This window comes from Sphingobacterium puteale (genome assembly GCF_003627955.1).
In the GTDB taxonomy this organism is placed as follows: Bacteria; Bacteroidota; Bacteroidia; order Sphingobacteriales; family Sphingobacteriaceae; genus Sphingobacterium; species Sphingobacterium puteale.
Map to the genome: position 1 here is coordinate 1 of NZ_RBWS01000006.1, position 57671 is coordinate 57671.

A 57671-nucleotide genomic window follows, 5' to 3' on the forward strand; every position below is an offset into this window, starting at 1 on the left:
TCTTTGGCATCCATACAGCAAATGCGGTGCGGATGATCCCCAAGATGCAGGGCCAGCAGGAAAAAGCGGCTTAAAAGATCACAGAAAATAGGTGGAAGAACGGGTGTTCAGGGGACAGCTATGCCCAAAAAAACGAAAAAGCAGCTTTTTGGCAATGGGGTGCTTAAACCAGCGGAAAAATCTTACAAAGATCGGGATAACAGAACAAAAAATGGTGACCGAAATTATTCTGACCACCATTTTTTATAACATTTACTGAATATCCCGATTGAATGAGGAGACTGGTTCTGTTTAAAAGTTAAGTAAAATCGCTACAGGACTTAGCGGCGAAAAAAAATACCGCAAGCCAAACAAGTCCTTTCGCCAGGAAGAAGATGAAGGCCCCCATGCCGGCCCGCTTCAACCATTTTGATTTATTGTCCTTATTATTGTCTTTTTGCTCCATCTGAAGGATTAAACAATACCGCTCCTTTTTAGTTTGCACTGGTAATAGGAGTGAATACTTCACCAAAGTTATAAAAAGTTTGGTTGGCAATTTCTACCGAACGATCATAAGTTGCAGGATCCGCAGCATATTTATTCAATACAGCGGTAAATCCAGCCCACATCTCACGGCTATTTTCACCATACCCTTCAAAGAAGGAAGTCCCCTTGTTGACGCCATATTTGTTCAGCATCTGTACGATGTAGGGCCCCCCCATGATCGATCCTTCCAGTACATATAATGACGCAAGAGCTTCCTGTACATTTGTTACCGCTGGAGCTGTTGCTTCCGGAAGGTTGTCGACGTTGCCGCCTAAGGCTTCGATGTCACTTTTAATATAGGATGAGTTGCGGCGCTCTGCAAGATCCGGTAATACTTCGGCTGTGACAAAAGGAGCGATGCTATCTTCCACTGCACGGAAATAGGCATAGAAACCCTTTAAAACTTCGGCATAATCTGCTTCAGAACGAATATTTTTCAATTGGCGCACGATCGTTCCTTCTACGTTTTGGTGAGCAGCGTGCGTATGCTCTTTGATATGTTGGCTTAACATGTTCTTTCTTTTATTTATAACGATTCTATACAAAGATTCGTATTTATTTCCAATTTTTTATGCTGTTTTTTGGTTTATCATCTATGAAAAACGATAGGATTTTACTCCACGATTTTGATTGGATAGGCATGATATGGTGTTGCCTGCTCATAAAATTGATCGAGCCGTACACGTATGCTAATGCCATTGCCTAAATCTGAAGTAAGGCCTACCGGCGCATCCTCGGGTATCTGCACTCTAATGGATTTTAAATCGTCAGAAATACCAAGGAAAGTCAAACGCAAGCTGTTGGGATAACCTTCTTCGGTGTATTTTAAATCCACAACGCGAATGTCAGATGCTTTGGTCAAATGCCTTGCGGGCAGATTGATAATTTCACCTCTTTTGACCTGCCATTCTTTGGTATGGTTAAAATATACGTACGGAAGGGATTGGTCGGCAGGAACGGTTATAAACTTTTTACTACTTTTAACCGGGATGCTGAATTTGTTGATTACCTGCGCGTAGTAATCACCGGCAGGAATACCTGAACCATCTTGCTGATCCACATAGAAAGTAGTAAATGTATTCGATATGAGTTTATAGCTTTTATTCTGATCGTCGACGAGGTAGAGATCATCGCTTCCATCCAGCGCAAGATTATTCATTCGGATAGAGAAATTGCTTTGGCCGACAATTGCCGTCACTTGGGTTTCTTCGTCTTGGAAGGAGGGAAGAAGCGCACCATTTGACAGTTTTATGGTATAGGTTTTGAGGGTGCCATCCTGGGCTTTAACCTGATATTGCAGTCCATCTTTGAGTGCAATAGCTGTTCCCGAAGCAGGGCTGATACTTGCATTTTTGGAAATGTTGATAATGGGAGCAACTGTCTCGGGAATAGGCCATTCGGTAGAGCCTGGCCAGGAGACATAGATGGTTTCTCCTTCCACTGCTGCTACAATGGTATCTTTGCCCGCGTTGTAAGGGATTTTAAAAGAAGTGATTTCTGTGTAAGGTTCCGGAGCAATTTCATACTCTTTTTTGCAAGCCGAGAATAGTGTGATTCCCATGGTCAGCAACATGACGGGAATACGGTATAATGTGTTTCTTTTTTTCATGGTTGTGGTGACTTTCTATCGTCAAAAGGCATGTGTAAAGACGAAAAGCAAATGAATTTCATCCATAAGCTATTCATGTATAGTTAGTTGTCGTAAATAATTCGAATCGGATTTTTTAAGGTTTCCTCACGGCTATAGTAACGTACTTTGACATAGTAATCACCCGCTGCTGGCACTTTATTGTACTGTAACGAACTGCCGCTTCCTGTCATCCGTCCCTCAATTGAATTTAATGGTAGTTCGATGTAAGAATTGCTAATGCTTGGCGGAGTGCCCGAAGTTATTTGTTTAAAAAAATATTCTTTCCCATCCTTATCGACCAGACTTGCACGCGCTATAGTTAAATCTATTTCATAATTTCCAATAAAAGGATAATTGGGTTGGACGGTATTGATATGGATAAAATTAAAGACATAACCGTGTGTCTGATCGTACACAACAGGTGCGTTTGGATCTGAACTAACCTCTTGCATATGAAGTGCTGGTTGGTCGCTTTTGACAGTTAGCGTATAGGTGGCTGTACTGCCATCCGTAGCGGTAACAGGGTATTGAATGGTACGCCCTTTGGTAAAATAATCGACCATATTAGTGATCAGTGTATCTGAACCCTGTTTTAGGGTAGCGCCCGTGGCGACTTTTATTTCGGGTTCTAAACTGGTCATATAAAGTCCCTCTGGTAGGGTGACGGTAATGGTCTTGGTCTCGTTGTCTATGGCGCCGATGATTTCTTTGCTGGTGTTGACAATCTTAAAGCTGCTGATCCGGGCCATGCTCTCCGGCTCGTAGGGCTGGATTTCTGTTTTGGTACAGGAACTTAAATATAAGCTGCTCAATAAAAGGCCTATAGCGATCTTAAATTTTTGGATGGTTAATAACTGATTTTTCATTTTAGTTGGGAAAATAACCGGTACCAGCAAGGCCGGTACCGGAATTAAAATTTACAATTCTTATTAAAAAATAAGGGTATTAAGGCCTATTATAGTTTCTTATAATCGAAACTCATAAAAGGAAAGTTTGTCGCTGCGTAACTTGCATTTGGAGTTTCGTCCTTATAAACACTATTTAAACGCAATTTCCATTTATCTCCGGTTGTCTTGTTTTCTAAAATATACGTTCTAGGCCCATAGCTGCTCATAATGTGGTTGCTAAGATTATAGATGTACCATCCAGTACTACTCGAGTTGCCGATTCCATTCAGACTATTGGAGCCTGCAACACCATTTGAAATTAATGTTGCTGAAGTACTCGCAGAGACTGATTCAAAAGCTGTATTGACGTAATAGAGGTCGTATTTTGAAGTATTTACAGTCAAACTCGCATTAGCTGTACCACTAAATTGAAAATCATAGCTAGTGGATGTACCGCCATCATTGGTGATCAAGTTGTAGTAATAGGTGCTTGCTGGGTTTTTCCATTGCGTTGTATCCACTAAATCAGGTACAGTGCCTTGGTGGAAATTGCGTGCACCATAAGTGCCAGTAGCAATGGTTTTTAAATATCCTTTTGTGCCTGTTGCGGTAAAGTTTACTGTACCACCAATTGTTGGTGAAGGTGTGACAGCGCGTTTGCTAATTGATTGCTCTTCTACATTAGGTGCAAGTGAATTGTCTTTGCTACATGATGTTGTCATGCCAATCGCGGCAAGACCTAAGGCAATTGATAAAGTTGTGAATCTGATTTTCATTTCTTTTTCGTAATTTTGCCACTTCTACAGTGGGCTAGTTAATAAATATATGTTAATTAGTCAATTTGTTACCGGATGTACCTCGACCGTATATCCGGTTTTTTTTGAATAAGAATTGTACTATCTAAGGTTTTATCTCAAATTTTTTGCTGCCTTTTGGCACAAGGACATAATCAAAGGAGATAAATACGTGGGGAGAACTTTTGAACCATTCTTCAGGCTTATACAGGCCTTTGTACATGGAAACCGGTTTAATCTTTGCATAGTTTCCTTTTGCAGTCCGGACAATTAACGTCCTAGGTTTGACGACTTTTCCATTGAGTAGTCTCAGCTCATTTCCTAGCGCATAAGCAACATGTTCAGTTTCTTTGTTTGGTGTATGTTGCTTAACTAAGGTTCCAAAAAAATCGTATAAACACCAACCAACCCCATTTCCTTCGTCACCATTTTGATCCATACCGATCGCATCACCAATAAGTTTAAACTCTGAATCAGCTGGGATTTCGGTCACTTCATCAAATGCTTTCTCGACAATCAGGATACCACCGGTTGCGTTGTTGCCATATCCGAAATTTGTGTTATTGGACCCATTGTTTCCAGACACATGGCTATTGAAGATATTGCTAAAGGCAACGTCCCAATTCCGTGTCTGGCGATGTGTCTCCGGTATAGGTTTATTTGTCTCTAAGCTATAATAGACGGTAGGGGCAGCGTTCTGTCCATCGTTTTTATCCGTAGCGGCAAAATCGCGTACGGTAATCAATTTATTGTAAAGGCTTGTATTGCTTTCTTCTTCTTTGGGTGGTTCAACAACAGGTTCTGTTGCTGGATCCGATTTGCTACAAGCGGTATTGATTGCTAGACCAATGCAGAGCAATGCAATATACTTTGTTCTGGTGAGCTGTCTTGATATATTCATCTGTTATGTATCTGTTTTTATTTAAAATCATTCTAAATAATAGTAAAGGTAAAGAGTTTAGCCTATTACTTGTGTATGAAAAATGATATTTTATATATTAATTTTGGTTTTAGCTGATTAGCAATAAACAGGCAATAGGAAGATTTTCCCTGTTGCCCATTGTCTTATTTGAATTCTTGGTAATCGATGGAATAGAAGACGAAATTATTTGCGTCTTCATTAGCCTTTTCATTTTCGTAGATACTATTCATCTTTAGTTTAAAAAATGGCTTCCCGTGTTTTGAAATAATAAGTGTTCTATTTTCCTGTGCAGTTACTAGGTGATTGTTATCGCCGTCATAATTGCACCAACCGGATTCAGAACGAACACTTTCTTGTCCTCCAAATTTCATTTTGTAGATAGCACTGCTGTTCGAACTGATCGCTGTAAAGTTGTCTGTTGCAACGACATCATTGAATGCTTTATCAATATAAGATAAGGTGTATCCATTCTCTGTGTTTGCGGTTAGTGTTACTTTTGTGTCGCCAGATAGGCTAATCATATTTGTTTTGATATCTGTTCCATCATTTTCACTGAAATTGTAATAATATATTTTAGCGGCTTCAGCTGTCGGTTTTCCATCTTCACTACGTGCGAATTGTTTAAAGTTTTTCAGCGAAAAAATGTCGTTTTTAACAGCTAGTTCCCCTTGAGTAAAATCAGTTTTTGAATTGCTTTTTAGATCTTTGATAACTTTCGGAGTTTCAACTTGTATTGTATTATTATCATCCTTGCTACAAGAAGTAAAACCCAAACTCAATGCACATACAAGTGCTGCTGTTGTAAATAATTTGTTCATCTTTAATTTAATTGTGTAATTTTCCTTATTATAATGTGTTTGTATTTAAGTTTTTGCTACCGTCTTCCTGTACGTAATATTTAAATGTGTAGTAGGGGGCAGGCCAGTTCATATTGGTCACTGCTGACGGATTTCCCTTATAGGCATTGATCAATTGTAATTTGGCATATTTACCATCAGGCAGGCGAATGGCATAGGTTCGGTTGGGTAAAGCCTGCATAATATGCGTGCTCAGGCTATACTGAAACCAGCCGAGCGATTCGGAATTGGATGCCCAGCCAATTTTACCGGTTCCGCTCTTGTTAAATTCCTCGTCTGACGGAGCGACCGTAAGGCTTTGGTAGGACTGTTTCAGGAGCATCACGGCCGTATTGTTGGCTTCACCCTGATAACCGGGATTAAACTCATCCATAGCATTGTTAACGAACACCTCGGAATTATATGGACCTGTAAATGCGATATCCCAGTCCTTTGTCTTCAACCATTGAATGGAATCGGCCTTTGTCTTGATCCAGATCTGCTTTTTATCTTTAAAGCGAAATAGAAAGGTGTAGAATGGCCGTTTTTCCTTGCCCTCGGCTCCGTCCCCCATGGCAGCGTCGGTATCGCCCGCCAGATCTTTAATCACGATGCTTTTGCCATCTTCCAATCCAATCGTATAGTCTTTGTCCTTTCCACAGGATAGGAGCATAAGCGCCAGAAAACCTGAAAAAATACAGCGTCCAAGCTTATGAAAAGAAAGCCATATGCTACATTCTGCTATAATGATGTTAATTGTTCTCATTGTTTTTCTACTTTATGATACTTGTCATTAACTTTAATCTCTAATCTCTAATCTCTAATCTCTAATCCTTCATCCATCGGTAACTCACGCCGCCCATAATGACCCGTCCGGGCTGTCCTAAGAGATAACGGCTGGTAAAATTAAATAGGTTATCACCAATCAGACGGAGGGTTAATCTCCGGTTCATTAGACTTTTTTCGACTGTCATATTCACCAGTGTATGATAGGGAATAAAGATGTCATATTGGTCAATAAATTGATTGCCGTTATTCTCCTGAAATGGCGTCTTGCCGCGGAAATTGACGCGTGCATTGATATTGACTCCCCAGGGTTTATATTCGTATTGTGCTTTGAAATTAGCCATATGGCGCGAACGGTCCTCAATGCCCCAATAGTCTGATTTTTTGCTCTGTCGATAGAGATCGCTTGCAGCATCATTGATCTGATTATAAGGATAGTTCCCCGCTGCGATGCTATCCAGTACACTGAGGTCCTTTGCAATCAGGTATTGATAGCCCATGGATAGTTGTAAGTCTTTAGTCGCTTGGTAACTCAATGAGACTTCAAAACCCTTATTCATCGCTTTCGGTAGATTACGGTAGCTATAGATCTGTGCGATACTGGTACCATTGCCTACACTGACGGTGTTGATCTGATTGTTGATGCGATGATAGAAAAGGGAGAGATCTGCCTGAAGCTTGTTGGAAGGATTCCAGGTCAGTCCGATATTGTTGGAGAGACTGGTTTCGGCCTTCAGATTACCCGCCACCAAATTCAGCATATAGCTGTTTTTATAACTCAATTCGCCCGCCTGGTCCATGGCGGCAATAACATCGGCCACCCGTTCGCTTCCCACGACCAGATAATTGGCTGCTGGATTGAAAAATACCTGATAGCGCATCTTGTAGTCCGGTGCTTTGAATCCTGCGCCAACACCACCTTTAATCAATAAACTAGGGCTGATATGATACTGCAAGCCTAAACTTGGACTCAAATGCCCATTGTACACATTGGTCTGGTCATAACGAAGCCCCAGTGTCGTTAATAAGCGGTCTATCGGCTTCCATTCGGTCTGGAGGTACGCAAATGCGCTGTTCAACGAACGCTTGGCATCCAGGTCCTGATTATCCATCTGCTCTAGGCTACCGCCAATTCCACCTGTGAACTTAATCCGTTGTATCGGACTGTAGGCAAACTGCTGCTCGATACGGTGTACATTCTGTCCGAACTCTTCAGCGCTTGCCAAAACCCCTTGCCGCAACCATTGGGCTGCAATCTGTGAATGAAATCTGGAAAAATAATAACGTGTCATGCTGCGTAGACCTGATTCGAAATTATGGTCGTAGCTGGCTGACAGATTGATGTCCTGATCTTTTTGCTTGTCCTGCAAGGTGCGGTCTTCAGACCAGGCGTTGATCATTTCAGATTCGCGGGCAGCAAACCGGCCCGTCATCCCCACTGTACCATTTTTGCTTGTACGATAGCGTACACGGCCCTGAAAACTGTAATTGGTATAGGGGGGGAACGTCGTACTCTTTGAATCCAGATATTGCTTGTCTGTATTGAACCCATCGGTGCGGTAGTAATTTCCGGAAACAACGGCGCTGCCCCGTTGATTGGAAAATGGTGTTTCGGCCTCCAGAGTTGCATCGACTGTATTCAGGCTGCCATAGAGCAAGGATGCATGTGCCTGTGGTGTTATGGCACCATGGCGGGTAATAATATTGATGGCGCCACCAAGTGCATCACTGCCGTATAAACAGGAAGATGCTCCCTTGATAATCTCGATACGTTCAATATTGGTCACTGAAATACGGGAAAGATCAAAATTACCGCTATTACGACCAAGCATAGGTTGCCCATCCACCAATACCATGACATAGTTGCTGCTAAACCCCTGAATTTGAACGCCAACAGCTCGAGAACCTCCAGCAATATCATTCACGATCGCAATACCGGTCTGTTCTTTCAGAACTTCGTCTAGCCTCCGGCTCCCCATAAGCTCAATCTCTCTTTTTGTGATAACCTTGACCGGCATAGCGGCATTTTCGGCTTTGATCAGATTATCAACGGCCTCCATTTTACGGTTGACCTCGACTTCACCGATCTGACGGTTATCTGTTTGTAAAGTGATTGTGAGTTGCTGGTTTTTATCGGTTAAGTCTACAAATTGGCGCAGCTCCTTATAGCCTAATGCCTGTGCGACAAGTTCATAACGGCCCGCATAGAGTTTGTTAAATTGAAATCTCCCTGCTGTATCGGTCTTGAAAGCATATTTATCCGGATACAAATAGACGGTCGCACTGGCTATTGCCTTGTTTGACTCGTTTTTTAAAGTTCCTGAAATCTTCCATTTTTCCTGTGCTTGCACAGTGTAGATCTGGCATGCGCATAGGGCAATCAGGGTGCTTGTTCGAATAGAAGAGAGGCTTTTAAACACTATTTTTATTTTTAATCATTCTAAATAATGTTACAAAAAAAGGCAATACTATTGGATTTTTCTATATGCAAATTGTCATAAATTCTATTTAATTCGATTTTTCTTATCCGTAAAGGGGGCGGTATTACGTTTTATTTGGCTGTTTTACAGTTGTATATCTTATTTTTCTTGCGGTTTGTCTTCCTTTATAAGGATTGAAAATAATTTGTATTTAGACTGATTATTGATTTGTTTTGTAGTCAACTAACAGTTGCTGTGCCGGAAATTGGAACTAAAATCCTGTGCAGTTTTAAAGAAGTTAAAGAAAGAGATGCGTAGAATTTACTTATTTATGCTATGTTGTTTGCTGCATACTGTCGGATGGGCAAACGCGCAGCAACGGATTATTACATTGAACAGTTCGCTGACGGAAACAATTTATGGGCTTGGTTTAGGCGATCGAATGATTGCAACAGATGTGACCAGTATCTCTCCAAAAGCTGCAGCGGCGTTGCCGCGGGTGAGTAAAAATCGTTCTGTGTCTGCCGAGGGTTTATTGTCTTTCGACCCTACGCTTGTTCTGGCAAATGAGGGGGATGTGGCCAATGCGGTCATTCAGCAGATCCGTGCCGCCGGTGTAAAGTTTATTGCGGTCAAGCCGAATTATTCTGCTGCCGGGGCTTTACGCTATATACAGGAAGTGGCGGATGCAGTCGGAGAGCCATCCTTAGGGAAATCTTTGGCATCACGAACAAAACTAAGTCTGAATCGTACCCTTGAATTGGTTAAAAAAGAGAATCAGGGTAAAGCGGTACCGAAAGTATTGTTTTTGTATGCACGCGGAACAGGGACGATGAGTGTGGCAGGAAAGGGTAGCAGCCTGGATGCCATGATCAATTTAGCCGGAGGAAAGAATGCTGTACAGGAATTCTCGGATTTTAAGCCATATACGACAGAGGCCTTGGTGCAGGCCAATCCGGATATTATATTACTGTTTGATTTTGGTGCCAGTAGCCTGGGTGGAGAAGAAGCTATTCTTAAATTGCCGGGGATGCGTATTACGAATGCCGGTAAAAATAAACGTATACTGGTGATGAATGCTTCCCTGCTGGTTAACTTCAGTAATCGGCTGCCGGATGCGATCTTGGAACTGCACCGTGGATTTGAAAAAGTAATGGACTCAAAATAGATCAGGTGCAGAAGAAGCAGAAAGTAATATTGCTGGCATTGAGCCTGATATTGATCGTTACATGTATTATTGCATTAGGTATGGGGGCTTATCACATACCTCCCGGAGATATCTTATCCATGTTAATGGGGAAGATAGATCACGCGGAATCTACTGATCAAAACAGCATGCAGGCCAACGTTTTATTTGAGATCCGCATGCCGCGTTTATTGTTGGGGCTGTTGGTCGGAGCCGCCTTGGGTATCTCGGGCGCTACCATTCAGGGAATTTTTCGAAATCCGCTCGCTGAGCCCGGGTTAATCGGTATTTCTTCCGGCGCGTCCTTGTTCGCCGTATTGATTATCGCATTTGAAACGTTTCTGCTGACCTCGCTTTCAGCGTGGCTAGGTTATTATATTTTGGCTTTCGGTGCTTTTGTCGGCGCTGGGCTGACGGCCTTTCTGGTGTATCGTATAGCCCGTAAAAATGGTCGCCCCAATGTGACGACGATGCTGTTGGCGGGTATAGCCATCAATGCATTCGCGGGCGCACTTACAGGGTTAATGACCTACATGTCTACAGAGCAGCAGCTCCGCACCATTACGTTTTGGATGCTGGGCAGTCTAGGGGGAGCTACCTGGGACAATTTATTGGCGATAGGCCCTTTTATATGTATTTCCCTGTTTATTCTTCCATTTTTTGGGAAGTCTTTGAATGCATTTGCCCTGGGCGAACTTCAGGCTGATTTATTGGGAATGCGCACTGATCGTGTAAAAAGGTGGGTGGTCATTTTATCGACTCTTGCTGTCGGTGCCTCGGTGGCCGTATCGGGAATTATCGGTTTTGTAGGACTTATTGTCCCGCATACCGTACGCCTGATGGGAGGACCGGATCATCGTTTTGTACTTCCGGGCTCATTGCTTTTAGGCGCTTTGGTGCTGACGCTGGCAGATGTTATCGCCAGGGTATCGGTAGCACCGATAGAATTGCCTATCGGAGTGATTACGGCCCTGTTGGGGACGCCTGTATTTTTGTATATTTTAATCAAGGATAAATAGTCTTCGTTCGGACGTTTAAATACTATTTTTTATGTTGCGTGTAGAGAAAATCAACTATGAGGTGAAAGGCCGGAAACTGCTGAAAGACATTACCTTTCAGGTTCGTAAAGGGGAGATTTTAGCTGTGCTCGGAGCCAATGGCGCAGGAAAGTCCACCTTGATGGGGGTATTATGTGGAGAGAAAAAACCTGATTCTGGGCAGATCCATTTCAATGGAAAACTACTATCTGCGTATGATGCGGCAACATTATCCAAATGCAGGGCGCTGTTAAGTCAGCAGCAACAGATGACATTGAGTTTTAAGGTGGAAGAGATTGTTTTAATGGGCAGATACCCCCATTATAAAAATACTCCCACAGCGCACGACTATAAGGTAGTGGCCGAAACGATGGAACTCTGTGGTGTGACCGCTTTTGCCGATCGGGATTTTCTGAGCCTCTCGGGAGGGGAACAACAACGGGTTCATCTCGCGCGTGTTTTAGCACAGATCTGGGATAGTCCCGATGCGCTCCTGTTACTTGACGAACCTATTTCAGCCTTAGATCTGCATTATCAGCAAAAGGTGCTTGCTATAGCCAGAGCGCTGGCCCGTAAAGGATTTATGGTTGTTTTGATTGTGCACGATGTCAATTTTGCCGCAATGTATGCCGATCGGATTTTGATGCTCAAACATGGGCGCAAGCTTTTTCATGGTACACCTGTGGAGGTGCTGGCCCAGAAAGAAATCTACACCATTTTTTCGGTTGAATCCAATGTGATCATGAATCCACGTACATTGAAACCGTATGTACAATTGGAGGAGATGGAGATTGATCTTGAATTATTTAGATAGATTATAAATAATTTTTAATTACCGCTCTAATTTGTTAATTTTAACTGCTGTGGGCTTATTTGGATTGAAATCATGTTGGTGAAAAGTAAAATAGTTGAGTTGGCTGATTGGCTTTTTGAAGAAGAAATACCAGACGGCTATGTGCCTGACAAACCTTTAGTAGAAAATAAAATCACAATCCATACAGAGCCTGTTCATATGGAGAATTTTCAGCTCTCCACATCGGGCTTATTTATATTGCATTCGAAAATGCAATTTGATCGGCCTGTACAGATATTGACCGAGATCGAAGGGGAGACCATTACCAGTCAATTTATATTCTTTAAACCTGCGGCCAGTAAATTGCCCTACGGGATGAGCAGACATAATATCCGCTATATACCTTCGGTTAAATCGGTGCATCAGGTGGAACCCGGTATTGAGTATACGTATTTTATTGCCGTTATATCCAAAGAATATTACCTGAACCTGATTAAGCGGGATTCGTTGTTGCACCAGCAGTTTGTGCATGAAATCGAAAAAGGGGAGTATACATCGTTTGCAGAAGAAGATCTGATGGCAACCTATGAGATGCAGCACACCATAGCCGAACTTATCGAATCGAAGAAAAAAGGTGAGATACGGCGGCTGCATACTGAGTCGCGCATTGTTGAATTGCTGATGTACCAATTTGAGCAGTATAACGAGAAAAATGATCAGGCCGTTTCGTTATTTCATGACGAAGACGTGCAGCGCCTGGAACAGGCTCGGCAGATTCTCGAACAGCGTATTGCCAATCCGCCGACACAAAAAGAACTGGCGGCGGAGGTATTGACAAGTGAAAGTAAGCTGCGAAAGGATTTTAAAGAATATTTTTCGGTGACAATCCACGATTATCTCACCCGAATCCGCATGGAAAAGGCCAAAAGTTATCTATTGGATGATAAGATGACAGTTTATGAGGTTGCTTTGCTGACCGGATATGGTCATCAGAATAACTTTAGCAGTGCGTTTAAAAAATACTATGGAATCTCACCTATTGAACTTAAAATGTAATTAGCTATTTTTTAGTGGCAGGATTATTTCGTCGTGCAAGGCATAGCAATCGTACTCCTGTGGCATTCTTCGGCTATCGAGTCCTGTAAACTTGCTAAATGCCGGTAGAATAATCTGCTGTACGGAGACCCAGAAGCAGGGCAGACGGAGATGTTTGTTGGGCGGGAGTTTGATACTGACGCCGGGATGAATATGTCCGCTGATGGTGAAAGCCGACGGATCTATGGTCGGTTCATGTACAAAGGAGATCTGCTCCAGCTCGAACTTGCCGCCGTGATAGATCAAATCAACCTGTTCAGCTAATTTCTCCACTTTTCTATCATGGTTACCGGGGACCAGATGAAAATTTAGATCAGCATATTTTTGTTTAAACGCTGCAAGCAAAAGGACTTCCTGATTGATTTCTGCATGAATAAGGTCGCCGACAACCAAAATGTTCTCTGCCCTATAGTGATCAATTAGCGCAGCTAGTCTATGGAGATCGCGGCTAGCTATATCTGAAGGGATAGGAATTCCATGTTTGCGGAAATGTGCAGCTTTACCAAGATGAAGGTCGGATAGAATAAGGGTATTCTGCTTCGGCCAAAAGACCGTGCGCTGATTATTAAGGATAAGTGTTTGTTTGTTGAATGTAATGTGCTGTTCCTGTATATTCATTTTCTTTGTCCACGTTTTGATTTATTTGCATGCTCCATGCGTTGGATCCGCTCGATCAACGCTTCACTTGAAAGAGACTGGCGTAAACTGTCCACTTTGATCGGGAAACTCAGCGGTGTGTATTCCTCTGCAAAGGTATAGATGATTTGGCTATTGTTTATTCTTTCAAATGCTTTTATCAGACGGTATTCCTCCAGTTGTTGGTTGAATACTTCGGTGAAAGCCTGCTTTAACAATAGATTGTCCGGATCATGATCCATTAAAACACGAAATATAATACCCGATGAAGCTTGCAGGGATTTGTTGTTTTGTTGGGTTCCGGGATAGTTTTGTATCACCAATCCGGAAATTACAGCAATATCGCGGAATTTGCGGCTTGCCATTTCTGCGGAGTTGATGCTACTGATCACGTCCTGCATGAGATTTTCCCGGCTCAGTATCTCGGTTAATTGTGCGTGATCCAATTGAATTTCTTTGTCGGAATAAAGTTCGAAACCATAGTCATTCATGGCCATGGAAAAACTAATGGGATAGCGTTTGCTGATGCGGTAAGCGACGAGGGCGGCCATGACTTCGTGGATCAATCGCCCTTCCAGCGGATAGAAAAATAGATGGTGTCCTTCTCTGGTCTTGATGTGTTCGACAAGAAATTGTGATTCATTGGGCACAGCCGAAAGACTTTGCTGCTTCTGGATCAATGGTACCAGGAAGCGCAGTTCTTTTTCAGTGTTGCCGGGACTTATTGCTTCTGCAAGTTTTTTACGCAAAAAATGGCTCAGGTTGGAAGAAAGCGGTAGTCTGCCTCCCAGCCAGCTCGGCGTAATGGCTTTACCGGATGAATTCTTGACAAATACAGTCATATCCTTGACCATAACAAGCTCGAGAATACGGCCGGCAAGGTTAAATCGTTCGCCTTTCTTCAGTTTGCTGATAAAATATTCCTCGATCATTCCAATATATCCTCCCGAAAGGAATTTAACGCGCATCATGGCATCGCCAACGATAGCACCGATATTCAGCCGATGGAGCAGGGCGATTCGTCTATTTTTTATTACCCAGTTGCCGTCATTGTCCTGTACTACTTTGTGAAATTCCTCATAGCGTTTGCCGATTTTGCCACCCGCGGTAATAAAGTACATACACCACTGCCATTCCTCATCTTCCATATAGTTGAACGCGTGGGTCCGGGCAACGATATGATGGAGTTCTGTCGATCGGAAGCCGCCTCCGAGTGCGATCGTGACCATAAACTGTACCAACACATCGAAACTCTGGACCATGGGGTCGCGGTTTTCTATGGTCCGGGTTTTGACAGCTTCCTTTAAAGCGGCGACTTCGATGAGCTCCAGGGAATGTGTCGGAACGAAGTAGATAATTGATGTTTCAAAAGGACTGTGGCCACTTCTTCCGGCGCGTTGCATAAATCTGGCTACCCCTTTGCTTGATCCGATTTGAATCACGGTATCCACGGGCTTAAAATCCACGCCCAGATCCAGGGATGAAGTAGATACCACTGCTTTTAGCTTTCCACTGCTCAGATTTTCTTCGATCCATTCGCGGATGTGGGCATCTACTGAGCTGTGATGCAGCGCAATCTGTCCTGCAAAATCGGGATGCGCCTGTAGTAATAGCTGATACCAGAGTTCACTCTGGCTACGGGTATTGGTGAAAAGGATCGTACTCTTGCTTTCCAGTATAATGGGGACAACCTGATTCACGAGGTTGCCACCTAGATGCCCGGCCCAGGGAAGGAGCTCCACTTTGTCTGGGTAGATAGATCTGATCGCAATTTTCTTTTTCTCCTTTGCGATTATCTGCACGCTCTTTTCTTCTCCTGGCAACAGTACATCCATTGCTTGGTCCAGATTGCCTATGGTAGCAGTGATACCCCAGATCTGGAGATCGTTATATTTATATTTTAAGTACGATAATGCCAATTCTACCATAACTCCACGTTTATTTCCAATAAGTTCGTGCCATTCATCTACAGTAATGCATCGGATATTCCTGAAATATTTATCACGTTGTTTTTGAGCGAGCAGGAGATGAAGGCTTTCCGGAGTCACCAAAAGAATGTCAGGCATCGCTTTGGTCTGTTGCGCTCTGATCTTTGGATCGGTGTCCCCATTCCGTACCTGTACGATCCAATCTAATCCGATATCGTCTATGGCGGTCTGCATTGCTCTGGCCAAATCCTTTGCCAAGGAGCGCAAAGGCGTAATCCATAGTAATTTTAGTCCTTTTTGGTAGCGTTCGGGATAATTCATGTAATCGATCAGGACCGCCATAAACACCGAAAATGTTTTGCCAAATCCTGTCGGGGCAATGACCATTCCACTGTATCCCAGCATGTACTGCTCCCAGGTTTTAACCTGAAAGCCAAAAGGGGTATTGCCCAAGGATTCAAAATAACGATTGACGATCTTGAACCCCTCACTGTGTGTTATCTTTTGACTCAACTTATGGTATTAATTTTTTGATGTTTTCCAATGTGTCTATATCGGCCGCTTTTTTATCCCTGCGCCAGCGCAAAATGCGGGGGAAGCGCAGGGCGACACCCGATTTGTGGCGCTGGCTATAGCCTATTCCTTCGAAGGCAATTTCAAATACAAGTTCGGGTTTAACAGTTCTGACCGGTCCGAATTTCTCCACTGCATTCTGACGGATATAGCGGCTGACCTCAAGTATTTCTTTATCTGTAAGTCCCGAATATGCTTTTGCGATGCTTACTAAGTGGTCACCGTCTTTGACGGCAAAGGTATAGTCCGTATAATGCGCGCTTCTGCGCCCACTACCTTTTTGCGCATATATTAACACGGCATCGATGGTCATGGGATTGACTTTCCATTTCCACCAACCGCCCTTTTTTCGGCCAACATAATAAACGGAATCTTTCTTTTTAAGCATAATGCCCTCACTGTTCAAGGCACGCGAGGCCGCTTGTAATTTCCGTAGGTCGGCCCAATTTTCGCCATGAATAAGTGGAGACAGCTGTATTGCGGGGCCAACATGACCTTGGCACAGCTGTTCCAATAACTTGCGCCTGTCCTGCAGTGGCTCAGATCGGAGGTCTTTACCATCCAGCTCCAATAAATCATAAAGGTATACAACAATAGGGACTTCTTCACGTAGGGTCCTGGAAATTACCTTGCGATTGATCCTTTTTTGTAGTTCATTAAAATTCAATATCTGCCCCTCTTTCGCCGCCAGAATCTCACCGTCCAAGACAAAGCTTCCTTGCCATTGTCTGAGCGCATCGGTGATTTCAGGGAACTGTTCAGTGACAAGTTCCTCACCTCTTGACCAGATAAAGATTTCGTCGCTTCGTTTGATCAGCTGTCCGCGTATACCGTCCCATTTGTATTCGCATTGCCATTCCGTTATCGTGCCAAGTTCTTCCACTTCCTTTTCAATGGGGTAAGCCAGGCAAAAGGGATAAGGTTTTGAGAGATTGGTATTGCTATATTCGCCGCGAACGAGTTTGTCAAAAGCGTAGTCGTGGGGATTCCACTCGCCCATAATACTGTGGGTGACAATGCTCGGCTCGATCTGGAAATGTGCTGCAATTGTGTTTATCAGCCCTTTGGAGGATATTCCCAAACGAAAGCTCCCACCCAGCAATTTGTTGAAAATAAAGCGTTCAACAGTGTTGAGCCTGTTCCAGGAAGTGAGTACAAATGCTTTTTTTTCTTCCATTGAAGCATTTGCCAACAGTAAGATGTCTTCCATCCATTCACTGAGACTTTTGTCTATTTTTTCGGATGCGGGAGGCAGTAACAAAGCTAAGGTTTCGGAGAGATCACCGACTGCGGCGTAACATTCGACAAACAACCATTCCGGGATATTGGTAATTTCCATTACCCAGGTTTTGAGTTCTTTGGTCGAAATCGCACGCTTTGGCCTTTTGCCGGTCATTAAAGCGAGAAACCAGCGTTTATCTTTTTCAGGCGCAAAGCTTAGAAAGCGGATGATCGCTTCTTTTTTTAAGCTGGCTTTATTGGAACTATCCAGCGCATTGATCAATGTTGCAAATTCTATCATACGCTTAATTCTTCTCCGTAATTTGTATTTACTTCTTCGGCTTCAATACCTATTTCATTCAGATATTTGCTGAATGAGGCTGTCTGTCCATGCGTGACATACACTTTTTCGGCGCCACTTTCCTTCACGGCCTGCAGCAATCCGTTCCAGTCCGCATGATCGCTGATGGCGAAACCTGCATCTGCACTGCGCCATCTTCGTGCACCACGGATTTGCATCCAACCGGAGCAGATCGCATAGGCAACATGTGGTATCTTTTGGAGCAGTTGCGTATCGAGTAATGCCGGTGGTAGCAATACGATCTTGCCGTCGAGCTGTTTCATGTCTTTCATCGGATCGATAATCTGGTAGGACGGCAATTTTAAACCTGCATCACCGTACGCCATATTTAATTTTGCGATGCTGTAATGCAGATATATTTCACCCATGTCCTTTACCGCATTTAATATCCTTTGGGATTTGCCCAATGAGTATCCAATAAATACGGATGTCTTTTTGTATCCCTGATTGTGTGTGATCCATGATTTCAGTCGTTGATTTTGGATTTCAACACTTTCCCAGCGATAGATCGGCAGTCCAAACGTACTTTCGGTAATTAGTTCATGACATTTTACAGGTTCAAAAGGGGTAGAGAGGCCATCATCCTGGATTTTGTAATCTCCCGTAAAAACAGTGACTTTACCTTTGTATTCCAAGCGTATCTGCGCTGAGCCAATGATATGTCCTGCAGGATGTAAAGAAATTTTTACACCGTTGATCTGAATCGGCTGATTGTAGGCTAAACCTTCAACCCGGATATCGGGCCCGATGCGACTTTTCAATATGCCAACGGTAAAATGGTGACAAAGATACTTTTTCATGCCCGGGCGCGCGTGGTCTGCATGTCCATGTGTAATGATGGCAAGATCAACGGGTTGCCATGGGTCCAGGTAAAATTTTCCAGGAATACAATAAATGCCTTTTGATGTGAATTGAATCATATCGAATCCTTGTTTTTGAAAACATGACTTCCGTATGGAGCATGTTATGTATTCAAACAGGCAGGGATAAGTTAAAGTTTTGTTTATTTTTTAGTGAAAGTCGATCCTAGTGATTAAATTGCGGGAGTAAGGAAATTTTTTGCCTGAAGAACGGATCCGGTTAATTTTTTTACATTTGTTTACTTTTGATTCTTAGTTTAAGCGCTCTATGATATTGATAGTCGATGACAACCCAGATAATATTTATTCGTTACAAAAGTTATTGGAATCCAAAAATTTTAAAGTCGATACAGCCCATTCCGGTGAAGAAGCTTTAAAGAAAATTTTAAAATATAATTATGCTTTAATCATATTGGATGTGCAGATGCCCGATATGGACGGTTTTGAAGTTGCTGAAAACATTGCTGGATTCAGTAAGACTAAGGAGACGCCGATTATATTTTTATCTGCTGTCAATACAGATAAACGTTTTATTACGAAAGGTTATGATTCAGGAGGACTGGATTACGTCACTAAACCCGTCGATCCGGATATTCTGATGCTCAAAGTCAAAACATTTTACCGGCTTTATGAGCAGACTCAGGCCCTCAAGGATATCCAGCAGACTTTGGAAATGGAAGTGGAAAGACGGAAACAGGCGCAATTGGAACTTCGTTCGAAGGTGGACTATTTACATACTTTATTGGAATCATTGCCACAAATTGCTTTTACCTGTGACCATCTTGGTAATATTGGCTTTGTCAATGGCCGTTGGTTCCAGTTTTCGGACAGTGAGAACACTTTCCCGCAGACGCATCCTGATGACCGGTCGATCATGACCGAATTGCAGGAAAGTCTTGAATCCGGTAAACCTTTGGAAATGGAGGTGCGGGTTAAAAAGCGGGAAGAATCGGGGTATTCGTATCAATTATTAAGGGTCTGGCCAATTTTGGAGAATGGTGAAAACAATTGGGTGGGCACATTTACCGACATTGATGCGCAAAAGAAAGCAGAAAAGGAAAAGGATGAGTTTTTGAGTATTGCGAGCCATGAACTGAAGACACCGCTGACAAGCATCAAAGCTTATATGCAGCTACTTGACCGTAAGTTAAGTCTTGACAAAAACTGTGCGGAGGCCAAGTATGTTGGCCGGGTTCAGGATCAGGTTGGAAAGCTCAACAGTTTGATCACGGATTTGCTCGATCTGTCAAAAATCGACAATGGTAAACTGCGGATCAATAAAAAGGTATTCTCGCTTGAACGCATGGTACAAAATGCCATTGATTCCATTGTGCAGACCCATGATCAGAGCAATATGGAATTATATAGACAGGGAGATATCTCGGGACTCATGGTCTACGGTGATGAAATACGTCTGGAGCAGGTTCTTGTTAATTTTTTAACAAATGCTTATAAGTATGCCGCCGGAACAGAGAAGGTTATCGTCGATTGCACTGTAATGACAGATGTCGTAAAAGTCAGCGTGATAGATTTTGGAATCGGTATACCTGAAAACAAACTGTCGGAGGTTTTTGACAAGTTTTACCGTGTAGAGGAAACTTCCTTTGATTTCCAGGGACTGGGAATAGGCCTTTATATTTGTTCGGAAATTATCCGTAGTCATCAAGGTACCATTGCCGTGGAAAGTGCAGCCGGTAAGGGGGCCACATTTTATTTTACATTACCATTAAATCTACCCACAGATGCCGAATAAAACACTTAGTAACTTATCTATAGGAATCGGTTTTTCACTACTGGCGCTGCTGGTGAGTTCCACAGCATCTTATCTGGGGATTAAAGAACAGAATAAGCATCGTCAGGAGCTCGCCGTTACCCGAAAAATAATCAGTTTATCAAATATTATCCTTAATTCTCTACAAGGTGCAGAAACGGGAAACAGGGGGTATCTACTCACGGGGAAGGAGAATTACCTGGAGCCATTCAACCAGGCTATAGAGAGCCTGCCGGTTGAGCTGAAGGAAATAAAAGAACTTACGAAAGCAGATCCGGAGCAAAATGTTCGCGTAGACAGCTTATTTACAGCGGCTCGGCAAAGGTTAGCTGTATTAAAGGAGTTCGTGAACGTTAAAAGAAACGGAGGGACTGTTAGTCTGACACAGCTGGACGAGAGCAAATCCGCGATGGACAAATGCCGTAGCATTATTAAAGATATTATTCATTACGAAGATGATGGTATCGATCAGAAATCCATTAATTTAGATAATTCTTCGTTTATAACGACTTTATTTATTGTGATCAGTGCATTGCTATCGCTGGTGATTACGGCGTACTTTTATTTTCGGCTAAGGGCAGACTTTCTTAGACGATTAGCACTGGAAAAGTCTCTCCGTGAGAAGGATGAAGGGATTGCCCGCAGGTTAAATATGGTTCAAAAGATCACTAATCGCATTGCTTTGGGAGATTATGATGTCAAAGCCGAGGACATTGAGGAAGACGACCTCGGCGCGATAGCAAAATCCGTTAACCGGATGTCAAAAGCCTTAAAGAAATCATTCGATCAGCTTAAAGATAATGACTGGCTGCACATGGGATATGCCGACCTTTATACCGGATTGGTCGGTAACAAAACCGAACGTATACTTACCACAGATTCAGTAAGAGGATTGGTCAATTATATAGGCGCTATTACCGGAGCGATCTATGTTTTTAATGAGGAAAAGCTTGAACTATCCGGCGCTTACGGATTGGATCCCAGGGCACAGCAATATTTTCTTCCAAATGAAGGTTATGTTGGACAGGTCTTTGTTGATCGGGAAACGAAAATTATAAATAATATAAACACGGAAGACTATATCGTAAGTTTTGCCAGTGGAAAGGTCAATGTACAGCACCTTATTTTTGTACCTATTGTATTGGCTGATCAGGTATTGGGTGTGCTGGAGATCGGGCACCGTCAACCGTTTGCGGAAATTGAATCAACATTTCTGACGGAATGTGCCCGACAACTTGGTATCGCTATCGCTTCGGCGAGGGGCCGGGCTAAAATTCAGTCACTTTTGGAAGAAACTCAAGTACAGTCTGAAGAATTGTTGACGCAGCATGCGGAGCTGGAGAATCTGAATACGGAATTGGAGGCGCAGACTTTGCGTCTGCAGTCGTCCGAGGAGGAACTGAAGGTGCAGCATGAGGAATTGATGCAATCAAACCAAGAACTGGAACAACGTTCTAAACTATTGGAAGACAAAAATCTATTGATTGCTGAACGTAACCTGGAAATTCAGCAGAAAGCAGAGGAACTCGCTTTAAGTACTAAATATAAGTCTGAATTTTTGGCAAATATGTCCCATGAGCTGCGTACACCGTTAAATTCCATCCTGCTACTTTCGCGTTTGCTATCGGAGAATAATGAACACAATCTTAGCGCTGACCAGATCGAATCGGCTAAAGTGATTCAAAGCTCGGGAACGAGCCTGTTAACCTTGATCGACGAAATATTGGATCTTTCAAAGATTGAGTCGGGTAAAATGACATTGGAGTATGCGACACTGAATTTAAATGATATCTCGGCAGATCTGAATAATTTATTTCTTCCGATTGTCAATGAGAAAGGCCTGGCTTTCACAATCAATATTGATCCCGGCGTCAATAAAAATTTTCAGGGGGATCGGCTTAGAATTGATCAGGTGCTGCGGAATCTGATTTCAAATGCGGTTAAATTTACAGCAGCCGGCGAGGTGAGACTGGATATTTATGAAGACAGTTCCGATAAGGATAAGCTTGTTTTTGCCGTGATTGATTCGGGTATAGGGATTCCGTTGGACAAACAGAAGATAATTTTCGAGGCTTTCCAGCAGGCGGACGGTTCGACAAGACGAAAATTCGGAGGGACAGGGCTAGGACTGTCGATCAGCAGAGAGATTGCACGCTTGCTGGGCGGTGAAATCAGACTGGAGAGTGAGGAAGGAAAGGGAAGTACGTTCCTATTTATCATTCCGAACCGTGCGGTAGAGCCCGGGGAGCTGCGTACGAAAGAAGAGTTGCTTGTAGAAGAAATCCATTCTGAAATAGAGGAGGTGCGTGAGCTTGTGGCTGATGACGTCTATAATCCCGCTACAATACGTATTCCCGAGGAGTTACCTGATGATCGGGATAGTATTGTTGAAGGTGATAAGGTTATTCTGATTGTCGAAGATGATATCAATTTTGCGAAAGCACTATTGAAATACACGCATAGTCAGCACTATAAGGGTGTTGTTGTTGTACGCGGGGATCATGCATTGCCGGCGGCCAAGAAATATCATCCACAGGCGGTTTTATTGGATATTCAATTGCCAGTCATGGATGGATGGGCTGTGATGGATGAGTTAAAGGGGGATAAGAGCACAAGACATATTCCGGTACATATCATGTCTTCACTTGAAGTGAAGAAGGAAAGTCTGTTAAAAGGCGCAATTGATTTTATCAATAAACCTGTGGCTTTGGAACAGATGACATCTGTTTTTCAAAAGATAGAATCCGCTTTGAGCAGGTCTCCAAAAAAGGTGCTCATTGTCGAAGAGAATCCTAAGCATGCTAGCGCATTGGCTTATTTTTTAAGTAGTTTTAATATCTCACTTGAAGTAAAAGATAATGTTGAAGACAGTATCGTAGCGTTGGGAACTGCTGAGGTAGACTGTGTAATCTTGGATATGGGTGTTCCCGATGAAATGGGCTATAATACCTTGGAGGCCATCAAACAGCATGAGGGACTTGAAAATTTACCGATTATCATATTTACGGGTAAAAATCTGTCTAAGTCAGAAGAACTGAAAATCAAAAAATATGCAGATTCTGTGGTTGTTAAGACTGCACATTCTTATCAGCGGATTTTGGATGAGGTAGGGTTATTTCTACATCTGATCGAGATAAACAGTTCAGATGATGTGCGACGAAAAAACAATGGGCTTGGCGCATTAGCGGATGTGCTGAAAGGAAAAAAGGTGCTGGTGGCCGATGATGATGTGCGTAATATATTCTCAATGACAAAAGCATTGGAGAAATTTCAGGTAGAGGTGATTCCAGCAATGGATGGTAAGGAAGCACTGGATGTACTGCGTTCGGGAGAGTCGATTGATATCGTGCTAATGGATATGATGATGCCCGAAATGGATGGGTATGAAACAATCAGGAATATCAGGCAAATGCCTCAATTTGCGACATTGCCCATTATTGCGGTCACTGCCAAATCAATGATTGGTGATCGCGAAAAATGTATACGGGCCGGTGCTTCGGACTATATCTCTAAACCTGTGGATATAGACCAGCTGTTGTCGTTGTTGCGAGTATGGTTATATGAAAATTAATTAAGGCGGTTAATGAATCGAAATAAAGTGATATTAATTGTTGATGATGACAGCAGGAATATTTTTGCACTCGGTTTGACCTTGAGAGCAAGAGGATACGAAGTTGTCAGTTGTACTTTAGCAAAGGATGCAATTCAACTTTTGGAAGAGGGAAATGGTATTTCATTGGTGCTCATGGATATGATGATGCCCGAGATTGATGGTTATGAAGCGATTCGTTTGATTCGGGCTTCCACGGTTATCAAAGATATTCCCATCATAGCTGTAACTGCTCAGGCAATGCCCGGGGACCGGGAGAAATGTCTGGCATCGGGGGCGAAAGCTTATGTTTCAAAGCCGATTGATGTCGATGTGCTGTTGACCGAAATAGAACGATTGATATAGTGATGTTGGACCATAATATAATTAAAGACGAGGAGATCGATATTTTATTGGAAGATATCTATCAGCGCTATGGCTACGATTTTATACAGTATAGCCGGGCATCGATTAAAAGAAGGATCAACCGGATCATGACGAATGACCGATTGGTGAGTTTTGCGGAGCTCCGATTCGCACTGAAAGACGATCCGGAGTTTCTGCAGCATTTTGTGGAGGAAATTACGGTGAATTTGACGGAGATGTTTAGGGATCCTTTATTTTTCCGACAGCTGCGTGAGGAGATCTTGCCGCAGCTGGGGACCTATCCATTGATCCGGATCTGGGTGGCAGGCTGCGCCAGTGGTGAGGAAGCTTATTCTTTGGCTATTTTACTTAAGGAAGCCAATCTCCATCATAAATCGTTAATTTATGCAACGGATATCAATCCACGTGTACTGGAAATAGCCCGCAATGGTGTCTATCCACTGAGTCAGATCAAATCTTTTTCGGAAAACTATATCGAATCCGGAGGAAAACAGGACTTTTCGAGTTACTATACGGCAAATTACGACTGGGCTAAATTTGATCCGGAATTGAAGCAAAAAATGATCCTATCAACCCATAATTTGGTGTCCGATACTTCTTTTAATAGTTTTCAGCTGATTTTGTGTCGCAATGTGTTGATTTATTTCAATAAAGAGCTGCAGGATCGTGTATTTCGATTATTTGATGCAAGCCTGGAAAACCTGGGTTTTTTGGGCTTAGGTAGTAAGGAAACCTTACGTTTCTCAAGTATTCAACAGAACTTCACCGCAGTAGGTGATCAAAAAATTTGGAAAAAACTCTACCCACAATAAGATGGTTTTATTGGGCGCGATATTCAAACCTTAATAGATCCATGTATGGGAGATAAACTAAGCTATATGAGCAAAAGAAAAACTGTACTGATATTTGAAGACGATACCATTATATTGGAGGTCATAACAGTGGTGCTGACAGATTTGGGGTTTCATGTTGAAGTCTCCGAAACATCACATGATATCATTCAAAAAGTAGAAGCTACGGAACCTGACCTTATTTTAATGGATAACTGGATTCCAAATATTGGCGGGGTAGAGGCTACCCGTCTCTTAAAAGCCGATGATAGGTTTAAACATATTCCGGTTATTTATGTGTCTGCCAATAATGACATCGAATCGTTGGCTGTACGCGCTGGTGCAGATGATTTCTTATCCAAGCCCTTTGATCTGGATGATCTGGATGATATTGTTAATAAGTATATTGAACGATGATAGTTTGGGAACCCCGGCCAGCGCGTCTGGTTCGAATCCATATAACATAAAAAAACCTTTCATTTCTGAAAGGTTTCTTATGCGGAGAGTGAGGGATTCGAACCCCCGAACCTGTGACAGTTAACGGTTTTCAAGACCGCCGCATTCGACCACTCTGCCAACTCTCCGCGACAAAAGTACGAATTTTTGCTCTCCTGCCAAATTTTATTTTAGAAATAGTTCCTATTTAGCTTTTATAAACTGTATATCAGCGCTAAATTTTACATCGTCACTTACCATCACGCCACCTGTTTCCAAAGCTGCATTCCAGTTAAGTCCAAAATCTGAGCGTTTGATCTTTCCTTCGACGATAAAGCCAGCTTTAGTGTTTCCCCAAGGATCTTTTTGGATACCCGCAAATTCCAGATCAAAAACTACAGGTCTGGTCACATCACGGATGGTCAGATTTCCTTTAATTTGATCATTTTCTAAGCTTGTTGCTTCAAATGTTATCGCAGGATATTTTTCTACATCGAAAAAGTCAGCGCTCTTTAAATGTCCGTCACGTTGCTCATTTCTGGTGTTGATGGAAGCAGTATCAATAGATACTTTTGCAAGTGCGTTCTCAAAAGTATCATCTTCTGCATCAAGATCTATTTTAAAACTGTCAAAGTTTCCTTTAACGTTTGTGATCATCATGTGTTTTACTTTGAATTCTATTTCGCTATGTGCAGCGTCCAATTCCCATTTTCCTTGTGCCATAATTTTATGTTTTTTCTTATTTGTTTAATAACACAAAGGTAACAGCGTTATTTGTCTTTTTGTTTGACCTAGATCAATAAAATAATCTTGTTGAAAAGCAATCAGTTATTGAAAAACCATAAAAAAAAGCAGGTGATATTTTGGAATTGTTGAACAAATGTCTACTTTTGCATTACCGAAAGCGACGCGCCAATAGCTCAGCTGGATAGAGCATCGGTTTTCTAAACCGACGGTCTCAGGTTCGAATCCTGATTGGCGTACCAAAAAGCCCCTTTGTTCGACACAGAGGGGCTTTTTTCTTATACTGTTCTCAGTTTTTCCCATCTGTTATCTAACTGGTCCAACACAAAAAGTTGGCGACAAATAGCGTTCGCTCTAAAATATTCAAAGGGTTTCTCTATGTATTTTGGTTAAACGCATAGAAATTAAGGTTACTATTTTTTAATCGCAAAATAGGGGAAGGGGCCGTTTGTCCAACTATGGTATATGAATTTTGCTTCATTGGAAATCGTCTATTATACTTGATTTTTGTACCTTTAAAAAACGTTGAATGGTAGTTTATTTAGCTTATCAACAAAAGAATTAGCAATACTTTGTGGTTAGCTACATGGAGTTAAATGGTGTGATAGCATCTATGATGGATGAAATATTTAAAAAACAGGTATACGAATTAACGAGACTGATCCCAAAAGGGCGTGTTTCAACTTATGGTGCTATTGCAAAAGCGTTGGGATATCCGAATCACGCTCGTCATGTTGGAAAAGCAATGAGCGGCTGTCCAGGAGATGTGCCTGCTCATCGGGTGATTTCCAGTGGTGGCGTATTGTCCGTTCCGGAATTTCAGACCAAACTGGAGGGCGAAGGTATTGTGATAAATAATCTTAGGGTCAGGGATTTTAAGAAATTGTTCTGGAATCCGATAAATGAACTTTAAAAACTGGATAAATGGTAAAATATTGTGCGTTTTTACGGGGAGTAAATGTAAGGGGAACTAATATGAAGATGGCCGATGTATGTCGGGTATTTAAAGATACTGGCATGGATCATGTAAGTTCAGTGTTGGCTTCCGGAAACATTGTTTTTTCATCGGATAGCCCTGTGGACGAACTTAAAATCGTTTTGGAAGCTGCTATGTCTAAGTCTTTTTCCTACGAAGCTTTTTTGTTCATTAAATCGGAGGAAGAAATTGCGCTATTCAGACGTAATATTCCTTTTGACATTCGTCCCGATTTTCATATTTATGCTTTTGTAGGTTTGCTGGGTGTAGAAGAACTGCTCATGCAAGAATTCAATATCAGTACCAAAGCAGCTGATGAAAGAGCCGAAGTGATTAACGGCGTATTTTATTGGCAGGTGCCCAAAGGTAATACACTGGATTCAACGTTCGGAAAAATATTGGGTAAGAAAAGTCTGAAGGATAAGTTCACCAGCCGCAATGTGAACACATTTGAAAAAATTCTGAAGATAATGCAATAGGCTATTATTGTTATTGCACGCTAACATTAAAAAGGCGTAATGATTATCGGATAATAGCCAGTACGCCTTTGATATTAAAGTAATTTACACATTGATCAGCTTTTCTCAATTTCTGCGGATTGAGCCCATATATTAATATGTCCATCTTTTGCATAGAGATCAATCTCATGGATTTCTTCTGCCGTGAATGATAGGTTTTTGAGTGATCCGACACAATCAATGACCTGTTGCGGTCTCGACGCCCCAATAAGTGCAGAAGTCACCTGTTGTTTTCGAAAAACCCATGCAATGGCCATTTGTGCTAAGGACTGCCCTCTACGTTGTGCAATCGCATGTAGCGCCTGAATATTTTTTCGGTTTTCTTCACTAAGAAACTTGGTCTGCAAGGATTTTGATTGTGAAGCCCTGCTATTTTCAGGAATATCATGTAAATATTTATCGGTTAACATGCCCTGGGCAAGTGGAGAGAAAACAATTGAACCAATACCAATCTCGCCCAGAGTGTCTAATAGACCATCCGACTCAACCCATCGATTCAGCATGGAATAGCTCGGTTGATGGATAACAAATGGTGTTCCCAATGATTTCAGTATTGTATAGGCTTCCTTGGTACGTTGTGAGTTGTAGGACGAAATACCGACATAAAGAGCTTTCCCGTTTCGCACGAGCTGATCCAGGGCCATCATGGATTCCTCTAATGGCGTGTTTGGATCGAAGCGATGTGAATAGAAAATGTCAACGTAATCTGTTCCTAAACGTTTTAAGGATTGATCACAACTGGAAATAATATATTTTCGGCTGCCCCATTCGCCATAAGGGCCGTCCCACATGTGATAACCTGCTTTTGTTGAAATGATCAGCTCATCGCGATATCCCGCAAACTGTTGCTTAAGAATTTGTCCGAATGCAATTTCCGCGCTACCCGGAGGCGGTCCATAGTTATTGGCTAGATCGAAATGCGTGATTCCGAGATCAAAAGCCGTTGTGCAGATGTCAACTTTGGTTTGATGTGCCGTGTCATTCCCAAAATTGTGCCATAAACCTAAGGAGATCGCTGGTAACTGAAGGCCGGATTTGCCACAACGGTTATAAATCATCTGTTGATAGCGATCGGGATGGGGAGTGTATTGCATAAAATTGAATTGTTTTATTCCAAATATAAGTAATAAACAAATTTCCCCGAATTGAAATTTAATGTATTTTTATATCAAATTTTGAATAAGTTGAAGCTGTAAAAAAAAGATGAAGAAAATCACTTGGATCGTAGGGTTGTTTTTGTTCTGGGCAGGCGGTGCCCATGCACAGTCGAAACACCTATTATTTAAAACCGCATTTGGGGAGTTTAAGGTTGTACTTTATGATTTTACACCACATCATCGTGATTTGATGTTAAGGTCGATTAAAGATAGTGTTTATCAGAATGCCCTTTTCAATCGTATTATTGAAAATTTTGTTGTACAAGGGGGAGAACATGATATAGATATAGAAAAGAAGGAGGCAGCAGATCCCTTACACCGGAAACCTAGACTGGCGGCGGAATTTGACGAACGTGCTTTTCATAAAATGGGGGCATTAGGAGCGGGACGAGACGGCAACCCGGAAAAAGCTTCCTTCCTTGATCAGATTTATTTTGTCGTTGGAAAAAAGATCAGCTCCGCAGATCTCGATAGCTTGGAAGCAAAAAAGGGTATAAAATACAGTAAAGAACAGCGTAAGGAATATTTAGCGCATGGTGGGCAACCTAGGCTTGATCATGATTTTACAGTTTTTGGCGAAATTTATCAGGGTCTTGATGTGATCTTGAAGATTAGTCAGGTTAAAACAGATCAACTAGACTTTCCATTAGAAAAAGTACCTTTCACCATTGTGGAAATAAAGGAATAAAACCATCCTTCAAGATGGTTTTATTCTTTAGTCGGGCATTTGTCTTTTTATAAGCCTTCCTTTATCTGTTGTATTGTTCAAATTCTTCCTTTAATTTTTCGTAACGTTCTTTCCATTCATGAGGAAGTTTGTCGGGGATATTTTTCAGACTTTTCAATTGAAAAGCAAATACACAGGCCGCAAAACCGGCGGTGCTAATTGCCATCCCCGTCCATATCACAAGAGATAGCCCTGCAAAGAGCGGGTTCCAAAGTAAAATAAAGCTAAAAACAATGCCTAGTACCGCAAATAACGTAATCCAGCCCCAAGATTTACTGCCATAATTTTTGAGATCAAAGGAGAAGGACAACAGTTGAAATGACCTGAACAAAGCATAAAATCCGACAATAAAAGACAAAGTGCCCGCAGATAATAGGGGATTGGTCATGAGTAAAATTCCAAATAAGACGTAAAGAATGCCCCCGGTAAGGTACCAGCCCCAACCGTCAACCTCATTTTTGTTTTGTAAGGCAAAAATAATTTCCAGTACCCCAGAAACAATGAATGACCAGGAAAACAACATGCTCAATGCGAGAAAGGACGTGACGGGAGTGGATATCGTATAGAAACCCAATAAAATTAAGAGAATTCCTATGATAAGCGGAATATACCAATGCTTGATGGAGGATCTGATTGTTTTTAAAAATGAATTTGCCATAATAGTGTTTTTAAATTTAAATCTTTCCGGTCTCTTTTAAAATAGTGTAAGGTGCATACATAACATTGATTTCAGCATTTGTATACTTCAATTCTGTTTCTAATCTAGAAATGGAAGCAACTAATGTTATCAACTGTTGGTGCCAATTGGTTCAAATACTTTTTCCAATAATATGCTACGGCCTAGCCGCAAACGTTTTGTTGTATATCGGCACATTACGTCTTGGGTAGGCCTTATTGTATTTAATGTATGCGGTATTAACAGTTACGCTAAACTTTTGTTTCAGGCAAGCTCATATTTCTTGTTTTTGGGAATTTGCAAATCTTTTTACAAGCGTGGGGTAGGGCTAAAAAGAATGGAACTTGTTACATCAATAAAAGGAAACTGTCTATTTTTTGACGGGCAGCATGTAGTTGGGGAACTTACCGTTGGGATTCAAGGTCGAAAAAAAGAGTCTTCCAAAGCATATTCGATTGGAGGACTCTTTCTATGTGATTTGAAAGATTATCGATGATTTAGAATGCTACTTTTTTAGGATCCGATCCAGAGAAACCCATTGCTGGTAATGTCCGAATTATCTTGATATCTTCCTCCGTAAGGTCGAAGCTATCAATATCCAAGTTTCGTTTAATATTTGCCGGATTGGTGGATTTTGGTAGTGGTAAAATGCCCTGCGAGAGTGAAAATTTAATACAGATCTGTCCCACACTGGTAGACTTCTGCTCCGCTAAAGCGATCAGGGTCTCATCCTGCAATATTCTTCCCGAGCCGAGTGGGGACCATGCCTGCACTAAAATATCATTTGATTTGCAAAGCTCGACAGTTTCCTCTTGCAGATAACCGGGGTGAAATTCAATTTGATTGACAGCCGGGATGATCGTTGCTGTTTCCAATAATTTGGCGAGATATTCTTTCGGGAAATTGCTAATCCCGATAGCTTTTACCTTTCCTTGTTGATATAAATATTCAAGGGCTTTCCATGTTTCAGCGTTGATCGTTGCCCAGTTTTCGAATTGTGATTCATTCGCCGGCCAGTGAATCAAATAAAGATCAATGTACTCCAAACCCAAGTCTGCTAGGGATTTTTCGAATGCAGCAATTGTTTTATCATAGCCACGCTCGGTATTCCATAGTTTGGTTGTTATGAATAATGTATCACGCGCTATTCCGCTGTCTTTGATCGCGCGGCCTACACTTTTTTCGTTACCATATATGGCGGCGGTATCAATATGTGTATACCCGACTTTCAATGCTTCCGTAACGGCCTGATATGCCTCTTCACCTTCGGGAATTTGCCAAGTTCCAAATCCAATTGCTGGAATATCAATTCCATTGTTCAATTTGAATGATTTCATGCTTAATCGTATTTTATTGTTTGACTAAATTAGGGTTTCGATTGTATTATCCCGTCATTGAAATGTAAAGAGGGTTGTCTTTTCGAGAGAAGAACCCAAACTTATTCTGGATTGCCAAAATATATTTATTTTCACAATTTTATTGTCAAAAAGGTCGGATTAACGCAGGGTTTATGGCATTAATTCTTATCTTTAGGCGAAATTTTGAAAAAATTAGATTTTCATTGATTTCACATAGCATTAAAAATTAAACATATTTCTAATAGATTACTATGTCAAACAAATCAAAAATTGTTTGGACAAAAACAGACGAAGCACCTTTGTTGGCGACTTACTCGTTTTTGCCTATTGTACAAGCGATTACAGCTACAGCTGGTATCGATGTTGAATTGAGAGATATCTCTTTAGCAGGTCGTGTTCTTGCAAGCTTTCCCGAATTTTTAAAAGAAGATCAAAAAATTGCCGATGCTTTGGCAGAGTTGGGGCAAATGGCGACAACACCAGAAGCGAACATCATTAAGTTACCGAATATTTCAGCATCTATTCCACAATTAAAAGGCGCTATTGCTGAGTTGCAAAAAGCGGGTTACGCTATCCCTAACTATCCGGATGAAGCAACCACGGAGGAAGAAAAAACAATCAAAGCTAAATATGCAAAAGTACTGGGCTCTGCTGTAAACCCAGTATTACGTGAAGGTAACTCGGATCGTCGCGCACCTAAGGCGGTTAAGAACTACGCGAAAGCAAATCCACATAAAATGGGTGCTTGGGCAAAAGATTCTAAAACAAAGGTAGCATCAATGACTTCCGGTGATTTCTATGGTTCAGAAAAATCTGTAACAGTAGAAAACGCTGGTCAATTCAAAATTGAATTTGTAGATGCACAAGGGAGCGTTACTGAATTAAAAGGGCTTTCTCCATTAAAAGCGGGCGAAGTAATTGACTCATCGACATTGAGCTTAAATGCATTAAAAGGTTTTGTTGCTGACGCGATCGCTGAGGCGAAAGCGGCGGGCGTGTTATTGTCTGCGCATTTGAAAGCAACGATGATGAAAGTTTCTGACCCTATTATCTTTGGCGCTGTTGTTGAAACTTATTTCGCAGATGTATTTGCTACCTATGGTGAGTTATTCAAAGAATTAGGTATCAATAAAAATAATGGTTTAGGGGAAGTATACGCTAAAATTGCGGGTCATCCAAAAGAGGCGGAAGTGAAAGCTGCCATCGATGCTGCTATTGCGCAAGGTCCGGCTTTGGCGATGGTTAACTCGGATAAAGGTATTACAAACTTCCACGTTCCTTCTGACGTTATTATTGACGCATCTATGCCGGCGATGATCCGTATTGGCGGTAAAATGTGGAATAAAGATGGTCAGGAAGAAGATACGATCGCCATGGTTCCTGATCGTTCATACGCAGGTGTTTATGAAGCAACAATAGAGGACTGTAAAGCGCATGGTGCTTTAGATCCCAAAACAATGGGTTCTGTTCCAAACGTTGGTTTGATGGCTCAAAAAGCGGAAGAGTATGGTTCTCACGATAAAACTTTCCAGGCTGCGGGTAACGGTGTTATCCGTGTGGTGGACGCCGATGGTCATGTGTACATGGAACAGAACGTTGAAGAAGGGGATATTTTCCGTATGTGTCAAACAAAAGACGCACCGATTCAAGACTGGGTAAAATTAGCTGTAAATCGTGCGCGTTTGTCAGATACTCCGGCAATATTCTGGTTGGACAAAAACCGTGCGCATGACAGAGAGATCATTAAAAAGGTAGAGAAATATTTGCCTGATTTTGATACGACGGGTTTAGATATTCGAATCCTATCTCCGATTGAGGCAACTAAGTTTTCATTGGAACGTATCCGTAAAGGGGAAGATACTATTTCTGTAACAGGTAACGTACTACGTGATTATCTGACAGATTTGTTCCCTATCTTAGAGGTTGGTACCTCGGCTAAGATGTTGTCTATTGTACCATTGATGAACGGCGGTGGTTTGTTCGAAACTGGTGCTGGTGGTTCTGCTCCAAAACATGTGGAGCAATTCCTGCAAGAAGGTTACTTGCGTTGGGATTCATTAGGTGAATTTTTGGCTTTAGGAGCGTCATTGGAACATTTGTCGCAGACACAGAATAATCCAAAAGCATTGGTTTTGGCTGAAACCTTGGATGAAGCAACGGAGAAATTCCTTGCAAATGACAAGTCTCCAGCACGTCGGGTAGGTCAGATTGATAACCGTGGATCTCACTTTTATTTGACATTGTACTGGGCACAGGCCTTGGCTGCTCAAACGAAAGATGCTGAACTGGCGAACCGTTTTGCCGCGGTAGCAAAAGAATTGACAGATAATGAAGCGAAAATTAATGATGAATTGATCGGCGCACAAGGTCAGGAACAGAACATCGGTGGTTATTACTTCCCGAATGACGAATTAGCGACGAAAGCAATGCGTCCTTCTGTGACACTAAACAATGCCATAGCGCGTATTTAAGGGTTACCTGATGTTGTGATAAAATAAGAAGAGCCCCGTTCAATGATCGGGGCTCTAATTTTTGGGTCTAGTTGTTATATGCTCTTACTTTATCGAAAGGAATAATCTATTTTAACGGATATTTTACACCTTTAAATGTCATCTTGACAGGTTGAATACGACCCTTTTTGTCAAATTTCATCTCGTCTATACAAGTGACACGTTCATTCGCGCCTTCCTTGCCCAATGGTCTGCGATGATAAACAATGAAATATTTATCCTTATTAGGAACCTTGATGACTGAATGGTGCCCGGCACCGACGGCAACTTCCGGATCACGTTCGAGGATAGTTCCAATGCGCTCAAATGGCCCAAACGGAGAGTCGGCAATTGCATAAGCGACCTTATAGTCGGGACCTGTCCAGCCGCCCTCTGACCACATAAAGTAGTATTTTCCCTCTTTGATAAACATAAATGGGCCCTCGACATAATCCTTTGGCGTAATTTCTTTGTAATAAGTTCCGTCATCAAAAGGAAGCAAACCCGTAAAATCCGGTTTGAGTTTGACCATATTGCAATGTTTCCAGCCACCATAATACATATAGAATGTACCGTCTTTATCTTTAAAAACAAATTGATCTATGGGTTGCGCGCCGTTGATAATATCATTTATCAATGGTTTGCCTAGAAGATCTGTATAAGGGCCTTCAGGTTTGTCCGCTACAGCCACGCCAATTCCGCCGATTTCCCCTTCATGCACGTCGTTAGCACTAAAGAACAAATAATATTTACCGTTATTTTCAAGTACGGCTGGCGCCCACATCGCTTTTTCGGCCCATTTTACCTGGGTATTTTGGAGTACCCGCGGATGTTTTTCCCAATGTGCTAAATCCGAAGAAGAAAATGCATCAAAAAATAGTTGTTCTTCATACGGGGCTGAATAGGTCGGGAAAATCCAATATTTGTCATTATAAATAATTCCCTCGGGATCGGCATAATTACCATTTAAAACTGGATTCTTTTGCGCAATAAGTGTCGTCGCCAGAAACAAAGATGTTGTCGTAAAAAATGTCTTGATCATCGTTATGGTTTAAAGGTTTAAGATAATACTTTCTATAGGAGCATATAGCTGATAAAATATCATTTTTATGCTGATTTTTCTCAATATTTTTAAAATGTTAAAATTATGTTAAAATATGGCTGAGCTTTCGAATCTTTCCGCTTTATTTCACATATTTGTTTATGTCATTTCCAAATGGCATAAATACTTTTCATAAAATAGGTTAATAATATGGCTAAAATACCCGAAGTCCCCCAGGCTTCGGGTATTTTCTTATTCACGCTCCAACCCGAAGATCATAACTAATTTCCCATCAATATAAAAGTTTAAAGTCTGCTCGGCAATATCAAATTGAAGCTGCTTTTGCTCCAGTACTGCAAAGAAATCATTTTCAATATTGGCTCCGTTACAGGATTTCATCGTACTGGCGAGACGCGGAAAACTGATCACATTGCCTTTAATGCCAAAATTACCCCAGAAATTATTACATCCTGTCGATCCGGCAATGGTGCCATTTTTTGCATCGAAACCGATATTGGCCTTATTACTTGAAACATCTTTACCATTTAACTGCAGTAAATTCCACTTGAATCTGGCAAGAAATGAAGCCACACTGGGTAGATCGGTGACCCTTTCTTTGGAAATAATGTCAAGTAATTCATATTGAATGCTGTCGGTGTCTTTTGCTTTCGTTTGCTTTACTTTTATACGATAACGATATTGTTCTTGGTAATCGAAACCGAGGATCGGATTGGAAATATATTCCCATTTGTTTTTTTTACTGGATTTCACCTGGAGGCAGTTCAATTTTCCCGATGTTGGATTATTTACATAATTCTCGGCAACATCCCAGATGGCAATTTCCGTGTTTTTGGTCTGGGATTTGTTGATTATTTCCGCCAGTGCATAGATTGATGTTTGTGCAGTCTGCGTTTTTTTTACCCGAATCGTGTATTCAAAGTTGGCATTGTAGTTAAACTGTTGTATTTCTGCATAGAATTTTTCCCAGTTTTTACTATTGTAATACTTTACGAGATAGGGAGGTGTACTTTCGAGCCCGGATTTAACTTTTATCCGAAACAAGCTGATTTGTGCATATAATCCGTACGGGAATAGAAATAAGGAGATAAAAAATAAGCTGGATTTCAGGGATTTCTTCATAATGGGCGTTAAATATCAATAAAAACGTATCTTTAAACATGAATATTGCACGAACAAAAGTACTCTTAGTCATGGTACTTTTTCTGTCCGGCATACGGATATATGCCCAAAATAACAAGGATTATTTTAAAACACAAGTCCCTCTAGGTGAATTGACGGATCCCGGGCTCAAAGAAGTGTCTGGTATCGTAGCCGCCCATGAGGAGGGAACCTTTTGGGTTCATAACGACAGTGGAGATAGTGCAAACATCTATTTGATCGATCGTCAAGCAAAGTTAATCAAAAGGTTTGCGCTGGAAGGAATAGATATGGTTGATTGTGAAGATATAGACCGTGTCAAAATTGCAGATAAAAATTACCTTGTTTTAGCAGATATTGGAAATAATCTCGGGAAGCGGGTTTGGGGGTGCCTTTATGTGTTTCCTGAACCTTCAGTTGGCGATTCTTCACTGATATCAAAGAAATATATCAAAACCATATTTGTTAAATTTCCGGGACAGAAACGGTTGGATGCGGAATCTATCATGGTTGATCCAACAGATAATACCTTGTATGTGGTTTCGAAGCGCGAATTTCAATCGACTGTATATAGCGCACCAGTTTTCAGAAATAGAAAACAACAGTATTTCACGTTAAGTAAAGTGGCTGAACTCCCTTTTACTTTCGCTACAGCAGCGGCGATAGACCCTACAGGAAAAGAGCTGCTTATCAAGAATATTACAACTATTTTTTATTGGAAAAGGAAACTGGGTAGATCATGGGGCGAAACGCTTCAATCGAAACCGATTGAAGTGCCTTATTCGGTGGAACCTCAAGGGGAGGCCATCGCATTCGATAAGGATGGGGAAGGTTTTTATACTATCAGTGAGCGCCCATTCGGTTTAAAATCCTATCTTTATTACTTCGAAAAAAATCCTAAATCAAATGATAAATAACAATCTTTTTTTAACGAAACAGATGGGTGCCACAGCACTGAATAGATGGAATAAAAAGAACAATCCAGTTCATTATTTCATGAATTTAAAGCAATTATTACTTTTATCAATTGCCTTATTTTGTTTTTGTATAGCCAGTAAAGCTGCGAAAGTCGATACTTTAGCTATCCGGAGTCAGCGAATGGACAAAGTTATTAAAACGGTCGTTATTCTTCCGAAGGGATACTCGGAACGTACCAGGTATCCGGTGCTCTATTTACTTCATGGATACTCGGGCAATTATAGCAATTGGGTGAAGAACTCTACTGTTGCTGCCCTGGCTGACCAATATGGATATATGGTTGTTTGTCCCGATGGGGGATTTGGAAGTTGGTATTGGGATATCGAAAATGATCGAAATTATCAATACGAGACATTTATTTCCAAAGAACTGATTGATTATATAGATGGACATTACGCTACTGTTCAGGATCGAAGAGGAAGGGCGATTACAGGACTTAGCATGGGGGGACATGGAGCCTTGTCACTTGCAATTAGGCATCAGGCGCTTTATGGTGCTGCAGGCAGTACCGCCGGCGGAGTGGATTTTAGACCCTTTCCTCTAAACTGGGAAATTAAGGATCGTATTGGGAATTACGCCGATTCGCCCCGGGCCTGGGATGATCGCGTGGTGATCAATATGATTCCCAAATTAGTGAACAATCAACTTCGTCTGATTATTGATTGTGGAAAAGAAGATTTTTTCTATCCTGTTAATATTGCACTTCACGATAAACTCATGTACCACAACATTAATCATACCTTTGTTACAAGTGAAGGAGGGCATAACTGGGCGTATTGGTCACGCTCCATTATCTATCAAATGGCCTTTTTTAATGATTTTTTCAGTCAGCCAGAAAAAAAATAAAAAGAAAAATAGATAAATATTTGGCTTAAATGAATAAAATACTATTTTTGTTTCTAGAAGATCTTGACTAACAAATTATAAACTTATTATTAAGCCTTACGAATTGTAAGGCTTTTTTATTATTTTCAACAAATTTTTGAATTCAGTCTGCTATGCTTAAACCTATAAAGGTTGTTTTTTATTTTTCTTCTATTTTGTTTTGCGCACAGCAATCCTATGGTCAACAATCTAAATCTATATCAGGATTTATCAGAGATAGTATCAGTGGTGAAAACATCATCGGTGCTTTGGTCCGTAATGAAGCCGAAAAAAGATCTACGGCTTCCAATAAATATGGATTCTTTAGTTTATCCTTACGTGGACAGGATACTTTTCTGGAGGTTTCTTCCATGGGATACCGAACAAAAGTTTTGCCCGTTCAGATGGGAAAGGACTCCACTTATATTGTGCAACTGGTGCCGGAAGAAAGCCAATTGGCTGAGGTTGTTGTCACCGGGAATCGGAGAAAATCAATCAAAGACCTGACGCCGGGTCTGACACAGTTTAGCCCGAAGGAGATTGAAAAAGTACCTGTATTGTTTGGTGAGAAAGATATTTTAAAGACGATTCAATTGTTTCCGGGGGTGACAAGCGGCGGAGAAGGAAGTAGTAACTTTTATGTTCGTGGAGGGGGAGGGGACCAAAATCTGATCTTGTTGGATGAGGCTCCGGTTTACAACAGTTCGCATCTTTTTGGTTTCTTTTCAACATTTAATTCGGATGCCATCAAAGATGTCAATTTTTATAAGGGCGGTGTGCCGGCGCAGTATGGTGGCAAAATCTCCTCAGTCATGGAGATAACAACACTGGACGGGAATAATCAGCATTTTAATGTGGAAGGAGGATTAGGGCTGATCGCGTCGCGACTTAAGGTGGAGGGCCCTATAGAGAAAGGAAAAAGCTCTTTTATGATCTCTGGCAGACGTACCTACGCTGATTTATTCCTGAAACTTTCCAGCGATGAAAATATAAAAAAGAGTGCTTTATTTTTCTATGATCTCAATGCCAAGCTAAATTATCGGATCGACGATAAAAATACCCTTTACTTATCGGGATATTTTGGTAAAGATGCAATGGCCTATCATGATTTATTTGATTTCAATTGGGGAAATGCGACGGGAACCATGCGTTGGAATCACGTGTGGAGCAATCGCTTGTTTAGTAATACTACATTGATATTCAGTAAATTTAATTATCAAGTGAAGATTGAAGACGACAATAACTTTAAGATTCGTTCCGATATATTCAACTATAATTTTAAACAGGATTTTCAGTACAGCCTTTCGGACCGTCACAATTTAAAATTTGGTCTGCAGGCAGCGTTACAGGAAATCCGCCCGGCAAGTATTGAAGCCGGAGAAGATTCTAAGGTAAATTCATTGCGTATTCAGCATCGCAAGGGGCTCGACATTGCTGCTTATATCTCTGATGACTGGTCGATAAATGATAAGCTTAAATTGAATTACGGTGTTAGAGCAACGGCCTATGCAACTTTAGGACCCGGTACCTTCTATACATTTGACAATGCCGGAGAAGCCGTCGATTCCACTTATGTTGGGCGTGGGGAAATGGGAAAAAAATATATCTATCTGGAACCTCGTATTTCCCTTAACTACGCCTTGAATGAATCGGCAACATTCAAAGCTTCGTATAATACGAATGTTCAGTATTTACATCAGCTGAGCAATACAACAAGTAGTCTGCCGACAGATCAATATGTATTGAGCAATAATACCATCAAGCCACAGTTGTCCAACCAATATTCGCTGGGTTATTTCAGAAATTTCATGTCCAATCGATATGAATTTTCTGTAGAAGGTTATTACAGGGATCTTAAAAATCAGATTGACTATAGAAATGGGGCCGATCTTCAGGCCAATGAACTTTTGGACGGTGAGCTCTTATTTGGAAAAGGCAGGGCGTATGGTGTCGAGTGGTTTATAAAGAAACGACTGGGGCGGTTGAATGGATGGATCAGCTATACACTATCCAAAAGTGAAAGACAGTTTGAACAGATCAATGATGGGCAATGGTTTAACGCGCGTCAGGATAAAACTCATAACATCGCTGTCGTGGCACAGTATCAATTGAATCCCAAATGGAATCTAAGTGCAAACTTTGTCTATTATACCGGTGATGCCGTAACAATGCCTGCCGGAAAATATTTTGTTGACGATAGGACGATCTTCTACTATGATAAGCGAAATGGCCAACGCATGCCTGCATATCATCGTTTAGACCTTGCAGCGACCTATGATATCAAACGTACAAAAAATACTTATTCCAGTTTATCTTTCGGGATTTATAACGCCTATAATCGCAAAAACGCTTATTTGATTGATTTTAGGGAGAAAGAAGGTCAATCCAATATAACCGAAATTTATAGGATTGCATTATTTGGCACGATACCGTCAGTCACCTGGAACTTTAAATTTTAGCACAACATGAGAAAGATATTGGCATTAATAGCCTTAACCTGGATAACCTTGGTCAGTTGTGAAGATAAAATTGACCTTAACCTGCCTGAAAATACGGGGCAGATTGTAATTACGGCAGACCTGATGGTGTCTGACCAACAACATGAGATCAGCATACAAAAAGTGGTCGGTCTAAAGGAATCCATGTTGGCTCCCATAACAGACGCGGAAGTCTCCGTAAGAAGCCTGCAAAATAATCGGATTTATACCTTTTCGCCAGGTGCAAATGGCGTGTATACCAATAAGACATTGCGATTACAGGAAAAGGCTAGTTATCAACTGTATGTAAAGACGGCCGACGGAAAGGAAATTGAAGGAACTTCGACGGTGCCGAGCTATGTTGATGTTGATTCGATCGGTCTATCGGAGCGCATCATATTTACAGATACCATTTATTACCCAACATTGGTTTTTAACGATCCACCCGAGAAGGGGAATTATTATAAGTATAAGATGTCCGTAAACGGAGGAGAATTACGCTTTATCGATGTATTTAATGATAAGTATAATAATGGGCTACAAGTACAACATGATATTATCGACCGCGACAGAGACCTTAAGATCGGAGATCGGGTACGGGTTTTGCGTCAGTGTATTGATCTGGGCGCATATACCTATTGGAATAGCTTCCAGATGATTAATCCCGGAGCAGCATCGCCCTCTAATCCGATTTCGAATCTGTCTAATAATGTTTTGGGATACTTTAGTGTGAGTGTCGGAAAGTATTATGAATCTGAAGTGGTTTTGTCAAGAAGTAGACCTTAACGCCTACTCTAGCTTTGCTATTTGATATTGATTTGCCTGTAGAAATTCGATCGTTTTAGGTAAAGCATATTCAACACGGGGAATGGCTTTGATATTGTCATGAAAAATAATAATAGAACCATTTTGAATATTAGGAAGTACGTTTTGAAGACATTTTTCGGGACTAAGGTTTTGATCGAAGTCTCCAGACATGATATCCCACATTACTACACGATAATTTCTATATAACTTTTTAAGCTGTGATTTTGTTGCTTTGGCATAAGGTGGCCGAAAGAGATCGGTTTGCGTTAGCTCCTGACATTGAGTTACATTGTCGATGTAGATCTCATCATTTGTATCCCAGCCTTTGAGGTGATTGTAGGTGTGATTACCTACTTGATGTCCTTCTTGTAAAATTCGTTGGAACAAATGTGGATTTTTTTTAATATTTTCACCAACACAAAAAAATGTTGCCTTGACCTGATATTTTTTTAGGATATCGAGTATAAAAGGTGTAATTTCAGGAATTGGACCATCATCAAACGTGAGATAGACTTTTTTTTCCGACCTCGGCATATGCCAGATCGATCTGGGATAAAGCCAACGCAGGAAAAAAGGGGATTTGACAAAATACATAACCGATAAATGAAGTTCAAATCTATAAAAATTGTATGGTTCTACATATGAACATGAAAAGATTTTATTATTCTGCAGTAATATTTACTGGTTTTTTTCTGGGAACGAACAACCTGATCCAAGCCCAGCAGGTCGTTGGGGTAGCCGAGGCCATACGCATGACATTGGAACGTAATGTCCAAATAAAGCAAGCTGAGTTGAGCAAAGATCTCGCTGCTCAGGACTTATTTCAAGCAAAAAGTAATTTATTACCAGACTTAGGTGCTTCCGTTGATCAAAATTTCCGTTACGGCTTTGCCTTCGATTTGACTTCGGCGCAAATTGTCAACAATGCTTGGACCAGAACAACCAATGGATCCATAGGATCCCAAGTGAACATATTTCAAGGTTTTCAACAGGTCAATCAGATAAAGGCTAATAAATTGAAGCTGGAGTCTGCTGCTACACAGGTGGATAAGATTAAAAATGACCTTGTTTTAAATGTCTTAGTGAATTATTTGGAAGCGATTACAAACCATGAGTTGATGGTGGCTAGTGAGGATCAGATTGCCTTATCGAAACAACAATTTTCGTTAGATTCTATTCAATTTTCGGTTGGAAATAAGACTATCGCTGATCTCGCAAAATCAAAGAATCAGGTTGCTTCAAACGAATTGAATAAAGTCAATTTAAAGAATTCATATGAAATGTCACTGTTAACTTTGAAACAATTGATGGAAATGCCTTCTGAAACTGTTATTTCTCTCGAACGTCCAAGTTTAGAAGCTGTCTTGGTAAACGCAGAAGATAAAAATGCCATGGATGTATATCAAAAAGCATTAACGAGACAACCAGATATCCATAAATCTGCTCTGGATAAGGATGCAGCATTAAAACAAATTGATATCGCCAAAGGGGGGTATTATCCAGCACTCAATTTGAGTGTGAGCTATGGTACAAATTATTCTTCGGCAACAACTAGGCAAACAGATCCATTAGATATCAAAACGAGATATCGTGTGCCTTTTAGCACACAAATATCGGAAAACAAATCATTTTTTACCGGTTTATCACTTACTGTTCCAATTTTTTCCAAAAACCAGAATAAGGTCAATGTTGCAAAAGCTAAGATTGGCTTAAAACAGGCAGAAGCAGCAGAACAATTGGCAAAAAACAATTTGAATAAAGCTGTTAACCAAGCAGTATTGGACGTCAATGCCGCCAAGCAAAAATACACTTCGGCAACTGCAGCATTCGAAAGTGCTGAAACGGCTTACAAAGCAACCAAAGAACGATACGATATCGGTATGGCAAATTCGTTGGAACTATTCACCGCACAGACCGAACGTAATAAAGCTGAATTTGATTTAATTCAAGCAAAATATAACGTAATATTCAGATCTAAGATTATTGATTATTACTTGGGAAATCCAATTCAATTCGACAACAATTAACCTATTTGATTAACAAAGGCAATGGCAAAGAAAAAACGTAGTGTAGTAAAGATTCTATTAATAGTAGTAGCGCTTCTGGCAATTTTTGTTTTTATCGGCTTTAAGGCCGGCTGGTTTGGGAAAGGGGATATTACCAAAGTCGCTGTAGATGTGGTGAAAGAAATGGATGTAGATGAATTGGTGTCTGCTAGTGGAAAAATACAACCGGAAATAGAAGTTAAGCTGAGCTCAGAGGTTTCGGGTGAGGTTGTTGAGTTAAATATCAAGGAAGGTGACTTTGTAAAAAAAGGGCAGGTACTCTGTCGGATCAAACCCGATATCCTACAGTCCGGCTATGATCGCTCTGTAGCTGCGATGAATTCGCAGCGTGCCAATCTAGCGGCTGCACAACAACAACTAAAACAACAGGAGGAGAATTTCAAAAATGTAGCAGCAACTTACAAGAGAAACCAGGAGCTTTTTGAAAAACGGGTTATTTCCGCAGCTGAAATGGATAAGAGTTCTTCTGAATACTTTTCGACTCTTGCTGCCATTCAGGCACAAAGGGAGACCGTCCGGTCGACCAGATATGGTATCGATCAATCTCAAGCCTCTGTCAAAGAAGCCCAAGATAACCTGAATAGGACAACCATTTACGCTCCTACAGATGGTATTATCTCTTTATTATCCATTGAACAGGGAGAGCGTGTTGTTGGAACGGCACAGATGGCGGGTACTGAAATTATGCGTATCGCCAATATGTCTTCGATGGAGGTAAATGTGGATGTCAACGAGAATGACATCAATAACGTGAGAGTGGGAAATCAAGCCGAAATCGAAGTGGATGCTTTTCAAGATAGAAAATTCAAAGGTATTGTTACAGAAATCGCAAGTTCATCCAAAAATATAGCAACGACCACTGCTGCAACATCCTCTACTGATCAAGTCACAAATTTTAATGTAAAGGTTCGCATTAGCGCAGAGTCTTATCAAGATTTGGTTAAAGAAAACGTCGCTTCTCCTTTTAAGCCGGGCTTATCAGCTACTGTACAGATTTTCACAAAACATGCGAAAGGTCTGGTCGTGCCCATACAGTCTGTTACTGTAAGATCCGATGATAAAGATTCGACCAGTACAAATAAGAAAATACAAGAATACGTATTTATCTTAAACGGTGAAGCTGTCAAGCAAGTGCCAATTAAAACGGGGATTCAAGATGATAAAAATATTATTATCCTCACGGGGCTGAAAAAGGGAGATCAGGTTGTTTCTCGACCATTTGACGCTATTTCCAAAACTTTAAAAGATGGAAGTAAAGTGGAAAAGGTAGATAAATCGGCACTATAAAATTGTAACGGTATTAATATTTAACAAAGGGAGGTGTTTTTTAAACATCTCCCTTTTTATTTTCCTTCTTATTTATTAAGTTTATAAAACCAAACCATTAACGGCTTATGAAAAGGCTATGGACTTATTTGAGATTTAATAAAACAGAGCAAAATGGTTTTTTTGTTATATTGGTGATAATCATTTTGTTTAGTATTGTGTATTCTTTGGTTCGTCGGAACGATAAAAAGGATCCAATAGCGCATCAGGTGCGGGTTTTTGAACAGTCCTTTCATGACTCAACCGGTCTTGTTGATTATCCAAATAAGAAATTTTCTGGTGCTGATGTTGATTTGGAAGAGAAAGTTGTTGCAGTACAACCGGGAGCCGAAAGTAAAAAAGAGGGGACGAAGCTATTTTATTTTGACCCCAATAATCTACCTACGGATGATTGGCAGAAACTTGGACTGTCTGCCAAGCAAATTGCAGTGATCAAGAATTACGAAAGAAAAGGCGGTCGTTTTAAAGAGAAAAGCGATGTCAAAAAGATGTACTCGATCAATGAAAAACTGTATAGCAAACTTGAACCATATATTAGTATAAAAAAGGAAACCGCAACAGCAAGTAGAACAGATAAAACGACTTTATTGTATGATAAATTTGAAACCAGTAAAGCTGAACAAATAGATATCAATATCTGTGATACAAACGCATTGATGAGTTTGAAGGGGATCGGGGCAATACTTGCTAAGCGTATATTAAAATATAAGGAAGTACTTGGCGGTTTTTGTCGTATAGAGCAATTGAAAGAAGTGTATGGTGTTACTTCCGAAACATACGACCTGATTAAGGATAACGTTATGGTGTCTAATTTAGAAGGAATCAAAAAAATCAATATTAACCAGATTGATGCGAATTCATTGGGCAAACATCCGTATCTTAGCCCAAAGGATGCGAAATTAATAGTCAATTACCGTGATCAACATGGTAATTATACGAATATAGAGGATCTTACCAAGATAGGTACACTTTCAGATCTTGCTATTGCTAAAATCGCACCTTATTTAATATTTGAGAATGATTCAAGATAAATTGAAATTGGAAATCCGCGATATAGTGGATTTTCCTAAACCGGGTATTGTCTTTAAAGATATTACCCCCTTGTTGAAAGATGCTGCGCTATGCAATGAAATGATTGACGCGATTATTGACCAACTTCAAGGAATAGAAATTGATGCCATTGCGGGTATTGAAAGCCGCGGATTTCTTTTTGGATTTTTACTGGCCAACCGATTGGGCTTGCCCTTTATTCCGATCCGTAAACAAGGAAAATTACCTTTTAAAACGATTGCTGAATCTTATGCTCTGGAATATGGTCAGGCGACCATTGAGATTCATGAAGATGCCTTTGAGCAGGGGAGTCGTATTTTGATCCATGATGATCTTTTGGCAACAGGGGGAACTGTTGTGGCGGCGAGTAAGCTTATTGAAAAATTGGGCGGAGTGATCGCGGCCTATAGCTTTATTATCTCATTGGACTTTCTCAAAGCAAAAGGCCGGTTATCTCGCTTTAGTGATACAATCTGTTCACTAGTGAGCTATTAATACAGAATATAACTGTTGATTTAGACGATATCACATGATACTCTTCGCAAATGCTAAAATAAATATTGGACTACAAGTGATCGCCAAGCGGACAGACGGTTACCATGAATTGAATAGTGTATTCTATCCGCTACCGCTCTATGACATCATAGAGCTGTTGGAGACAGATAAGGAACAATCTACATTGACAGTTCAGGGGGAACGTATCCCCGGAGATCAGGCCGATAATCTTTGCTTACGGGCTCATGCGCTGTTAAAAAAAGAATTTGATATTCCTTCTGTCACGATTGATTTAATCAAACAGATTCCGATCGGAGCTGGGCTTGGAGGAGGATCTGCAGATGCGTCTTTTGTCTTGAAAGGGCTTAATGAGTTGTTTAAATTAAACTTAACAGACCTACAATTAAAAGGATATGCAGCACAATTAGGAGCGGATTGCCCATTCTTTATTGGAAATACGCCTGTATTTGCGACTGGAATCGGGACAGATTTTAAGACGGTATCGCTTGATCTAAGTGAATATTATATCGCGGTTATCATGCCCGATATTCATGTCTCAACTGCTGAGGCGTACAAAGGTGTGAAACCAAAGGCTTCGGATGTCAACCTGGAGGAAGCCATCGGTTTACCCATTCAGGAGTGGAAGTTCCTGATTCGAAATGATTTTGAAGATAATATTTTTGATAACCATCCTTTATTGAAAGAGATTAAAGAAGCACTGTATCAGAAAGGGGCGATATATGCCTCCATGTCCGGCTCCGGTGCTGCCATTTATGGTATTTTCTGGAAAAAAACAGATCTAAGTGAGTTTTCCCGCTATGGAAAAATTTATTATCCTGTTGCGCTAACTCAATAATATCATTTTAAAGAAAAATAAGCCATACCTAGCGAAATGTATGGCTTATTCCTTTTCAGCTAGATGCTATTAATATTCTTCTTCTACCTTATAGTCTAATAATTCACGAGCTTCTTTAAGAACTTTTTCTTTTCTGTCTTTGTTGAGTCCTAGAAAATCTAGATTTTTAGGAACACTTACAATATCTTTTACGAGGATCACCTGATTTTTTAATAGCTGCTGTTCCTCCAGGTCCGAAAGCGTTGTCAAACAGGTGACAGGGTAAAAGACCGCCTTATCGACTCTTCTTTTGATGCTATTTTCCTTCGGATAATCCCAGGACAGCAGATTGATGCCATAATATTTCGCAAAATTAATGGAATCTGTTGTGAAATAGGCGTTCGTAATCAACCAGCCTTCCTGAAATTGTAATTTTTTACCGAAAAACTCGTAATCAATCCCGCTGATATCTTTAAATCTTGACAGGTAATACATTGCTGTGGTGACGGAAATCTTAGCATCAATATCATTTCTAAATTTACATTCTGCTGTCATTAATTTACCGTCCTTATAAGCGACGACATCCAACTCGTGGCAAACGGCATGCCCCTGCACCGTCTGTCCGGTGGTGCTTTCGTAACCGATTGAACGAAGCAGATGTGCAATATATTTTTCAAAATAAAACCCCTCTGGCCCCAGATCGCGTAGCGCTTGCTTTAGGCTGTAGCGTGCAGCAAATGAGTTACGAACTGTTTTCAGCGTATCGAAGGCCAGTTGATACAACTCCCTCGTAGAAATACCATCATATATCTCACTGATAACACGAGCGTATACTTGGTTTACCTGCTCCATATTTGCTCCCGAACGGGAAAGCGAATGCTTTAAGGCCTCACCGTTAAAAGGCACTAATTCACCAGAATATTTTTTGACTTGCATGGACATTGAATTTGATAAATGCGAATATAAGCGATGTGATCGGAGAAATCACATAAAAAACTATTATTCTATATTTAAACTTTTTTGGTTCATCATTTGTTTACATTAAGAAACAAATACTTAAATAAATACAGATAATTATGAGTAACCTATTGACATTTGCATTTGACAAGATTAAAGCTAAGATAAAGGATGACTGTATCGAAGAGAATATCGGAGCTTCCGAACGTGTATTATCCGTAATCGCCGGTGGCTTTATTTTGGGATTGGGTGTTAAAAAGTTTTTTAAATCACCACTGACGGGGCTTTCGGGATTGACACTCGGTGGTACACTAATTTATCGTGGCGTGACGGGGCATTGTGACGTAAAAAAAATGCTGGAAGAGAAGGATGTTAAAAAGGTGGAAGTAATCGAACATCGTTATTTTGTCAAGTAGCAATGAACATGGATGCACCTTTGTTACAGCTCAACGATAGCAGGAATGCCGGATATGAAGGAAAAAACCGGAGTCGAAAAGAGCATTTCGAACTCCGGTTTTTCCGGTCTGATGAGTTAATCAGCTATTATACGTTAAAACGGAAGTGCATAATGTCCCCATCCTGCACAATATAAGTTTTTCCCTCTACGGCTAATTTTCCGGCCTCTTTTACAGCACTTTCTGAACCTAAAGTAACAAAGTCGTCGTATTTGATCACCTCAGCGCGAATAAATCCTTTCTCGAAGTCCGTGTGAATAACACCCGCTGCCTGAGGGGCGGTAAAACCGTTTTCAATCGTCCAAGCGCGTACTTCCTGAACACCCGCAGTAAAGTAGGTGGCTAAATTCAATAGGGAATAGGCCGCTCTAATCAATTTGTGGACACCGGATTCTTCCAGACCAAGATCATCCAAAAACATCTTGCGTTCTTCATAGCTTTCTAATTGCGCAATTTCGGATTCAATTTGCGCTGAAATAATCAGGACTTCGGCTTTTTCATCTTTGACCGCTTCTTTTACACGCTCCACATAAGCATTGCCTGTATTGACAGATCCTTCGTCGACATTACATACATACAGTACAGGTTTCGCTGTTAATAAAGCCAAGTCTTGAATAAATTCAAAATCTTCGGCTTCAATCGGAGCTGTACGGGCTGATTTACCTGATTCCAAATGTTCTTTGATAACGGAAAGTATATCAAAAGTCTTTTTTGCATCTTTATCGCCACCCGTTTTTGCCATTTTCTCCACTTTTTGGATACGTTTTACCACGGTATCCAAATCCTTTAGCTGTAATTCTGTATCGATGATTTCTTTATCTCTGATCGGATCTACAGAACCATCCACATGGATGACATTTCCATCATCAAAACATCTCAAAACGTGAATGATCGCATTGGTGGTACGAATATTTCCTAAGAACTGGTTCCCTAATCCTTCTCCTTTTGACGCTCCCTTAACCAATCCCGCGATATCGACGATTTCAATGGTGTTGGGAACGATTCGTTGTGGATTGACTAACTCAGCTAATTTATTTAGACGGGCATCCGGTACGGTAATTACCCCAACATTTGGTTCAATTGTACAAAATGGAAAGTTTGCTGCCTGTGCTTTCGCATTCGACAGACAGTTAAATAATGTTGATTTACCAACGTTTGGTAAACCTACGATACCGCATTGTAAAGCCATATATAGTGCAAATTTTTGAAATTGCACAAAGATAGAAAATTCACTGTAATTTTTAACTATCTTGTGGTATGCTTCAGTGGTACAAAATTGATGACGCCCAATTTTTAAAGGATAAGGGGATAACCGAGCATAAGCTTGGCGGGAAAACAATTTGTCTGACTTGGTTTGAAGAGCAATTGCATGCCTTTTCCAGAAAATGTCCGCATGCGGGAGCTCCTTTAAAAAATGGCTGGTGTGAGCGGGGCAAAGTAATCTGTCCGTTTCATCGGCATGAATTTGATCTCGTGACGGGAAAAGGGTCCCCTGCTCAACATGACTTTATTCATATTTATCCCACAAAACAGGAGGACGGTGCCTATTTTGTAGGCATTGAGAAAGGTTTTTGGCAAAATTTTCTCGCTTCTAAAAGTAACTAAAGTATCATATCTCCCGATGTAATCGCATATCTAAGCAGTAAATAAGTATATTTGCTTTCGAAAACAAATTAAAAACATGCAGGGGAAAAAGATTGGTATAATAGGTAGCGGGAGCTGGGCGACGGCGATGATCAAGATGCTATGCGAAAATGACCAAGACAAACATATTTTTTGGTGGATTAGAAAAGAGGAAGATGCAGAATATATTCAAAAGTTTAAACACAACCCAACCTATTTGAGTGGCGTTGCTGTCGATTTGAGTATTACCAGCATTGATACCAATGCAAAAAATGTAGTTGCCAATTCAGATATTGTTATTTTAAATACGCCGGCAGCCTATTTAAAAGATGCATTGAGTGGTATCACCAAGGAAGATTTCAAAGATAAAATAGTAGTATCAGCCATCAAAGGGATTATTCCTAAGGATAACTTGATTATCGGTGAATTTTTGGAACAGCGCTATGACATCGATATAAGGCAGATCTGTGTGGTAGGTGGTCCTTGTCATGCCGAAGAAGTGGCGCTGGGCAAGCTGTCTTACCTGACATTTGGTTGCAAAAATCTTGATAATGCTGCCTTGGTTGCTTCGCTTTTATCTTCTCGGGTTATAAAAACGATCCTTTCGGAAGATATTATAGGAATAGAGTTTGGAGCGGTATTAAAGAATATTTATGCTCTTGCAGGCGGTATATGCCATGGCTTGGGCTATGGCGATAACTTTCAGGCGGTACTGGTTTCCAATGCCATTCGGGAGATGCGCCGGTTTGTCGCTAAAGTAGATGGGGACACATCCCGGGATGTCAATACCTCTGCTTACTTGGGCGACTTGTTGGTCACAGCATATTCACAATTCAGCCGCAACAGAACATTTGGGAATATGATCGGAAAAGGATATAGTGTGCAATCTGCCCAACTCGAAATGAACATGGTGGCTGAAGGTTATTATGCTTCGGCCTGCATTCAGGAATATGCGGAGAAGTATGCTGTTGAGTTACCTATTTGTGATGCCGTATACCAGATTTTATATGCACATCAACCTGCATCCAAAATTATTCAAGCTTTGAGTGAAAAATTAACTTAAACGTAGCGATAAAGTCGATGATAACAAAAGAAGCAATTGCTTTAGCTTATAAAGAAATTCAAGATGAAATATGCCAGGCGCTGGAGCGGCTGGATGGTTCGGCCCGATTTGAGGAAGAACTATGGGAAAGAGAAGGTGGTGGTGGCGGCCGTACGCGGATTATTCAGAACGGAAACATCCTGGAAAAAGGTGGAGTTAACTTTTCTGCCGTGCATGGTAAACTGCCGGAGAGTATAAAGAAGGCTTTTGGTGTAGATGAAGATGATTTCTTTGCCACCGGAGTTTCCATTGTTATTCATCCTAATAATCCATGGGTACCAATTATTCATATGAATATCCGGTATTTTGAATTGAACGAGGAGATGCGTTGGTTTGGAGGGGGGATAGACCTGACACCGCATTATGTGAATGAAGCTGACGCCCGGTTTTTTCATCAGCAATTGAAATCGGTCTGTGATATGCATAATCCGGACTTTTACAATGAATTTAAAAAATGGGCCGATGACTATTTTTTCATTCGCCATCGACAGGAAACACGTGGAATAGGTGGCGTTTTCTACGATAAGCTAAATACGGCCAAGACTGGAATGCCTATGGAAGATATCTTTGCATTTTCCTGTGATTTAGGCCGTAGCTTTGCGCCGACCTATACTGCGCTGGTCGAAAAAAATAGAAGTAAAACATATAATGAGGCGCAGAAAAATTGGCAATTGATCCGCCGCGGGCGTTACGTTGAGTTTAATTTAGTCTGGGATTCTGGTACTAAATTTGGGCTCGAAACAAATGGCCGCATAGAGTCCATATTGATGAGTCTACCTGCCCAGGCCAATTGGGTATATGACCATCGACCTGAAGAAGGCTCCGAAGAAGCCAAGACCTTATCCTTATTGCGAAAAGGAATTAACTGGATTTCATAAAATCGAAAAAAAATTACATGGTTTCATACCAAAAATTTACATTAGAAAATGGACTTCGTGTATTAGTGCACGAAGATCACAACACGGCAATGGCCTGTGTGAATATATTATACGATGTAGGCGCGCGCGATGAGTCTCCGGAACAGACGGGATTTGCCCACTTGTTTGAGCATCTCATGTTTGGTGGTAGCGTCAATATCCCTAATTTTGATACCGAGCTGCAGAAGGTCGGGGGAGAGAATAATGCCTTCACCAGCAATGATATCACCAATTACTATATTACGTTGCCTTCTTCCAATTTGGAGACTGCACTGTGGCTAGAATCCGATCGTATGCTAAGTCTGGCATTCTCACCACAGAGTCTTGAAGTGCAGCGAAATGTGGTAAGCGAAGAATTTAAACAACGCTATCTCAACCAGCCTTATGGTGATGCCTGGCTCAAGCTGCGGCCTCTGGCTTATAAGGTGCATCCGTACCGTTGGGCTACAATTGGAAAAGAACTAAAACATATCGAAGATGCAACCATGGCAGATGTCAAGGCCTTCTTTAAATTACACTATAATCCACAGAGTGCGATTATGGTGATTTCGGGAGATGTTTATTATGATGAAGTAAAATCTCTGGTTGAAAAATGGTTTGCTGATATCGAACCCGGTCAAAAATATCATCGCCAGTTGCCACAGGAGCCTGTACAACAGGAATTAAGAAGGGAGACTGCTTTTGCTCCGGTACCCTTAGATGCGCTCTATATGGCTTTTCATGGTCCAGCACGATTGGAAGAAGGCTATTTTGCCATGGATTTACTTTCGGATATCCTGTCCAGAGGCTCTTCATCGAGACTGTATCGCAGACTGGTGAAAGGGGAGCAGGTTTTTAGCGAATTAAATGCCTATGTCATGGGTAGTATTGACAATAACTTGTTTGTGATCGAAGGTAAACCATCCGAAGGAATAACACTGGAAGAAGCGGAACGTGCCATATGGGGAGAACTCGATTTATTGAAAAAAGAATTGGTGTCTGAGACGGAACTGGAAAAAGTAAAAAATAAAATCGAGTCGACAAATGTGTTTGCTGAGTTGTCCATCTTGGATAAGGCAATGAATTTGGCGTTCCATGAATTGCTCGGTGACGCCAATGGTATCAATACAGAAGTATCAAGATATCTGGCTGTAACGGCTGAGGAAGTGCAGCGACAAGCAAGAGCTATTTTTAACCCTGAAAACGCATCAATATTAATGTATAAAGCACAAGAGGAGGAGATACGTCATGTTGGATAGAACAAAAGCGCCCGAATTCCGGGAAATCGCTCATATAAGCTTGAAGGAACCGGTCAAAAAACAGTTTGCAAATGGCTTACCTGTATATGTGTTTCATTCCCCTGAACAAGAGCTTGTCCGTATTGAATGGATTTTTGAGAATAAGTATCTAGATGAACAAAATGAAAATCCGCTACTAAATAGTGCATTATGTGCATTGCTCAAAGAGGGGACAACAACGATGTCAAGTGCGGAGATTGCTGATAAGGTCGATTTTTATGGTGCATTTCTTGTTCCCGAATATTCTTTTGACGTGACGTCTTTGTCGTTATATACGTTGAATCGACATAGCAAAGTATTGTTGCCGTTAGTAAAAGATATTTTAACGGAAGCATCGATTCCGCAGGAGGAGCTTAATACTTACCTTCGTAATAATAAGCAAAAGTTCCAGGTATCCATTCAAAAAAATGATTACCTGGCGCGACGCAAGTTCTACAACCTGATCTTCGGTGAAAATAATCGTTATGGACGTACACCAAAACTTGACGATTATGACGCCATTAACCGTGAGCAATTGACGACACTGTATCGTAAAGAAATCGCACCTAATAATTGTACTTTGATTGTTTCAGGCAATGTTTCTAATGACCTCATCAACGAGCTGGAGCAGATCTTTGGCTTTGAGTGGCAAAGGCCTGAGGCAGTAGCTCTTGCTGGGAGTCCCATATTAACTCAACAGTCAAAAGGTTTAGCTTACGAAGAAAAGGAAAATGCGCTACAATCGGCTATTCGTTTGGGGAGTCAGACAATTTCGAGAACGCATCCGGATTACCCAGCACTACAGTTTGTTAATACACTGTTAGGCGGTTTTTTTGGTTCAAGGCTGATGCGCAATATACGCGAGGAAAAAGGTTATACCTATAGTATCGGATCGGCTGTGGCCACGTTAAAACATACCGGTTTCTTAACCATTGCCACAGAAGTGGGTGTAGATGTAACCAATGCAACCTTAGTCGAGATAGAAAAGGAGATTAATCTGCTGAAGACCACACTGGCTTCGGAAGAGGAAGTTGATTTGGTGAAAACGTATATGGAGGGATCACTATTGGGATCATTGGAGAGTATATTTTCTCATGCTGATAAATTCAAAAGTGTTTTGTTGAACGACATGAGCCTAACGTATTATTCTTATTACATGGAGCAAATTAAAAATATGACACCCGAAAAAGTTCGTGATATTGCTGACAAATACCTTGATTTTGAGCAAATGGTAAAGGTTGTTGTGGGTAGATTCAATCAATTCGAACCGATTCATCAAGCGGTTGTAAATTAAATTTCACAGACTGCAAAAATCAAATCCAACTTTGTATTTTTGGTTTTTGTTAAAAAAAGCATACGATCCAGCATGGAATTAAAATTAAAAAGACCATTGGTATTTTTCGATTTGGAGACGACAGGAGTTAATGTTGCGACCGATCGGATTGTTGAAGTATCATTTTTGAAAGTGATGCCCAGTGGTGAGGAAACAGTATATACGAAGAAAATTAATCCAGAAAGACCGATTCCTGCGGAATCAACTTTTTTTCATGGCATTCGCGACGAAGACATTAAAGATGCACCAACATTTAAAGCAATTGCAGTAGAATTGGCTGCTTTTATTGGCGAGTCGGACCTGGCTGGATATAATTCAAATAAGTTTGACGTGCCCATGCTCATGGAAGAGTTTTTACGTGCAGGCGTAGATTTTTCTTTGGAGGGACGTGCCTTTGTTGATGTACAGAACATCTTCCATCAAATGGAACAACGTACGTTAAAGGCAGCCTATAAGTTCTATTGTGATGAGAACTTAGAAAATGCGCATACCGCCGAAGCAGATGTGCGCGCTACCTATGAAGTGTTGAAAGCGCAGCTGACCAAATATGAGGGGGCTGCGTTCGAAGACCGTCATGGCGTGGTTTCATATCCCGTCGTCAATGATGTGGCTGCATTACATGAGTTTACCAACTTAAGTAAGCCTGTGGATTTTGCAGGACGTATTGTATATAACGAAGACGGATTGGAAACCATTAATTTTGGTAAACACAAAGGTAAGGCCATTGTGGACGTATTTGAGCAGGAACCTAGTTATTATGCCTGGATGCAGAATGGTGATTTCCCTTTATATACCAAAAAAGTACTGGAAAATATTTGGATAAGATATAAGAAAGAAAAAAGTGAGCAAAAAGCGAAAGCGGCATCTACTCATTCGGTAGAGGATAAAAAAACTGCTAAAAAGGAATTCAATCAGCAAAAAGAAGAGGCACCTCAAAGTATCTCACTGGACATGCTGAAAGGATTGCAAGATAAATTTAAAAAATAACTTTATTAATAGCTTAGAAAAAGGATTATGGAATTCAAACAAGAAGTGGAGCATGTACAATGTTTGATTATTGGTTCAGGTCCGGCGGGATATACTGCAGCAATTTATGCAGCTCGTGCGGATATGAAGCCAGTAGTTTATACAGGTATTGTACCGGGGGGACAGTTGACACAAACAACAGAAGTGGACAATTTTCCGGGATACCCAAAAGGGATTACCGGTCCAGTTATGATGGAAGATTTACGGGAGCAAGCTGAACGCTTTGGAACTTCCGTGCGCTTTGGTTATGTGACAAAAGTGGACTTCACAGGCGATGTACATCGTGTAGAAATAGACGGAACAGTACAAGTTACCGCAGACACCGTGATCATTGCTACAGGAGCGACAGCGAAGTGGCTGGGCCTGGAATCTGAACAGAAATATAACGGTTTTGGAGTATCAGCTTGTGCTGTCTGTGATGGTTTCTTCTTTAAAAATCAGGAAGTTGCGATCGTAGGTGCAGGCGATACTGCTGCAGAGGAGGCTACTTATCTGGCGAAATTATGTTCTAAGGTACATATGTTGGTGCGTCGTGATGAATTCCGCGCTTCCAAAGCGATGGTACACCGTGTAATGAACACGCCAAATATCGAAGTACATTATAACTCGGAAGTAAAAGAAGTTTTAGGTGACGGTCAGGTAGTGACTGGAATCCGTGTTATCAACAACAAAGACCAATCTGAAAAAGATCTGGACGTAACAGGCTTCTTCGTGGCGATCGGTCATAAACCAAATACTGAATTATTTACAGGAGTATTGGATATGGACGAGACAGGATATCTGATTACTAAGCCAGATAGTACGGCAACGAATATACCGGGAGTATTTGCCTGCGGAGATGTACAGGATAATATATTCCGTCAAGCAATTACTGCGGCCGGTACCGGTTGTATGGCAGCGCTTGAAGCAGAAAGATATCTTGCTGCCAAAGAAAGCGGAGAATAGCACAGCGAAAATAGGGAATTCCGAATGGTATATGTTCCCACTAAAATAAGCGGATTAACGTATCCGTAGTAATAAGCCCGATTTAATATCGGGCTTATTTTTTGGCATACGGCGCATGCGATTAGTTGGATTCATCTTGTAAAAATAGTTTCCAAAAAGACTACTTATTTGGTAGTCTTTTTGGAAACTATTTTTATATTTGTACTGTCGTTAACAATTGGCGTTGGCAACGAACATAAAATCTAGACTACAAATTTTGAACAAGTATGAAAAACGACTATCTAATCGCTTTTAGAAGCAATGGAGAAATTACTCCAATTTTTAACTCCTTCCTTTTCATTTGTCGAATGCGAATGTGCCGTTGAGCACTCCCTTTTTCTTATTTATACTTCATTAAGTAAGTAATTTGAGTTTTAATAACAAGGGTACCAATGGCGTTGGCACTTGTTTGCGTATTCACTTTAAATATAACTGACAATGAAAAATTTCAGCGTACTTTCGTATGCTATATTAGTCCTGCTTGTACTGTATACCTTTGTACCGGTCCTGGCACAGCAACCCCAACCGATCATCAATGCCTCCTTAATAGGAACAGTAATTGATGGCACGACCAAAGAGCCCATTGAAGGGGTGACCATACAACTAGAGGCCGTAACACATCGTGTAAAAACAGACCGTCATGGCAAGTTCCAATTTGTCACGGGACAGAAACTTCCTTTTACCCTTATCCTAACCTTTGTTGGTTATCAGAAGAAAAGGGTCGTCGTAAATACATCTCCGGCTGTTATTGAGCTTTCTCCAACCTCAGAGGA

The 57671-nt window shown here is 41.0% G+C and carries 53 protein-coding genes and 2 tRNA genes (1 of these 55 running past the window's edge); 32 read left to right on the plus strand and 23 right to left on the minus strand.

All coding sequences use genetic code 11. The annotated features are described in order from the left end of the window. Nucleotides 1–298 precede the first annotated feature (298 nt). The 9 genes from D7322_RS28410 to D7322_RS07390 form a co-directional block, all read right to left on the minus strand. Nucleotides 299–445, minus strand: a complete 147-nt coding sequence (locus tag D7322_RS28410; RefSeq protein ID WP_183078633.1) for a hypothetical protein — start codon at nucleotides 443–445, stop codon at nucleotides 299–301. A gap of 28 nt (nucleotides 446–473) precedes the next feature. After that, nucleotides 474–1037 (minus strand): biliverdin-producing heme oxygenase, encoded by a 564-nt coding sequence (locus D7322_RS07355; RefSeq protein ID WP_121122795.1) that lies wholly within the window; start codon nucleotides 1035–1037, stop codon nucleotides 474–476. A 101-nt stretch (nucleotides 1038–1138) separates the two neighbouring features. Further along, nucleotides 1139–2134 carry a hypothetical protein gene (locus D7322_RS07360; protein WP_121122797.1) on the minus strand — a complete coding sequence of 332 codons (996 nt, stop codon included), beginning with the start codon at nucleotides 2132–2134 and terminating at the stop codon, nucleotides 1139–1141. 83 nt (nucleotides 2135–2217) lie between these two features. Beyond that, complete coding sequence (locus D7322_RS07365) at nucleotides 2218–3021, minus strand: hypothetical protein (protein WP_121122799.1); 804 nt, start codon at nucleotides 3019–3021, stop codon at nucleotides 2218–2220. A gap of 89 nt (nucleotides 3022–3110) precedes the next feature. Continuing rightward, the gene (locus D7322_RS07370; protein WP_121122801.1) at nucleotides 3111–3818 is read right to left on the minus strand and encodes a hypothetical protein; all 708 of its coding nucleotides are present in this window, start codon (nucleotides 3816–3818) and stop codon (nucleotides 3111–3113) included. 124 nt (nucleotides 3819–3942) lie between these two features. Next, nucleotides 3943–4737, minus strand: coding sequence for an HmuY family protein (locus tag D7322_RS07375; protein WP_121122803.1), 795 nt, complete (start codon nucleotides 4735–4737; stop codon nucleotides 3943–3945). Nucleotides 4738–4901: 164 nt separating this feature from the next. Then, nucleotides 4902–5576 (minus strand): hypothetical protein, encoded by a 675-nt coding sequence (locus D7322_RS07380; RefSeq protein ID WP_121122805.1) that lies wholly within the window; start codon nucleotides 5574–5576, stop codon nucleotides 4902–4904. A gap of 28 nt (nucleotides 5577–5604) precedes the next feature. Beyond that, complete coding sequence (locus D7322_RS07385) at nucleotides 5605–6360, minus strand: HmuY family protein (RefSeq protein WP_121122810.1); 756 nt, start codon at nucleotides 6358–6360, stop codon at nucleotides 5605–5607. A 61-nt stretch (nucleotides 6361–6421) separates the two neighbouring features. Beyond that, nucleotides 6422–8800: a TonB-dependent receptor gene (locus tag D7322_RS07390; RefSeq protein ID WP_245971278.1), complete on the minus strand. Its 2379-nt coding sequence runs from the start codon at nucleotides 8798–8800 to the stop codon at nucleotides 6422–6424. 310 nt (nucleotides 8801–9110) lie between these two features. Here D7322_RS07390 and D7322_RS07395 point away from each other — a divergent pair, with 310 nt between their 5' ends. From D7322_RS07395 to D7322_RS07410, 4 genes are all read left to right on the plus strand, one after another. Further along, nucleotides 9111–9968: a heme/hemin ABC transporter substrate-binding protein gene (locus tag D7322_RS07395; protein ID WP_121122812.1), complete on the plus strand. Its 858-nt coding sequence runs from the start codon at nucleotides 9111–9113 to the stop codon at nucleotides 9966–9968. A gap of 5 nt (nucleotides 9969–9973) precedes the next feature. Continuing rightward, nucleotides 9974–11005, plus strand: a complete 1032-nt coding sequence (locus D7322_RS07400) for a FecCD family ABC transporter permease (protein ID WP_245971279.1) — start codon at nucleotides 9974–9976, stop codon at nucleotides 11003–11005. Between the two features lie 31 nt (nucleotides 11006–11036). After that, nucleotides 11037–11837 (plus strand): heme ABC transporter ATP-binding protein, encoded by an 801-nt coding sequence (locus tag D7322_RS07405; RefSeq protein WP_121122816.1) that lies wholly within the window; start codon nucleotides 11037–11039, stop codon nucleotides 11835–11837. A 72-nt stretch (nucleotides 11838–11909) separates the two neighbouring features. Continuing rightward, on the plus strand, nucleotides 11910–12872 hold the full coding sequence (locus tag D7322_RS07410) for a helix-turn-helix transcriptional regulator (protein ID WP_121122818.1): 963 nt from the start codon (nucleotides 11910–11912) through the stop codon (nucleotides 12870–12872). Here D7322_RS07410 and pdeM read toward each other — a convergent pair whose 3' ends face one another. Genes pdeM through D7322_RS07430 form a run of 4 tightly spaced genes read right to left on the minus strand, consistent with a single transcriptional unit; the run spans nucleotide 12873 to nucleotide 18550 of the window. Continuing rightward, nucleotides 12873–13529 (minus strand): ligase-associated DNA damage response endonuclease PdeM, encoded by a 657-nt coding sequence (pdeM, locus tag D7322_RS07415; protein ID WP_121122820.1) that lies wholly within the window; start codon nucleotides 13527–13529, stop codon nucleotides 12873–12875. It lies immediately after the preceding gene. Beyond that, entirely contained in the window at nucleotides 13526–15988 is a 2463-nt protein-coding gene (locus tag D7322_RS07420) for a ligase-associated DNA damage response DEXH box helicase (RefSeq protein ID WP_183078634.1), read from the minus strand. The genes pdeM and D7322_RS07420 overlap by 4 nt, the downstream gene beginning before the upstream one ends. A gap of 1 nt (nucleotide 15989) precedes the next feature. Then, nucleotides 15990–17570 (minus strand): ATP-dependent DNA ligase, encoded by a 1581-nt coding sequence (locus D7322_RS07425; protein WP_121122822.1) that lies wholly within the window; start codon nucleotides 17568–17570, stop codon nucleotides 15990–15992. Further along, nucleotides 17567–18550, minus strand: coding sequence for a ligase-associated DNA damage response exonuclease (locus tag D7322_RS07430; RefSeq protein ID WP_121122824.1), 984 nt, complete (start codon nucleotides 18548–18550; stop codon nucleotides 17567–17569). Before D7322_RS07430 ends, D7322_RS07425 begins: the two co-directional genes overlap by 4 nt. Before the next feature lie 208 nt (nucleotides 18551–18758). Between D7322_RS07430 and D7322_RS07435 the strand changes: the two genes are divergently transcribed. The 5 genes from D7322_RS07435 (at nucleotide 18759) to D7322_RS07455 (ending at nucleotide 25484) form a co-directional block, all read left to right on the plus strand. After that, entirely contained in the window at nucleotides 18759–20243 is a 1485-nt protein-coding gene (locus D7322_RS07435; RefSeq protein WP_121122826.1) for a hybrid sensor histidine kinase/response regulator, read from the plus strand. Further along, nucleotides 20233–23832, plus strand: coding sequence for a response regulator (locus tag D7322_RS07440; protein WP_121122828.1), 3600 nt, complete (start codon nucleotides 20233–20235; stop codon nucleotides 23830–23832). Before D7322_RS07435 ends, D7322_RS07440 begins: the two co-directional genes overlap by 11 nt. 12 nt (nucleotides 23833–23844) lie before the next feature. Next, nucleotides 23845–24216: a response regulator gene (locus D7322_RS07445; protein WP_121122830.1), complete on the plus strand. Its 372-nt coding sequence runs from the start codon at nucleotides 23845–23847 to the stop codon at nucleotides 24214–24216. Nucleotides 24217–24218: 2 nt separating this feature from the next. Then, nucleotides 24219–25049 (plus strand): CheR family methyltransferase, encoded by an 831-nt coding sequence (locus D7322_RS07450; RefSeq protein ID WP_121122832.1) that lies wholly within the window; start codon nucleotides 24219–24221, stop codon nucleotides 25047–25049. Nucleotides 25050–25115: 66 nt separating this feature from the next. Further along, complete coding sequence (locus D7322_RS07455; RefSeq protein ID WP_121123467.1) at nucleotides 25116–25484, plus strand: response regulator; 369 nt, start codon at nucleotides 25116–25118, stop codon at nucleotides 25482–25484. A gap of 82 nt (nucleotides 25485–25566) precedes the next feature. Here the strand turns inward: D7322_RS07455 and D7322_RS07460 are convergent. Both D7322_RS07460 and D7322_RS07465 read right to left on the minus strand, forming a co-directional pair. Continuing rightward, a tRNA-Ser gene (locus D7322_RS07460) sits at nucleotides 25567–25651 on the minus strand. Nucleotides 25652–25706: 55 nt separating this feature from the next. Continuing rightward, entirely contained in the window at nucleotides 25707–26225 is a 519-nt protein-coding gene (locus tag D7322_RS07465) for a YceI family protein (RefSeq protein WP_121122834.1), read from the minus strand. Nucleotides 26226–26411: 186 nt separating this feature from the next. On the opposite strand from D7322_RS07465, the gene D7322_RS07470 reads away from it, so the two are divergent. From D7322_RS07470 to D7322_RS07480, 3 genes are all read left to right on the plus strand, one after another. Next, nucleotides 26412–26488 (plus strand) — tRNA-Arg (locus D7322_RS07470). A gap of 371 nt (nucleotides 26489–26859) precedes the next feature. Next, nucleotides 26860–27159: an MGMT family protein gene (locus D7322_RS07475; protein ID WP_317125722.1), complete on the plus strand. Its 300-nt coding sequence runs from the start codon at nucleotides 26860–26862 to the stop codon at nucleotides 27157–27159. A gap of 11 nt (nucleotides 27160–27170) precedes the next feature. Then, nucleotides 27171–27701, plus strand: a complete 531-nt coding sequence (locus D7322_RS07480; RefSeq protein ID WP_121122836.1) for a DUF1697 domain-containing protein — start codon at nucleotides 27171–27173, stop codon at nucleotides 27699–27701. Nucleotides 27702–27796: 95 nt separating this feature from the next. On the opposite strand, the gene mgrA is transcribed toward D7322_RS07480, so the two are convergent. Continuing rightward, nucleotides 27797–28834, minus strand: a complete 1038-nt coding sequence (gene mgrA, locus D7322_RS07485) for an L-glyceraldehyde 3-phosphate reductase (RefSeq protein ID WP_121122837.1) — start codon at nucleotides 28832–28834, stop codon at nucleotides 27797–27799. A gap of 109 nt (nucleotides 28835–28943) precedes the next feature. Between mgrA and D7322_RS07490 the strand changes: the two genes are divergently transcribed. Further along, nucleotides 28944–29585: a peptidylprolyl isomerase gene (locus D7322_RS07490; protein ID WP_121122838.1), complete on the plus strand. Its 642-nt coding sequence runs from the start codon at nucleotides 28944–28946 to the stop codon at nucleotides 29583–29585. Between the two features lie 61 nt (nucleotides 29586–29646). Here the strand turns inward: D7322_RS07490 and D7322_RS07495 are convergent, their stop codons facing one another. Beyond that, nucleotides 29647–30282 carry an HdeD family acid-resistance protein gene (locus D7322_RS07495; RefSeq protein WP_121122840.1) on the minus strand — a complete coding sequence of 212 codons (636 nt, stop codon included), beginning with the start codon at nucleotides 30280–30282 and terminating at the stop codon, nucleotides 29647–29649. A gap of 515 nt (nucleotides 30283–30797) precedes the next feature. Next, complete coding sequence (locus D7322_RS07505) at nucleotides 30798–31637, minus strand: aldo/keto reductase (protein WP_121122844.1); 840 nt, start codon at nucleotides 31635–31637, stop codon at nucleotides 30798–30800. A 272-nt stretch (nucleotides 31638–31909) separates the two neighbouring features. Between D7322_RS07505 and D7322_RS07510 the strand changes: the two genes are divergently transcribed. Beyond that, entirely contained in the window at nucleotides 31910–34129 is a 2220-nt protein-coding gene (locus D7322_RS07510; RefSeq protein ID WP_121122846.1) for an NADP-dependent isocitrate dehydrogenase, read from the plus strand. Nucleotides 34130–34235: 106 nt separating this feature from the next. Here the strand turns inward: D7322_RS07510 and D7322_RS07515 are convergent, their stop codons facing one another. Together D7322_RS07515 and D7322_RS07520 are read right to left on the minus strand one after the other, a co-directional pair. Further along, on the minus strand, nucleotides 34236–35189 hold the full coding sequence (locus D7322_RS07515; protein ID WP_121122848.1) for a glycoside hydrolase family 43 protein: 954 nt from the start codon (nucleotides 35187–35189) through the stop codon (nucleotides 34236–34238). Nucleotides 35190–35441: 252 nt separating this feature from the next. Beyond that, on the minus strand, nucleotides 35442–36329 hold the full coding sequence (locus D7322_RS07520) for a DUF4377 domain-containing protein (RefSeq protein ID WP_121122850.1): 888 nt from the start codon (nucleotides 36327–36329) through the stop codon (nucleotides 35442–35444). Between the two features lie 38 nt (nucleotides 36330–36367). Here D7322_RS07520 and D7322_RS07525 point away from each other — a divergent pair, with 38 nt between their 5' ends. From D7322_RS07525 to D7322_RS07540, 4 genes are all read left to right on the plus strand, one after another. Further along, nucleotides 36368–37264, plus strand: coding sequence for an esterase-like activity of phytase family protein (locus D7322_RS07525; protein ID WP_121122852.1), 897 nt, complete (start codon nucleotides 36368–36370; stop codon nucleotides 37262–37264). Then, a complete protein-coding gene (locus tag D7322_RS07530; protein WP_317125723.1) occupies nucleotides 37254–38171 on the plus strand; it encodes an alpha/beta hydrolase in 918 nt (305 codons plus the stop codon). The genes D7322_RS07525 and D7322_RS07530 overlap by 11 nt, the downstream gene beginning before the upstream one ends. A 152-nt stretch (nucleotides 38172–38323) precedes the next feature. Next, nucleotides 38324–40648: a TonB-dependent receptor gene (locus D7322_RS07535; protein ID WP_121122854.1), complete on the plus strand. Its 2325-nt coding sequence runs from the start codon at nucleotides 38324–38326 to the stop codon at nucleotides 40646–40648. A 6-nt stretch (nucleotides 40649–40654) separates the two neighbouring features. Further along, nucleotides 40655–41452, plus strand: a complete 798-nt coding sequence (locus D7322_RS07540; RefSeq protein WP_121122856.1) for a DUF4249 family protein — start codon at nucleotides 40655–40657, stop codon at nucleotides 41450–41452. A 3-nt stretch (nucleotides 41453–41455) separates the two neighbouring features. On the opposite strand, the gene D7322_RS07545 is transcribed toward D7322_RS07540, so the two are convergent. Then, nucleotides 41456–42007, minus strand: a complete 552-nt coding sequence (locus D7322_RS07545) for a polysaccharide deacetylase family protein (protein ID WP_394342585.1) — start codon at nucleotides 42005–42007, stop codon at nucleotides 41456–41458. Nucleotides 42008–42120: 113 nt separating this feature from the next. Here D7322_RS07545 and D7322_RS07550 point away from each other — a divergent pair, with 113 nt between their 5' ends. The 5 genes from D7322_RS07550 to ispE all read left to right on the plus strand — a co-directional run bounded on the left by D7322_RS07550 (nucleotide 42121) and on the right by ispE (nucleotide 47266). Continuing rightward, a complete protein-coding gene (locus tag D7322_RS07550; protein WP_183078635.1) occupies nucleotides 42121–43500 on the plus strand; it encodes a TolC family protein in 1380 nt (459 codons plus the stop codon). 21 nt (nucleotides 43501–43521) lie between these two features. After that, on the plus strand, nucleotides 43522–44826 hold the full coding sequence (locus D7322_RS07555; protein ID WP_121122861.1) for an efflux RND transporter periplasmic adaptor subunit: 1305 nt from the start codon (nucleotides 43522–43524) through the stop codon (nucleotides 44824–44826). Between the two features lie 107 nt (nucleotides 44827–44933). Next, the gene (locus tag D7322_RS07560) at nucleotides 44934–45896 is read left to right on the plus strand and encodes a ComEA family DNA-binding protein (RefSeq protein WP_121122863.1); all 963 of its coding nucleotides are present in this window, start codon (nucleotides 44934–44936) and stop codon (nucleotides 45894–45896) included. Next, nucleotides 45883–46410: an adenine phosphoribosyltransferase gene (locus tag D7322_RS07565; RefSeq protein WP_121122865.1), complete on the plus strand. Its 528-nt coding sequence runs from the start codon at nucleotides 45883–45885 to the stop codon at nucleotides 46408–46410. The genes D7322_RS07560 and D7322_RS07565 overlap by 14 nt, the downstream gene beginning before the upstream one ends. A gap of 34 nt (nucleotides 46411–46444) precedes the next feature. Beyond that, nucleotides 46445–47266, plus strand: a complete 822-nt coding sequence (ispE, locus tag D7322_RS07570; protein WP_121122867.1) for a 4-(cytidine 5'-diphospho)-2-C-methyl-D-erythritol kinase — start codon at nucleotides 46445–46447, stop codon at nucleotides 47264–47266. A 69-nt stretch (nucleotides 47267–47335) separates the two neighbouring features. On the opposite strand, the gene D7322_RS07575 is transcribed toward ispE, so the two are convergent. After that, a complete protein-coding gene (locus D7322_RS07575) occupies nucleotides 47336–48181 on the minus strand; it encodes an ATP cone domain-containing protein (RefSeq protein ID WP_121122869.1) in 846 nt (281 codons plus the stop codon). Nucleotides 48182–48321: 140 nt separating this feature from the next. On the opposite strand from D7322_RS07575, the gene D7322_RS07580 reads away from it, so the two are divergent. Further along, a complete protein-coding gene (locus D7322_RS07580; RefSeq protein ID WP_121122871.1) occupies nucleotides 48322–48618 on the plus strand; it encodes a YgaP family membrane protein in 297 nt (98 codons plus the stop codon). A 127-nt stretch (nucleotides 48619–48745) separates the two neighbouring features. Here the strand turns inward: D7322_RS07580 and ychF are convergent, their stop codons facing one another. Continuing rightward, nucleotides 48746–49846 carry a redox-regulated ATPase YchF gene (ychF, locus tag D7322_RS07585; RefSeq protein ID WP_121122873.1) on the minus strand — a complete coding sequence of 367 codons (1101 nt, stop codon included), beginning with the start codon at nucleotides 49844–49846 and terminating at the stop codon, nucleotides 48746–48748. A gap of 68 nt (nucleotides 49847–49914) precedes the next feature. Here ychF and D7322_RS07590 point away from each other — a divergent pair, with 68 nt between their 5' ends. From D7322_RS07590 to D7322_RS07625, 8 genes are all read left to right on the plus strand, one after another. Further along, on the plus strand, nucleotides 49915–50262 hold the full coding sequence (locus D7322_RS07590) for a Rieske (2Fe-2S) protein (RefSeq protein ID WP_121122875.1): 348 nt from the start codon (nucleotides 49915–49917) through the stop codon (nucleotides 50260–50262). Nucleotides 50263–50338: 76 nt separating this feature from the next. Further along, entirely contained in the window at nucleotides 50339–51343 is a 1005-nt protein-coding gene (locus D7322_RS07595) for an NAD(P)H-dependent glycerol-3-phosphate dehydrogenase (RefSeq protein WP_108633808.1), read from the plus strand. 17 nt (nucleotides 51344–51360) lie between these two features. Continuing rightward, nucleotides 51361–52260, plus strand: a complete 900-nt coding sequence (gene hemF, locus D7322_RS07600) for an oxygen-dependent coproporphyrinogen oxidase (RefSeq protein ID WP_121122876.1) — start codon at nucleotides 51361–51363, stop codon at nucleotides 52258–52260. Between the two features lie 17 nt (nucleotides 52261–52277). After that, nucleotides 52278–53537, plus strand: a complete 1260-nt coding sequence (locus D7322_RS07605) for a M16 family metallopeptidase (protein ID WP_121122878.1) — start codon at nucleotides 52278–52280, stop codon at nucleotides 53535–53537. Beyond that, nucleotides 53527–54849 (plus strand): M16 family metallopeptidase, encoded by a 1323-nt coding sequence (locus D7322_RS07610; RefSeq protein ID WP_121122880.1) that lies wholly within the window; start codon nucleotides 53527–53529, stop codon nucleotides 54847–54849. Before D7322_RS07605 ends, D7322_RS07610 begins: the two co-directional genes overlap by 11 nt. Nucleotides 54850–54921: 72 nt before the next feature. After that, entirely contained in the window at nucleotides 54922–55875 is a 954-nt protein-coding gene (locus D7322_RS07615) for a 3'-5' exonuclease (RefSeq protein WP_121122882.1), read from the plus strand. Between the two features lie 27 nt (nucleotides 55876–55902). Beyond that, nucleotides 55903–56859, plus strand: a complete 957-nt coding sequence (trxB, locus tag D7322_RS07620) for a thioredoxin-disulfide reductase (protein WP_121122884.1) — start codon at nucleotides 55903–55905, stop codon at nucleotides 56857–56859. A 477-nt stretch (nucleotides 56860–57336) separates the two neighbouring features. Next, nucleotides 57337–57671, plus strand: the beginning of a protein-coding gene (locus D7322_RS07625) for a SusC/RagA family TonB-linked outer membrane protein (RefSeq protein WP_121122886.1). Its footprint extends 2719 nt past the window's final position; only the first 335 of its 3054 coding nucleotides appear in the window; it begins with the start codon at nucleotides 57337–57339; its stop codon lies beyond the right edge, outside the window.

Bases quoted from the DNA above. Each gene is read 5' to 3' on its own strand.
- D7322_RS07615 (WP_121122882.1), top strand. From the start codon at position 54,922: ATGGAATTAAAATTAAAAAGACCATTGGTATTTTTCGATTTGGAGACG.
- hemF (WP_121122876.1), top strand. From the start codon at position 51,361: ATGATAACAAAAGAAGCAATTGCTTTAGCTTATAAAGAAATTCAAGAT.
- ychF (WP_121122873.1), bottom strand. From the start codon at position 49,846: ATGGCTTTACAATGCGGTATCGTAGGTTTACCAAACGTTGGTAAATCA.
- D7322_RS07445 (WP_121122830.1), top strand. From the start codon at position 23,845: ATGAATCGAAATAAAGTGATATTAATTGTTGATGATGACAGCAGGAAT.
- D7322_RS07580 (WP_121122871.1), top strand. From the start codon at position 48,322: ATGAGTAACCTATTGACATTTGCATTTGACAAGATTAAAGCTAAGATA.
- D7322_RS07370 (WP_121122801.1), bottom strand. From the start codon at position 3,818: ATGAAAATCAGATTCACAACTTTATCAATTGCCTTAGGTCTTGCCGCG.
- D7322_RS07575 (WP_121122869.1), bottom strand. From the start codon at position 48,181: ATGCAAGTCAAAAAATATTCTGGTGAATTAGTGCCTTTTAACGGTGAG.
- D7322_RS07360 (WP_121122797.1), bottom strand. From the start codon at position 2,134: ATGAAAAAAAGAAACACATTATACCGTATTCCCGTCATGTTGCTGACC.
- D7322_RS07395 (WP_121122812.1), top strand. From the start codon at position 9,111: ATGCGTAGAATTTACTTATTTATGCTATGTTGTTTGCTGCATACTGTC.
- D7322_RS07525 (WP_121122852.1), top strand. From the start codon at position 36,368: ATGAATATTGCACGAACAAAAGTACTCTTAGTCATGGTACTTTTTCTG.
- D7322_RS07475 (WP_317125722.1), top strand. From the start codon at position 26,860: ATGATGGATGAAATATTTAAAAAACAGGTATACGAATTAACGAGACTG.
- ispE (WP_121122867.1), top strand. From the start codon at position 46,445: ATGATACTCTTCGCAAATGCTAAAATAAATATTGGACTACAAGTGATC.
- D7322_RS07605 (WP_121122878.1), top strand. From the start codon at position 52,278: ATGGTTTCATACCAAAAATTTACATTAGAAAATGGACTTCGTGTATTA.
- trxB (WP_121122884.1), top strand. From the start codon at position 55,903: ATGGAATTCAAACAAGAAGTGGAGCATGTACAATGTTTGATTATTGGT.
- D7322_RS07495 (WP_121122840.1), bottom strand. From the start codon at position 30,282: ATGGCAAATTCATTTTTAAAAACAATCAGATCCTCCATCAAGCATTGG.
- D7322_RS07410 (WP_121122818.1), top strand. From the start codon at position 11,910: ATGTTGGTGAAAAGTAAAATAGTTGAGTTGGCTGATTGGCTTTTTGAA.
- D7322_RS07450 (WP_121122832.1), top strand. From the start codon at position 24,219: ATGTTGGACCATAATATAATTAAAGACGAGGAGATCGATATTTTATTG.
- D7322_RS07365 (WP_121122799.1), bottom strand. From the start codon at position 3,021: ATGAAAAATCAGTTATTAACCATCCAAAAATTTAAGATCGCTATAGGC.
- D7322_RS07530 (WP_317125723.1), top strand. From the start codon at position 37,254: ATGATAAATAACAATCTTTTTTTAACGAAACAGATGGGTGCCACAGCA.
- mgrA (WP_121122837.1), bottom strand. From the start codon at position 28,834: ATGCAATACACTCCCCATCCCGATCGCTATCAACAGATGATTTATAAC.
- D7322_RS07540 (WP_121122856.1), top strand. From the start codon at position 40,655: ATGAGAAAGATATTGGCATTAATAGCCTTAACCTGGATAACCTTGGTC.
- D7322_RS07550 (WP_183078635.1), top strand. From the start codon at position 42,121: ATGAAAAGATTTTATTATTCTGCAGTAATATTTACTGGTTTTTTTCTG.
- D7322_RS07455 (WP_121123467.1), top strand. From the start codon at position 25,116: ATGAGCAAAAGAAAAACTGTACTGATATTTGAAGACGATACCATTATA.
- D7322_RS07385 (WP_121122810.1), bottom strand. From the start codon at position 6,360: ATGAGAACAATTAACATCATTATAGCAGAATGTAGCATATGGCTTTCT.
- pdeM (WP_121122820.1), bottom strand. From the start codon at position 13,529: ATGAATATACAGGAACAGCACATTACATTCAACAAACAAACACTTATC.
- D7322_RS07355 (WP_121122795.1), bottom strand. From the start codon at position 1,037: ATGTTAAGCCAACATATCAAAGAGCATACGCACGCTGCTCACCAAAAC.
- D7322_RS07520 (WP_121122850.1), bottom strand. From the start codon at position 36,329: ATGAAGAAATCCCTGAAATCCAGCTTATTTTTTATCTCCTTATTTCTA.
- D7322_RS07375 (WP_121122803.1), bottom strand. From the start codon at position 4,737: ATGAATATATCAAGACAGCTCACCAGAACAAAGTATATTGCATTGCTC.
- D7322_RS07510 (WP_121122846.1), top strand. From the start codon at position 31,910: ATGTCAAACAAATCAAAAATTGTTTGGACAAAAACAGACGAAGCACCT.
- D7322_RS07560 (WP_121122863.1), top strand. From the start codon at position 44,934: ATGAAAAGGCTATGGACTTATTTGAGATTTAATAAAACAGAGCAAAAT.
- D7322_RS07480 (WP_121122836.1), top strand. From the start codon at position 27,171: ATGGTAAAATATTGTGCGTTTTTACGGGGAGTAAATGTAAGGGGAACT.
- D7322_RS07405 (WP_121122816.1), top strand. From the start codon at position 11,037: ATGTTGCGTGTAGAGAAAATCAACTATGAGGTGAAAGGCCGGAAACTG.
- D7322_RS07380 (WP_121122805.1), bottom strand. From the start codon at position 5,576: ATGAACAAATTATTTACAACAGCAGCACTTGTATGTGCATTGAGTTTG.
- D7322_RS07535 (WP_121122854.1), top strand. From the start codon at position 38,324: ATGCTTAAACCTATAAAGGTTGTTTTTTATTTTTCTTCTATTTTGTTT.
- D7322_RS07610 (WP_121122880.1), top strand. From the start codon at position 53,527: ATGTTGGATAGAACAAAAGCGCCCGAATTCCGGGAAATCGCTCATATA.
- D7322_RS07425 (WP_121122822.1), bottom strand. From the start codon at position 17,570: ATGATAGAATTTGCAACATTGATCAATGCGCTGGATAGTTCCAATAAA.
- D7322_RS28410 (WP_183078633.1), bottom strand. From the start codon at position 445: ATGGAGCAAAAAGACAATAATAAGGACAATAAATCAAAATGGTTGAAG.
- D7322_RS07490 (WP_121122838.1), top strand. From the start codon at position 28,944: ATGAAGAAAATCACTTGGATCGTAGGGTTGTTTTTGTTCTGGGCAGGC.
- D7322_RS07595 (WP_108633808.1), top strand. From the start codon at position 50,339: ATGCAGGGGAAAAAGATTGGTATAATAGGTAGCGGGAGCTGGGCGACG.
- D7322_RS07465 (WP_121122834.1), bottom strand. From the start codon at position 26,225: ATGGCACAAGGAAAATGGGAATTGGACGCTGCACATAGCGAAATAGAA.
- D7322_RS07565 (WP_121122865.1), top strand. From the start codon at position 45,883: ATGATTCAAGATAAATTGAAATTGGAAATCCGCGATATAGTGGATTTT.
- D7322_RS07505 (WP_121122844.1), bottom strand. From the start codon at position 31,637: ATGAAATCATTCAAATTGAACAATGGAATTGATATTCCAGCAATTGGA.
- D7322_RS07435 (WP_121122826.1), top strand. From the start codon at position 18,759: ATGATATTGATAGTCGATGACAACCCAGATAATATTTATTCGTTACAA.
- D7322_RS07545 (WP_394342585.1), bottom strand. From the start codon at position 42,007: ATGCCGAGGTCGGAAAAAAAAGTCTATCTCACGTTTGATGATGGTCCA.
- D7322_RS07515 (WP_121122848.1), bottom strand. From the start codon at position 35,189: ATGATCAAGACATTTTTTACGACAACATCTTTGTTTCTGGCGACGACA.
- D7322_RS07430 (WP_121122824.1), bottom strand. From the start codon at position 18,550: ATGATTCAATTCACATCAAAAGGCATTTATTGTATTCCTGGAAAATTT.
- D7322_RS07555 (WP_121122861.1), top strand. From the start codon at position 43,522: ATGGCAAAGAAAAAACGTAGTGTAGTAAAGATTCTATTAATAGTAGTA.
- D7322_RS07590 (WP_121122875.1), top strand. From the start codon at position 49,915: ATGCTTCAGTGGTACAAAATTGATGACGCCCAATTTTTAAAGGATAAG.
- D7322_RS07440 (WP_121122828.1), top strand. From the start codon at position 20,233: ATGCCGAATAAAACACTTAGTAACTTATCTATAGGAATCGGTTTTTCA.